Below are 57,671 nucleotides of genomic sequence, written 5' to 3'. Positions count from 1 at the left end.
AAGGGATATAGAAGAAGCATTCTACGCGCTAGAATGCTTCTATTTTTTTGAATTCTTTACCCATGGAATAAAAGGGTGCGGATTTTGAATGGCAGATAAAACTTTTTTATTTAAATCCGGAATCTCGGCACACATTTTGGCGATAAAGTTTTTGACATCTTCGCGCTTTGTAAATCCGTCTGCGGGACAGGTTGATCCAATGATTGGCAATGTTTGGCACTCTGAATCGTAGATAATATCTTTTTCATTGACAAAAATCAAAGGACGGATGAGGGTGATCTGTTTTCGGTCCAAAAAAGTGACGGGCTGACAAGTATTGATGCGGCCTTCGAAAAAAAGGCTTAGGAAAAAAGTTTCAACGGCGTCATCTGCATGATGCCCCAGCGCTAATTTATTACAGTTGAGCCTGCGGCACAGATTGTGCAATGCGCCGCGGCGCATTCTCGCGCATAAAGAGCATGGATTCGATTCATTGCGAATGTCAAAAACAACAGTTGCAATCGACGTCTTTAATATTGTATATGGGACATGAATGTCGTGGCAGTAGGTGATGAGCGGAGAAAAATCCATTCCCTCAAGACCAGCGTCAATGGTCACAGCCTCAAGATCAAATTGTACAGGTGCAAATTTTTGATATCGCGCTAGTGCTGCCAACAAAGCAATGCTGTCTTTTCCACCAGACAACCCTACCGCGATGCGGTCACCGTTTTCGATCATATGGAATTGTTGAATAGCACGGCGCATTGGTCCTAATATTTTTTTCATAGATTAACGATCCTTTAAATAGTAAACTATCAATTGTAATTTATCCTTTTTGGTGTAAAATATATGTCATAGCATTTGTCATTTTAACACGAATGAGGAAACAATACAAAAAGGAGCATTGATTTGGCACATTCAATTATACAATTTTTTTCGTTTCTTCCGAATTGGCTTGAAGTTTTTATTATTTCAATGGTTCCGATCGTTGAACTCAGAGGGGCGATTCCAGTGGGCGCATTGTTGATGCGCATGCCTTATCTGCAGACCTTTTTGCTTGCATGGGCAGGCTCGATCGTTCCAGCGCCGATTATTTTAAAATTTTTACCGGCGTTTTTAAAATGGATGAGAGGGAAAAAGGGCGCTTTGGGACGTTTCGCAGAATGGCTGCATACTCGTGGCATCAACAAATCGAAAAGCATTACCAAATATAAGTTCTGGGGGCTGATGATTTTCATTGCCATTCCTCTGCCAGGGACAGGGGTTTGGACGGGCTGTCTGGCTGCCTCGCTTATTGAAATGGATTTTAAGCAAGGTGTGTTGTCGGCCGTTTTAGGTTCTGCTATTGCTGGGATCATTGTCACATCACTTTGTGCCTTTGGCTTGATGGCAGTGGGTGCATGATGAACCCGGATATTCGCCTGCTTGCGTTGGATTTGGACAACACGCTTTTAAATTCTAAAAAGATCATTTCAGAAGAAAACAAGCGCATGCTCGTGCAGTGCGAAAGGGCAGGAATTCATGTCGTTACGGCGAGTGGACGGTTTTTTCATTCACAGATCGATTTTACCGATCAGCTGAATCCCGAAATTCAAAATAATTGGCACGTGTGCAACGGCGGTGCAGGCATCTATACAGGTCATTCGCTGCTCTGGCGTGAGAACTGCTTTGCAGCAGATGTGTTTCAAGTGTTGTTGAAACAAATACGAAGGACTTCATTATTTTATTTTGTCGACACTGTTTCAATGGTTTATTATGAAAACGCGTCGACGGAAACAGCAAGTCGCACGGCCAAACAGGTTCTAAAAAAGCCTTACGTTCAAAGGGCGGCACACATTGAAAATATTGATCACCCAGTGAGGATTATATTTTATTGCAGAAACGAAGAAGAAGTGACAGCCGCTCGTCTAATTCATACAAATGGTGCTGTTTCGTATGATGGCGGAGACAAAATTGTTGAAATTGCGCCAAAGTCGCTAAATAAAGCACAGGCATTGGCCAAGGTATGTGCGCATTATGATGTTTCGTTTAAACAGGTTGTGGCGATCGGCGATGACGAAAATGACCTGCAATTGCTCAAAACAGCAGGAATCGGCATCGCGATGCCAAACAGCAGCAATGTCTTAATAAAAAATGCCGATATCATCGGACCATGCGATTGTGATCATGATGGCGTGGCTGAAATAATTAAGCGTTATATATTACCAAGATGAGCAAAAGAGAGGCATAATGATGGTAAAGGAACTTTCACAAGAATTTTATCAGAACAAGCGGGAAGCGTTGTACGATTTACTGCCAGACCAGAGCGCTGCCATTATTGGCGCGGGCTGCGAAGTCAGCAAATCGTTGGATGAAAATTATCCATTTTACGTGAATAACAATTATTTATATTTAACAGGTTTAACCGAGCCAGAAGGCATATTGGTCTTGGCAAAGATGCACGGACAGAATTCGACAACTTTGTTTATCCGTAAGCCAGATCCCTTTAAAGAAAAGTGGTTTGGCCGTCATATTTCAATTGATGCAGCGCATCAGAAATCAGGGATCGATGATATTCGTTATCTCGATGAATTTGAATCTTTCTGTTCAGATTTAAAAGGACTCGACTATTACGAAGATGATACTGTTCCAGATCATCAGAAAAGAGAGTTTGGCCTTGAACACAAACATTCACTTTTACCACTCCTTTCAAAGATGAGATTAGTCAAATCCGAAGAAGAGCTTGCACTAATGCGCCATGCCATCCATCTGACACATCTAGGCATTAATCAGATCTTGGCAAATTTAAAACCCGGTGATTTTGAATACCAAGCTCAAGATATTTTCGAATATACGATTTTAAGCCATGGGGCAGAAGAAACAGCTTTTGACACCATTGCGGTTTCAGGTGAAGATGCGCCGATTCTTCACTACATGACGAACCGAAAGAGAATGGCTGATCATACCATGATTCTCTTTGATCTCGGTGCGCGTTATCGCGGATATTGTTCCGATATTAGCCGGACGTTTCCGGTAAACGGACACTATACAAGAGATCAACGAGCATTGTACGAAGCAGTGCTCCAGGCCCAACGCGATATCATTCCCTATTATCAAGTGGGAACGAATATGCGGGATGTTCAGGAAAAATCCAGAGAGCTGCTGAATCAATACGGCCTTGCAACGGGTCTGTTTGATCCTGAAAAAACCATCGATGATTATTATTATCATGGTATCGGTCATTCGCTGGGGTTGGATACTCACGATCTTTGCGAAGACAGAAGAGTGACGTTAAAACCGGGAATGGTCATTACCTGTGAACCGGGCCTGTATATGGCAGACCGTGGGATGGGCGTCCGTATTGAAGATGATATTTTGATTACAGAGGCCGGGCCTGTGGTTTTATCGGCAGAAATACCGAAGTCTGTAGATATCATTGAAAGCATGATGTAAATATAAAGAGGGACGAACGATGTACGATTTAATTATTATTGGATCAGGACCTGCTGGCATGACAGCAGGAATATACGCGCAGCGTGCAGGACTTGATGCGCTTGTAATAGAACGAAATTTTATGAGCGGCGGTCAAATTGTCGATACCTACGAAGTGGATAACTATCCTGGATTTCCGAGTATTAATGGATTTGACTTGGCTCAGAAAATGAGAGAGCATGCGGATCAGTTGAGCGTACAGTTTAAAATGGGTGATGTCCAAAAAGTAGAAGACCTTGGAGAAGAAAAAAAGGTCATTACTGCTGAAGAAACCTTGACAGCCAAAACCGTTTTGTTCGCGACCGGTGCGAAGCATAGTCTATTAAATATTCCGGGAGAAGCAGAATACGCGGGTAAGGGCGTTTCGTACTGCGCGACCTGTGATGGTGCATTTTATAAAGATAAAGATGTCGCAGTTGTAGGCGGCGGAAACGTCGCGGTCGAAGATGCGATCTTTTTAGCAAGAGCATGCCGAAAGGTTTATCTTGTGCATCGCAGAGATCAGCTTCGCGCGCAAAAGGCTTTACAGAATAAACTTTTTGAATCGGATCGCATTGAACTAGTTAGGAATCATCTTCCTGTCGAAATCGTCGGAGAAGACGGCATGGTGAATGGCCTTCGGACAAAAGATAAAAATACAAATGAAGAGCAACTCTTAGACGTGTCTGGCGTATTCATCGCAGTTGGGATTGTCCCAAATTCAGATGGCCTCGACCAAGTTTGTAAATGTGATGAAAAGGGCTATATTATTGCCGGAGAAGACGGCAGAACCTCTGCACCTGGTATTTTTGCAGCTGGAGATGTGAGACAGAAGGAAGTTCGTCAGGTAGCAACTGCTGTGGGTGACGGCGCCAATGCTGTCGCCTCTGTTGAAAGATATTTAAATACAAAAGAGTGGTAAAATTAAATTAGGAGGATCAATTTATGAAAACATTAGTCGCATATTTTAGCGCAACAGGTACAACTAAACGAATTGCAGAAATGGTTGCGAAGGCATCAAAATCGGAACTTTTTGAAATAAAACCAGAGACGCCGTACACGCCAGAAGATTTAAATTGGCAGGATGACAAGAGCCGTTCATCCGTAGAAATGAAGGATCAGCCAGATTTTAGACCGCCGATGGCAGAAACGACGCCAGATATCAGCGAATACGATCGAATTTATGTGGGCTTTCCAATTTGGTGGTATAAAGCACCGACGATTGTCAATACATTTTTTGAAGGTGCAGGATGGAAAGGAAAACAAGTTGCCCTTTTTGCAACGTCAGGGTCCAGTGGTATAGATGGTGCTTGGGAATCACTCAAAGCGTCAGCACCGGGAGCTGTCCTAGTTGCGGCAAAGCGGTTTTCATCGACAGCTTTCCAGGATGAAGTGGATACCTGGGTTAAAACGATGTAATTAGCTTTTTTAGCGATTTGAGCAGGCGTTAATATGAAAATTGCAGTATCTTACGATCATGGCACAGTCTTTAATCATTTTGGAAGAACGAAACAATTTAAAGTGTACGATACGGAAGGTGAATCGGTAAAAACAACGTGGGTTGTCGATGCACCAGAGCAAAATAAATTTATGCTGGTCGGATTTTTAAAGGGAATCGGCGCTGATGTGCTGATTTGCGGAAAAATAGGAAAAGAAGCCAGGCAGATGCTGAGTGACAGAAATATTCAGATTATTGCAGGCGCATCAGGGAATGCAGATACCGCGATTGATCTTTTTCTTCACGATCAGTTAAAAGATGATGCCTCAGCAGTGTGTTCAGGTGATAAAAGTAAATAATATTAATAAAAGCCGCAATTCTTTTGAATGCGGCTTTATCAATTTGAATATATTTAAGAAAAATCATGTCCGTCGCGATTGACGTATTTGTGGATTTCTTCAGATAAAACGTCCAAACCTTCACCTGTGTAGGACGATATTTCGAAAATCTTGTTGTCGGGAATACCCGCGTATTGGAGATAGTGGCGGCTTCTTTTACGATTGCCGTCTTCGCGGTCAATTTTTGTGACGACACCAATTGCAGGCAAATTGAACATGGTGATAAAATTCGGGCGAATTGAATTCTGCGTATCAATACATGAACTGACCATAATGATGAGTGAAGCGTCCAAAGATACGGAAACAGCCTGATGGGCGAAAATCGACATTTCAATGAATTCTCCGGGCGTATCAATAAAGTTGTCGGTATACGTCACTTGCTGTGTTTTCGCGTATTTCAGCTCTTTATTCTGCAAAGCTTGCATTAAAGTTGTTTTTCCGCTTCTGATTCGACCCATTAAAGCGACGCGGTTTTTATTGCTGGCCATTTTTACGAATGTGTAATATGATCTGGTGCATCAAAACCAAGCGTATTGCGCAGGAAATTGATGATTTCCCGTACTGCAGAGTTGACATCGCTGATTTTTCCTGTAATGACCAAAGAGCCGCTGAAACGGTCGAGGAAACCAATTTGAACGTCAGCAGCCTTCGTACCGACATCGGCAGAAATAATGGCTGCTTCGCTTGGTGTAATAGTCAGAATGCCGATTGCGTCGTCGCGGTCAGATTCCAATCCCAATTTGACGTAAACATCGTGCTTGGGATTTGCGATTACGTGGGCCAGAGTCACTTGTTTACCAGGGACATATTCCTGAATCGAACGGGAAATCCCTTCTCTATCTTTATCTAAACTAGGCATAATTTTCTCCTTTAAGTTTTATATATTGTTTATTTTACCACATTTTAATAAAGAAAAGGATGAAATAACGGATATTTGCCGGGAAAGGACAAAATACTGATGTTCCAAGTGACAAGTTTTTTTATTCTGGTATAATATAGCAAAGATTGAAAGGGAGTATACGCCATATGGATTGGAAAGCTATAGAAATAACTATCAAACGTGAAGCGGAAGATGCTGTGACCAATATATTATATGAAGCCGGTTTAAAAGGAACAGCGATTGAGTCTGTTGAGAATTTGATAGCCGTTCAAGATGATCCGACAATTAATTATTTTGACCAGAAAATTTTAGATTTTGATCCCAATATCTCAAAGATTACGGGATATTTGCCGGACGATGATGATTTTAATCAAAAATTGGATCAAATTGAGCATGATATTGCTCAAATTCGTCAATTTGGTCTTGATCCAGGAGATTATCAGATTAACGTATCATCAGTAAAGGAAGAAGATTGGGCAACGGCTTGGCAGGCCTTTTATAAACCGACAAAAATCGGTGATCGCGTTGTCATTGTCCCAATCTGGGAAAATTATGAGCCATCTGGCAAAGAAGTCGTTGTGAAAATGGATCCTGGAATGGCATTTGGAACAGGTACTCACGAAACCACACAACTATGTACACGTGCATTAGATAAATACGTGAAGGAATCTGATTGTGTTTATGATGTTGGATGCGGTTCTGGGATTTTGTCGATCATTGCAGCCAAATTAGGAGCGGCGAAGGTTATTGGTGTGGACGTCGATCCTGTTGCGGTTGATGCCGCTGTAGCAGATGTAAAGTTAAATGAGCTCCAAGATAAAGTAGAGATCAAAGAAGGAGACTTACTCGATGTCATTCCAAAGGATCAGCAGGCCGATCTTATCGTTTCGAATATTTTGGCGGAAGTCATTATTCGTTTGATTGACTCAATTCGAATGTACTTGAAGGAAGATGGTCTATTTATTTCTTCTGGTATTATCGAAAAATACGTAGATGATGTAAAAAATAGTCTGGTTGCACATGGTTTTGAAATACTGGAGGTCGACAATCAAGGCGAATGGTATGCTGTGATTGCGAAGAAACAGGAGGAATAATGCATCATTTTTTCGTATCATCAGATCAGATTCATCGTGACAAAATAGAAATAATGGGGGAGGATTTTCATCACATTATTGATGTCCTCCGCATTCAAAATCAGGAAAAATTCGTGATCTGTGACGGAAATGGCACAGATTATCTCTGTGAGATTTTCGAACAAACGCCTTCTGAAAAAAGATTGACTGCGCAAATTTTGGATGTTTACCCTTCAAAGGCCGAGCTGCCATATCGATTGGTTTTATATCAGGGCTTGGCAAAGGGGAAAAAAATGGATGAGATTATTCAAAAGGGTACAGAATTGGGTGTAAGTGATTTCATTCCGTTTGAATCCCAATTTTGCGTTGTTCATTTAAAAGAAGCCAAAGCGATTAAGAAAAAGGTCGCACGTTGGCAAAAAATCGCAAAATCGGCAGCACAGCAGTCAAAACGCGGTTGTATTCCCCGAGTCCATTTACCGATTTTTCTTTCAAAGCTTGACAACTTTCAAGGGAAAAGTCTCGTTGCCTATGAAAATGAGAAAAAATACTCTTTAAAAGAAGTTATTCAGCAATGGGAGCGTCCGGTTGATCAGATCAACATATTAATTGGGCCAGAAGGCGGCTTTGCTGAAGAAGAAGTCTGTGCTTTGGAAAAAGCTGGTGTTGAGAGTGTCTCTTTGGGAAAGAGAATATTAAGAACTGAAACAGCGGGAATGGCACTATGTGCCCAACTTAATTATGCACTAGAATAAAGGACAATATGGAAAATAAAGGAAGAGTTGCTTTTTATAATCTCGGGTGCAAAGTTAATGATTTTGATACGGAATCGATGGGAGTTCTTTTTCTAAAATCAGGTTATCAGATCGTTGATTTTGACAGTACGGCAGATGTTTACGTTGTGAATACCTGTACGGTAACCCATCTGGGAGATCGGAAGAGCCGGCAGATTCTTAGAAGAGCGAGACGGAAAAATCCTGATGCAGTAATTGTTGCTGCTGGCTGTTATGCTCAGGTTGCGCCAGATGAAGTGGCGGCAATTGATGAGGTGGATATTATTTTAGGCACCACGCACCGCCATAAAATAGTTGAAGAGGTCGAGAACTTTTTAAAAGATCATCAACGTGAAATTTTTGTTGAAAATGTATGGGACAGTAAAACCTTTGAGGATATGCCTATTGCAGAGCAGCGGCACCATACGCGGGCATTTATAAAAGTACAGGATGGCTGCAACCAGTTCTGCTCTTACTGTATTATCCCATATGCAAGGGGAAGGGTACGAAGTCGTTCAATAGCCTCGGTCTGCCAGGAAGTAGAAAAATTGGTGGCGGACGGCTATCAAGAATTTGTTTTTTCGGGCATTCACATCGCCTCATACGGTAAAGAGTTTGATGGCTCAGTCAATTTGCTTACGCTGCTTCAATTTGTCGCGAAAATTCCAGGTGTTAAGAGAATTCGATTAGGTTCAATTGAGCCGTTGCTGATGACAGAGGAATTTGTGCAAAAATTATCGAAAATTCCTCAAATTTGCCCGCAATTTCATTTATCGTTGCAAAGCGGATGCGATACGACGTTAAAACGTATGAATCGAAAATATACAACGGCGCAGTTTATTCAAATCGTTCAATACATTCGTCAATATTTCACACTTCCAGCGCTCACAACGGATATTATCGTCGGTTTTCCTGGAGAGACAGAAGACGAATTTGAACAAACAATCCAATTTGTACAAACGATCAATTTTTATAAGATTCACGTCTTTAAATATTCGCGTCGCAAGGGAACGCCCGCTTACGATTTTCCAGATCAGATTGATCCGTCCATTCAACACCAGAGAAGCCAAAGGCTGATAGCCTTGTCAAAAAAACAGGAAGAGGCTTTTTTGCGCGAAAACGATCAGCGGGTCCAGCCGGTATTATTTGAACAGATTCATGAAGGCGGAACAATGACAGGGCATACACCGAACTATATTCCGGTAGAAATGAAGGCCGTCCCAGATAGTTTGGGTAAAATTAAAGAAATCGTGCTACACTATAAACAAGGCAGTGCCAATATGGTAGGTACTGAAATCAATAATTAAAAAAGGGGGGACGAAAGTGGCAGAAGATTGTCTTTTTTGCAAAATTATCGATGGAGAAGTGCCATCTGATAAGGTATATGAGGACGATGATATATTAGTTTTCAAGGATATTGATCCTCAGGCACCGGTTCATCTTGTCATTATTCCGAAGCAGCATTACGATTCGATTTTGGCTGTTCCAGCCGGAGACCCGATTATGGGGAAAATCCAAACGGTAATCAGCCGCTTAGCAATCAAGATGGGCGTCGCAGAAGACGGTTTCCGTGTGGTCAACAATTGTGGTCCAGCAGGCGGACAGACGGTTCCGCATCTGCATTTCCATTTCTTGGCTGGACGAGATATGAAATGGCCTCCAGGCTGATTGGACGTTTTTTTTATTTTTTATCATAGTTTCATTAGAAAAAAAAGATTTCGATTCATCTGCGCAGCAGTGCATTTTAGCTGTTGCGCTTTTTTATTTTTTATAACAGTTTGTATACAAAGCGTAAGAGCGCGCATAAAAGTAATCTAATGGGGAAGATAGATGAATGATCGTGAATGGCTGTCAAGAATAGACACATATATTGAAACAGAAAACAAAAAATCAGGAAGGATTTTACCGGTTTATCGTATTTATTGTCAGGATCATCATAATCGTTCCGGTGGTGGACTTTACAATGAAACGGTAACAATTGATACGATTGGGCGATTTGCAAGGGCCTTGGGCGATTCCAATCCGCTTTACTCCGATCCGATTTACGCTAAAAAAACACGTTGGGGCGGAATCATTGCGCCCCCATTAATTGAGAGTTGCATTGCCTCGACTTTTGTAAAGGGAAAATTTCCATCTGTGCCGGGAATAAAAGTATATGACGCTGGAACAAAGTGGGAAAGATTGATGACAATTCGTCCCAATGATACGTTTCGAGCAGAAAACAAGTATCTTGGGGTAGAGGAACTTCCAAAAAATAAAAACGGAGATAGAATACTGCTGCGGCAACATGCGATTACGCTGATCAATGAAAGAAATGAACGAGCAGCTGTTTTAACTGCGCGAACGATCATTAAATGTCCATCTTTAGAAACTCTGAGACAATCGAAAAGCCAAACGATACAAAAACCAGCGGAATCGCGGCCTCGTTATTCAAAAGCAACATTAGAAAAGCTATACACCAATTTAGACAATCAATTTGACGGCCGATTCAGACGGGGAAATGCATCGCGTTATTGGGAAGAGGTCGAGATCGGAGATTCTCTGCCTGAGGAATGGGTGGGTCCGTACGATGAATCGGATGGCCGATCACTCATGGCAGCAATTGGTGCCGCGAACGCCTTTGCGACGAAATGGGGATCACTGAGAAAATGGCGCGCGCATGGCCTCATCGATCCCGAAACAGGCGCGTATAGAGATCCCATTGACCGCCACGCCAGCGACATCATTGCACAAAAGCAAGGTTCCAAACGCGCAATCGCGTATGGGATACACAGCCAGGTGCTGATCGCGAAAGCTGTAAGCGATTGGATGGGAGATGACGGAATCCTTAGGGTTTTAGACTGCCAATGCCGTAAAGTCTTATATTATGGGGATCTTTCGATTCAAAGTGGTGTTGTGACTAAAAAATACAAGGAAGGAAAAGAATATCTTGTAAAAATACAAATGCAGGCGGCTCGTCAGGATGGCGAGGTTCACACGAAAGCAGAGGCTGTTGTGTGCCTGCCATCCCGGAATGTAGCATGAGAGATTATTATTTTTTGCCGCTGAGTAAAAATTTAAAACCTTCTTCAAGACCTTGAAGGGTTAAGTCGTACATATCGATGATATCGGCTATTTCAAAATGCGTGTCTGTCCAGGCATCGTGAATCATCGGCATCGGTGTTGGATTCAACCAGATGGTGTGCGGAAAATGACGCTTAATCTTTTTTAGACATTCGATTCCCGGTTCTCCGCCTTTGTTGGCCACCCAGTCGTATTCACTTCCGGAAAGCTCGTAGGGATGCATTTCAGCATCCCCGACGATAATGACGCGGTATTTATCATTGCACTCTGCGATCAGTTGATCAAGGGATACGCCTTTTTTCATGGATAATGTCGGTTCTTTGTCAATTGCAGAGTAAATACAGTTGTGGAAATAAAAAGTTCTCAGTTCCTTTAAATGTCGAGATGCCGTTGCAGCCTGAAAAAGTTCAGAACAAAGCCGCGCGTAACCGCTCATCGATCCGCCACTGTCAATAAAAAGTAAAACGCGGATGTTGTTGCGGCGGGGTTTTCGGTAGACGACATGGAGCATTCCGCCCATATCGCAGGTTTTCTGAATGGTCTGGTCGATGTCAAACTCCAACTCAGAGGTGTCATTTTGATTTGATAAATTGCGCAAAAGCCGAAAAGCCATTTGAAATTGTCTGGTATCAAGGTGATTGTCTTTCCGAAAATCTCTGAATTTGCGCTTTCCACGAATGGCGGTTTTCCCGCCGCTGGATCCGGAACCCGGCATTTCCATTCCAGTTGCAGATGCGTTTTCGTCTCCACTTGTGTGTTCCGAGGCAATGGCGTCGGCGTCATGCTGTGATTCTACTTCGAGTTCTTGAATACTTTGCTGAGTGATATGTTGCAGAGGCTTAGGCAGCTCAGATTGGGGAGGCAGATCGTGAAAATATTCTTCAAAAGCAACATCGAAAAGATCGTATTCCGTTTCGTTTCGGACGACGATCGCACGGCATAAAATATAAAAGCCGTGGAGGGTATTGTGGTGCAGTCCTTTTTGCATGCCTTCCAGCAGAAGCAGCCATTCGCCGATTGAAACCTTGAGGCCGTGATCACGGAGAAAATAAAAGAAATCAACGAACATGACGGCGGATGTTGGGATGGAATTCTTTTTCGACTAAGTCGATGTCCTGATCTTTTTTCAAGATGACACCACTGTAGGGCAGATTTTTGCGAATTGTAGCTGGATCAACGCCGCCTGCAATCAGTGCGCGAAGCCAGTCGATTAATTCCGAGGTGCTTGGCCGTTTAGAGATGTTTTTTACGTCGCGAATGCGATAAAAAGTGTCCATGGCCTGCTTAACAAGCTCATCATCGATTCGGTCAAAATGTGCGTGAATGATTTTTTCCATCTGTTCAGGATCAGGAAATTCAATGTAATGAAAAATGCACCGACGCAAAAAGGCATCTGGGAGTTCTTTTTCTGCATTTGAAGTGATGATGACAATTGGACGTTGTTTTGCGCGAATGGTCTGATGTGTTTCTTTAACGTAAAATTCCATTTGATCCATTTCCCAAAGCAAATCGTTAGGAAATTCCAGATCCGCTTTGTCGATTTCGTCGATTAATAAAATAACTTGTTCATCGGCCATAAAGGCTTCACCCATTTTTCCGTAATGGATGTATTGGCTGATATCATCGACGTTTTCACCAAATTGACTGTCGTACAGGCGCTGAACCACATCGTAGGTATAGAGACCGTCCTGGGCCTTCGTTGTCGATTTAATGTTCCAGATAAAGAGTGGTTTGTTCATCGTTTCGGCAACGGCGTGGGCGAGCATCGTTTTTCCTGTACCCGGTTCTCCCTTGACGAGCAGTGGTTTTTGCAGCGTGACTGCAATATTGACAGCGTCTAGTAAATCCTGTGAGGCAATATAAGACGTGTTTTTTTCAAGATGTGTATTGTCCATAGTTCCTCCTAAATAGGTATTTGCGTATGAATGAATAAAAGCACCGAATGGTGCTTTTATATCCGAACTAAATTAATTTTTAAATGAGTGAATAGGAGCTGGAATTTTTCCACCTCTGTTGACAAAGACAGAGGCATCAGATAGATTGACCGGCATAATAGGAGCCGAACCAAATAAACCGCCGTATGTCACTTCATCGCCAACTGTTTTGCCAATGGCTGGAATTAATCTGCAAGCAGTTGTTTTATTGTTCACCATGCCAATGGCCGCTTCATCGGCAATGATAGCCGAAATGGTATCGTCAGGTGTATCACCTGGAATGGCGATCATGTCAAGCCCTACGGAGCAGACACAAGTCATCGCTTCTAGTTTTTCAATTGTAATGTGACCATTGCGCGCTGCATCGATCATGCCTTCATCTTCTGAGACAGGGATGAAAGCACCGGAAAGGCCACCGACAGAAGTAGATGCCATGATACCACCTTTTTTAACCGCATCGTTGAGCATCGCCAGAGCAGCAGTTGTTCCCGGACCGCCGCAATGTTCAATCCCCATTTCTTCAATGATTCTTGCAACAGAATCACCGATGGCCGGAGTTGGGGCGAGAGATAAGTCAAGAATGCCGAAGGGGATGCCGAGACGATCGGCGACCGTTGTGCCGACTAACTGTCCAGCACGAGTAATTTTAAATGCGGTTTTTTTAATGATTTCAGCGAGCTCGTCCATTGTAGCATTTTGATTTTTTTCAAGCGCTACTTTTACAACGCCAGGACCGCTGACACCGACATGTAATACTTTGTCAGGCTGGCCGACCCCGTGAAAAGCGCCTGCCATAAAAGGATTATCTTCCACGGCATTGCAGAAGACGACGAGCTTTGAAGCACCGATCGAGTCATTGTCTTTTGTGAGCTCAGCACATTTTTTGACAATGTGTCCCATTTGTTTGACACAGTCCATGTTGATCCCAGATTTTGTAGAACCAAGGTTAACTGACGCACAAACGTGTTCTGTCGCAGCTAAAGCTTCAGGAATAGACTGAATTAAAATTTGATCTCCAGGTGTTGCTCCCTTTGGAACTAAAGCTGAAAATCCTCCGATATAGTTGACGCCGACTTCATTTGCTGCCTGATCCATTGTTTGTGCAAAAGGGGCGTAATCGGAAGCGTCTGTTGCGCCAGCGATTAAGGCAATCGGTGTCACGGAAATACGTTTATTAACGATAGGCACGCCCGTTTCAGCTGCCATTCTATCTGCTTCTTCAACTAAGTGCTCTGCGGAATGGGTGATCTTATCATAAATTTTTGTTTGGCATTTATGCTGATCACTGTCGATGCAGTCTAATAAAGAAATCCCCATTGTGGTCGTTCGAATATCGAGATTTTCCTTTTCGATCATACGAACGGTTTCAATAATATCTTTATATAAAGCCATGAAGTCTCCTCTTTAATTAAATGGTGTGCATTGCGTTGAAAATATCTTCGTTTTGGATTCGAATGGTCATGCCGATTTCTTTACCTAAATCTTCTAATTTGTTTTTCAAATCAGTAAATTTACATGTTGATTCAGAAAGATCGACCAACATCACCATTGTAAAGACGTCTTGCAGGATTGTTTGACTGATGTCTTCAATATTGATTTTATATTTCGATAAAATTTCAGAAACTCGGTAAATGATGCCAATTTTGTCCTTACCGATTACGGTTATTACAGCTCTCATGTATAAACTCCTTCAGATTAATAATAAAGACATTATATTAAATAGCAGTGTGGAATACAAGTATAGAATAAAATGAATACAGAAAAGACAATTGGGAACAAATATGTCCCATATATATTTTGAAATTGAAACAAAATAAAATGTGAAAAAACGAAAAAGTTAAAAATAGATCAAAAATCAGCAAAAAGTTTCTTAATATATCAAAAAAATCATAGAAATAGCGAGAATCTTCTTGATTTCAGCTTGAAATTAGCTTATAATAAAACTCGCAAGGTGGGAACAGAATTAACCATCTTCAATATAAAGATGATCGACATAAAAAACACGGGAGAATAAAGATGGCCGATAATCATTTGGAAATCAGCAGAAAATTAGTTGACCTTCAGCGGCTTGTTGTTCCAGAAATCAGTGCTTTAATCGAACTAAGGTATGATATTTTATCTACCATTAAAAGCGAAGAGCCTATTGGTAGACGAAATTTAGCTTTCACGCTTGATATGAGTGAAAGACAAATTCGTAATGAAATAGAGTTTCTTCAGGATCAAAAATTGATCGATGTTGAACGACAAGGTGTAATTTTGACAGAATTGGGTGACAGTATCATTGAAGATTTAAAATCAATGCTGTATACCTACAATGGACTTGAACAGTTGGAAAATACATTACGAGACAAGCTCAATTTAAATAAAGCGATTGTTTGTCCTGGAAATGTAGATAAAAACTATCAAGTGATTAATTTTATGGGGAAATCGGCTGCTGATTTTATTATGACAGTGCTTAAGTACAAAGATGTGCTTGCGTTGACAGGAGGCGCAAGTACGGCAGCTGTCGCGGAACAAATGAAAGAAGCGTTATACCCGGACGTTTATGTCATTCCTGCGCGTGGCGGAATTGGAAAAAGCCATGCGACTCAAGCCAACAATGTCGTGGCAGAAATGGCCTTGAAGCTTCATGCTAAATATGAATTACTTCATTTGCCAGATAATATCGACATTCATCTTCTCGATGCACTTAAAGATTATCCAGAAATCAAACGGGTTTTCGATAAAATGGAACATATTGATGTTTTCGTTTTTGGTGTCGGTCGTGCCGATGTTCTTTCTCAGTGGCGTAATGTTTCCAAAGATGAAAGACAGGCTTTGACAGAAGCGGGCGCAGTTGGTGAGGCGTTCGGATATTATTTTGATTATCAAGGCCATATTTTAAAACCGTCTAGCACAATTGGGGTGGACATTGAAGATTACCGAAAGATCCCGGAAAAAATTGCAATTGCAGGGGGTGTAGACAAGGCTGATGCAATTATCGGCGTCTGCAGACTTCAGCCGGGGGTTACGTTAATTACGGATGAATCCGCAGCAAAGGAAATCGTCCGTCATTTAAATAAATGAGTATATTATTTTTAAGGAGGCAATTATGTCTGTAAAAGTTGCGATTAATGGTTTTGGTAGAATTGGACGTCTTGCTTTCAGACAGATGTTTGATGCTGAAGGCTATGAAGTTGTTGCAATCAACGACTTAACCAGCCCGAAAATGTTAGCATATCTGCTGAAATATGACACAGCACACGGCACATATAAATATGCTGACAGTGTTGAAGCAAAAGAACACTCTATCGTCGTGAACGGTACTGAAATCGAAATTTATTCTAAGCCGGATCCGTCAGAATTACCTTGGGGTGATTTAGATGTTGATGTTGTTTTGGAATGTACTGGTTTCTTCACTTCAAAAGAAAAAGCAAGTGCTCACTTAAAAGCTGGTGCTAAGAAAGTTGTTATTTCTGCTCCTGCAGGCAACGATCTGCCGACAATTGTTTACAATGTCAACCACGAAACTTTAACATCAGATGACAAGATTATTTCTGCTGCGTCCTGCACCACTAACTGCTTGGCACCGATGGCTAAAGCTCTGAATGATCTGGCTCCAATTCAGTCAGGGATCATGTGCACAATCCACGCATATACTGGCGATCAGATGACTCTGGACGGACCTCAGAAAAAAGGTAATTTAAGAAGATCGCGCGCAGCAGCTGCCAATATCGTTCCGACCTCTTCTGGTGCTGCTAAGGCAATCGGTCTGGTTATTCCGGAATTAAACGGTAAATTAATCGGCGCTGCACAGCGTGTGCCGACTCCAGACGGATCAACCACAATTTTGACTGCTGTCGTTGATGGTCAGGTTACTGTCGATCAGGTTAACGAAGCAATGAAGGCTGCTTCAACAGAATCATTTGGCTACAATACAGATGAAATTGTTTCTTCTGATATTGTTGGCATGCGCTATGGTTCATTATTCGATGCAACTCAGACAATGGTTCTGCCACTCGAAAATGGCACAACTGAAGTTCAGGTTGTTTCTTGGTATGACAACGAAAATTCATACACCAGCCAGATGGTCAGAACCATCAAATACTTCGCAGAATTAAACTAACAACTGGTATTTAGAAAATACTAAACGGTGTTAGTGGCAACGAGGGCCGTTTTTATTGCGGCCCTTATTTTTTCACAGAGGATATAAATCATGAAAAAAACGGTAGAAGATATCGATTTAAAAGGTAAAAAAGTGATCATGAGAGCGGATTTCAATGTGCCATTGAATGACGCTGGCGAAATCACAGATGATACCCGGATTGAAGCAGCATTGCCTACAATCAAATACATTCTTGGACAAAATGCAGCGCTGATTTTAATGAGCCATTTGGGTCGCCCGGCAAACGAACCGGATCCAAAATATTCTTTGGCGCCGGTTGCAAAAGCATTGTCTGAAAAGCTGGGACTTCAAGTTATTTTTAATGACGATGGTGAAGTCGTTGGTGAAGTGACCAAAAAAGCAGCTGCTGATTTGAAACCTGGACAAGTATTATTGCTTCAGAATACGAGATTCCGTCCGGAAGAAAAGAAAAACAACCCAGATTTTTCAAAAGATCTGGCAAGTTTAGCAGATATTTACGTCGATGATGCTTTTGGATCTTGCCATCGCGCACACGCTTCCACAGAAGGAATTGCAAAATATCTGCCGGCTGTTTCGGGTTTCTTGATTCAGAAGGAATTAAAATTTATCGGTGGTGCTTTAGATAATCCGCAGCATCCGTTCGTCGCAATTTTAGGTGGCGCAAAGGTTTCCGATAAAATCGGTGTAATCACCAATCTCCTTGACAAAGTTGACACCTTGATTATCGGCGGTGGTATGGCTTATACTTTTTACAAAGCGCAGGGTTATGAAATCGGCACATCTCTGCTGGAAGAAGACAAGGTTGACTTGGCGGCTGACCTGCTGAAAAAAGCCGGTGAAAAAGGCGTCAAGCTCTATCTGCCAGTTGATAACGTGGTAGCGCCTGAATTTGCAGCTGATGCGACACCAACTGTTGTCGATTCAAATGCTATGCCAAGCGATCAAATGGGGATGGACATCGGACCAAAAACACGCGAACTTTTTGCTGATGTTATTAAGAATGCAAAAACTGTTATCTGGAATGGGCCGATGGGTGTTTTTGAATTCCCGACATTTGCAGAAGGAACAAAAGCTGTCGCAAAAGCAATGGCTGAATCGGAAGCCACGACTATTATTGGCGGCGGTGATTCTGCTGCAGCTGTTAAACAATTGGGCTTTGCAGATAAAATCGATCATATTTCTACAGGCGGTGGTGCTTCCTTGGAATTCATGGAAGGCAAAGTTTTGCCAGGAATCGCTGTTTTAGAAGATAAGTAAAAAACGAGGAGGGAAAGTCATGTCAAGAAGACCTGTTATCGCAGGAAACTGGAAAATGAACAAAAATGTGGAAGAAACAGAAGATTTGATTAAATCTTTAATTCCATTAGTTGAAGGTGCAGAAGCGGAAGTCGTTTTTGCTCCGCCTTTTATCGATTTGCCGAAGGCCGTTGAATTAACTAAGGGCACTAACATTGGCATTGGCGCGCAGAATATGTTCTACGAAGAAAAAGGTGCATACACCGGAGAAGTTTCGGGTGAAATGCTGAAAAATCTTGGTGTAAAATATGTTATTATCGGCCATAGCGAAAGACGTCAATATTTTGCAGAAACAGACGAAAGTGTCAATAAAAAAGTGATTAAGGCTTTGAAATTAGGCCTGACACCAATTATGTGCTGCGGTGAAACGCTTGAAGAACGCGAAGCTGGAAATGCTCAGAGCAAGGTTGTCGGACAGATCAAAAAGGATTTGGCCGGTGTGGATGACGTGACAAAAGTAATTGTCGCTTACGAACCGATTTGGGCCATTGGTACAGGAAAGACAGCGAGCAAAGAACAGGCAGATGAAGTCTGCGGATGGATTCGCAAAACAATTGCTGACATGTTTGGCGAAGCAGCAGCTGAAGCTACACGTATTCAGTACGGTGGATCTGTTAAACCGAATAATGTTAAAGATTTGATGGGAATGGAAAACATTGACGGTGCATTGGTCGGTGGTGCAAGCTTGACACCTGACTTTGCAAAAATCGTTAAATTCTAAATTTAAGTTTATTTTCAAGGACCATGTTGAAAAACATGGTCCTTTAATATTTTGTGAATTTCTTGACTTGGCAACTAATTATCATTGTGATAAAATAATACGGATAAAAATTATTGGAGGTTATGTATTTGGATACTTTTTTGGTTGCATTAATGATTATCTCAAGTTTTGTCGTAATCATCAGTGTATTAATGTCACCAGTTAAAACCCAAGGGCTTGGGGCCATTGAAGGCGGCGCTGAAACATTGTTCGGAAAACATAAGGCACGTGGATTTGATGCGTTTCTTGAAAAAGTAACGATCGTTTCCGCAATTGTATTCATGTTATCAGCTTTTATCTACGCTGTTATTGTTGCATAATAATATTTTTAAGATTCCGGGATCTCATTCCGGATTTTTTTGTTTATATGAAAGGAGGTTTGCAATTATATCATGCAGGCAAGTATTTTCGATATGACTTACGATCGTAATACTGAGCAGAATGAGCCTTTAGCGGCTCGGATGCGTCCCAAAACGCTTGAGGAATTCTGTGGTCAAGAACAAGTGGTAGGGCAGGGAAAAATGCTTAACCGCTTAATTCGGACGGACCGCTTAACGTCTGCGATCTTTTATGGCCCGCCAGGGACAGGCAAAACGACTTTGGCGAATATCATTGCAAACCAAACAAAAGCCGATTTCAAAATATTAAATGCGGTGACTTCCGGAAAAAAAGATATCGAAGCGGCCATAAAACAGGCAAAAAATAATATTGCTTTATACAACCGCAAAACAATATTATTTATAGATGAAATCCATCGATTCAACAAGTCTCAGCAGGATGCTTTATTGCCAAGCGTTGAAAAGGGCGAAATTATATTGATCGGTGCGACAACAGAAAACCCATATTTTGAAATCAATTCAGCTCTTCTTTCAAGATCGACAGTGTTTGAGTTCTTCCCTTTAACAGAAAAAGATATCAGACAGATCATTTTGCGTGCAGTTCATGACCAAGAAAAGGGGTTAGGCGCCATGCACGTTCAAATTACAGATGAAGCGCTTGATCATCTTGCTCTAATGGCGAATGGGGATGTACGCAGAGCTTTAAATGCACTGGAATTGGCAGTTTTGAGTTCAGATAAAAACGCCGATGGGGTAATCGAAATTGATTTGGATGTGGCGCAGGAATGTATACAGAAAAAAGCACTGGACTACGATAAGACAGGGGACAATCATTACGATACAATTTCTGCTTTTATTAAGAGTATACGCGGTTCAGACCCTGACGCGGCACTGTTTTGGATGGCGAAAATGCTTAATGCCGGAGAGGATCCAAAATTCATCGCTAGACGAATGATTATTTCAGCCTCGGAAGATATTGGAAACGCAGAGCCAATGGCGTTAGTGGTCGCTGTTTCTGCTGCGCAGGCCTTAGATATGGTAGGATTGCCGGAGGCAAGAATCAATTTAAGTCAAGCTGTTACATTTTTAGCATCTGCGCCTAAGTCTAACGCTTCAAATGTCGGTATTCAACGTGCAAGCCATGCCGTTCGTTACGATTCGAACGGACAAGTGCCGGCGCACCTCAAGGATGCGCATTATCAAGGATCTGCAAAGCTGAACAGAGGTACGACATATAAATTTCCCCACGATTATCCAAATCATTATGTGTCACAGCAGTATTTGCCGACTGATTTGATAGATGCCGAATTTTATTCGCCAACTTCTATTGGATATGAAAAAAAAATAAAAGAAAGACTTCAAAGACTGAAAGAGTCTAAATAAAGGACAGGAGAAATCATGGAATATCAAATCGACCAAGTTATTCACGGTTTTAGATTACGCCATAAAGAATATTTGAAAGAAATTCAAGGAACAGCTTATTACTTTGAATATCAGAAGACGCACACGCCTTTGCTATATCTGTCCAATCAGGATAACAATAAAGTGTTTCATATCGCATTTCGCACGCCATCAAACAACAGCACAGGCGTTGCACATATCATCGAACACTCAGTTTTAGATGGCTCTCGGAAATATCCAGTCAAAGAGCCTTTTGTTGAACTCGTTAAGGGGTCTGTCAATACATTTTTAAATGCGATGACTTATCCGGATAAAACGGTATATCCCGTAGCCAGCACTAACGACAAGGATTTTATGAATTTGATTGATGTTTATCTGGATGCTGTATTTTATCCAAATATTTATCAGAATAAAAAAATATTTGAACAGGAAGGCTGGCATTATCATCTCGAAGATCCAAAAGATAAAATGACTTATAATGGCGTTGTGTACAACGAGATGAAAGGCGTCTATTCGAGCCCAGAAGAAATCTTGCAAAATGAATTGTTTAAGCAGTTGTATCCGGATTCTATCTACGGAAAAGAGTCGGGTGGTTTTCCGGATAATATTCCTGATTTGACTTACGATGAATTTTTAGATTTTCATCACAAATTTTATCATCCTTCTAATGCCTATATTTATTTTTACGGCGATGGTGATATGGAGGAACATCTAAAATATCTGGATGAAGCGTATTTATCTGATTTTGATTATCAGGAAATCGATTCTCAAATTGCACTGCAGCCACTTTTTTCAAAGCCAGCAGAATCTTCAGTGTATTATCCATTATCTGGTGCAACAGAGCTCAATAATAAAAACTATTTAACAATTGGGTGGGTGCTGAATAATCTAAAAGATGATTGGCTGGCCTTTGATATTTTGACCAATATTTTATTAGGCGAAAATTCTTATCCACTTAAGAAGGCGCTACTCGATCTCAATATTTGCGAAGACATCAGTTATTCCTACACGACCGCAATGAGACAGCCTTATTTTGCTATTACACTTAAAAATATGGTTGGCGGTACTGAAAACAAGGATCGGGTGCGATCAACAATTAAAAAGGTTTTACAAAGACTGGTTAAAGAAGGCATCGACAAAAAGATGCTTGAAGCGGGCATCAATTCAGCTGCTTTTGAAATTAAGGAAAAAGATTTCGGCTCATATCCACCGGGACTGATGTTTGGCTTAGAGCTGATGGACACTTGGCTCTACGATCAGGATCCACTGAGTCATCTCAGAATGGATGATGCCATTGCACATGTTAAGACAATGGCTGAAAATGGCGGATTCGAAAGATTGATCAATACACAGCTGATTCAAAACGAGCATCGTGCAATCGTGACATTAAAGCCAGATCCAGAATTAGCGGCAAAAAATGCAAAAGCATTGTCCGATCGGTTAACGAAGTATCAATCGTCGTTATCAGAACAAGAGATTGATGGAATCGTTAAAGAAACTAAAGATTTATTAGCTTATCAAAATCGTGAAGATGCACCGGAAGATTTGGCGACCATTCCGAAACTGGAATTATCAGATTTGAAAGCTAAGGTACAGACGCCTCAAATTGCTCGAGGTATGATGGACGATTGCTTCGTTTTATGGCATCCAGCGCCAACAGACGGGATCGTCTACCTTAAATTTTATTTTGACATCCGCACCATTGCACAGGAAGATTTAGCAGTCTTAGGCATACTCAATAAGCTGTTATTTAATGTTCGGACAGACCTGTACGGGGTTGATGAAATGGATCAAATGATCCAAATTCACACTGGCGGTATTTCAACAAATCTTGAAGTGCTAGATGATGTTCAGTGTGAAGGTCAATACCAAGCTTATTTGTCAATTGGCGGGAAAGCATTAATCGATCAAGTGGATTATTTACTTGAATTGTTGTTCCAAGGCATGACGGCTTCTCATTTTGATGAAAAAGAAATTATTGAAGCGATTTTACAGGAACATCGCACGAAATTTGAAAATAGCTTTTTGACTTCCGGAAATGTGCTGGCTTCACAGCGTCTGCAATCCTATTATTCACAATCCGCTGCGTTGTATCAGCAATTAGGCGGTATTGATTTCGGACGTAAGCTGTCCGCCATATGCCAGAGTTATGATACAAGTTTTGATGAATTATCGCAAAAGCTCTTACACGTGTATAAGCAGGTAATTAACCGCAATCATGTAAAATTGTCGATCACCTGCGAGCCGGCGCAGCAAAATAAGATTTACCACAAAGTAAAGCAACATCTGCAATCCATTGACAATAGTGAACAGCCGATTCATACCTATCAATTTGATACAAAGACAGCAAATGAAGGATTTATGACTTCATCTAAGGTTAATTATGTGACTAAAGGGTTTAATATTAAGCGTTTAGGCTATGAATACAATGGCAGTCTTTTCGTACTTAAAACCATTATGGATATGGGATATTTGTGGAATCGTGTCCGCATCAAGGGAGGCGCCTATGGGACGGGCTTTTCAATTTCAAAAGCCGGCGATCTGATATTTACTTCGTACCGAGATCCTCACGTTGCAAATACGCTTAAAGCGTACGACGAAGCAGGACAATATGTTAGTAATATGCAGATCAGCCAGCGGGAATTGGAAAAGGCCATTATCGGTTCAATTTCAGCGAAGGATCATCCGCTTTCGCTTGCCATGCAGTCTTACGTAGCAGACAGGCAGTTCTTAACAAGGCAAACGCAGGAATGGACGCAGATTGAACGCGATCAGATTCTCAGCACTACGGAAGCTGATTTGAGAAAATGCGGTAAAATTATCGATGCGGCGATGCATCAAAATACGCTCTGTGTCATTGGAAATGAAGAAAAAATTCGTGAGAATCAGGAACTCTTTAATGAACTTACATTTATTCAAAAACAATCGAAATAAATTATTAGTATCAATTTGTTGTGCGGTTTTGTCGATTCTTTTTATTGGCAATTCCGTCTTTGCGGCAATGCCCGCATTTAACAATGATGAAGCGGTGTGTGCAGTTGAAGTGAATACCGGCGATGTTATTGTCGAACAGAACGCTCATCAAAAGATGTATCCTGCAAGTACGACAAAAACCATGACAGCTCTGGTGGCCATGCACTATGTGCAGAATAAGCTCGATAAAAAAGTCACCGTTGGTAATGAAGTAAATGAAATCAGCGGAGATTCGTCTAAGGCAGATATTCGCAAAGGGGATGTATTGACCTGGCGGCAGCTGCTTTACGGGCTGCTATTGCCTTCTGGAAACGACGCGGCCATGACAATTGCGGCGAATGTGGGACGTTTGGATGCAAAAGACTCAAAATTGAGTGCTGATGCTGCAATTAAACGATTTGTCTCTTTGATGAATAAAGAAGCTAAAACGTTAAATTTAGAAGATACGCATTTTGTCAATCCACATGGCTATCATGATGATAACCATTATACGACTGCTGCCGATCTCGTTAAAATTGGTACACAGCTGATGAAATACAAGGCAATTGACAAAATTGTAATGCAGCCAGTTTACACTTGCCATCTTAAGAGCGGCGATAAAAAATGGATCAATACCAATGCCTTAATCATTAGCACGAAAGATCTACCGCTGGTTACAGGTTCATCACACGATGGGAAGAAATACAATCCATATGCAACGGGCGTGAAGACCGGCCATACAGACAAAGCGGGCCATTGTCTAGTGTTTTCTTCCAAATATAAAAATAAATCGATGGTTGCCGTCATTTTACATTCAGATAATAATATCTGGAGTCAAGCAAATGGTATCATTAATACGTTTGATATAAATTATTCAAAAGTAAACTGGACTAAAAAAGATGGGACTTATAAAACAATACGATTAAAACATGTTAGAATTGCAAATTCAAAAAAATTAACACTGACCTCTAAAAAGCAGGTCTCGTCCTATATTGACAAAAATCAGAAGGATCAATACACCACAAAACTTAAACTCAATCAATCGTTGTTTGAAAGGGATGGAGACGCTTATAAACTGCTTCAAACAGTAAAAGCTAATCAAAAAGTTGGGACTTTACTTGTTCAAAATAACAATAAAACGGTGAAGCACATTTCTTTATACACGACAAAAACCATTCACCGCCGTGGCTTCATCGATTATCTGCTGATAATTTTGATCATATTGATTGTTGCCTTTCTTATTTTTAGATATTATCAAGTTCAGCAAATCAAGAAGAGAAGAAGAGCAAGGGCAAAGGCAAAGAGAAAAAAACGACCGAGTAATTCAAATAATAGAAAAAGACAGGTTAACCGATGAAGATTAAAAGGAACCGACCAGAAGTATTAGCACCGGCAGGCAATGAAGCTGAAATTATTGCAGCCATTAATGCCGGTGCTGACGCCGTCTATTTTGGCGGCCCTTTTTTTAATGCGCGATTAAGAGCGGAAAATATAGACATTACTCATTTTAAACACATGGTGAGGCTATGTCATCAATACAGCGTGAAGGTGTATATTACGGTGAACACGCTTGTAAAAGATGAAGAATGGGCTGAACTGATCCGCTATATTGATTTTCTAAATCTCGCTAATGTAGATGGTCTGATTGTGCAGGACCCTGGTCTGATTTTTTGGATCAGAGTAAATTATCCGACGATTAAACTCCAAACCAGCACACAGGCTTCTATTGGCGGGCTAGAGGGAGTCAAGTTTTTTGAAAAGTTAGGCTTCTTCCGCACTGTGCTGCCGAGAGAGATGCCGATAAATGAGATCGAGCAGATTAGACAACAAACCGACATTGAGTTGAAAGTTTTTACTCATGGCGCTTTGTGTTATGCGCGCTCGGGGCAGTGTTTGATGAGCAGCTTGATCGGTGGGAGAAGCGGTAATCGGGGAATGTGCGCCCAGCCCTGCAGAAAAAGATATCGATTGACCGACGAGAATGGCAGGACAATCAAACAAGGTTATCTACTTTCTATGAAAGATTTAAATACCTCAAATCACGTAGCAGAGCTAGTCAATGCCGGTATTGATGCGTTTAAAATAGAAGGACGTTTAAAAAGCCCTCAATACGTTTATCAAGTCACACAACTGTACCGGCAGCTTGTGGATGGAAAAGGACAATCGACCTCATCTCAAGAATTGGATTCCGTTTTTGGCAGGGATTTTACACCGGGATGGATGTTTAGTAATAAAAATCATTTAAATACAGACGTCCAGAAAAAACGCGGAGCTTATATTGGAAAAATTGAAAATATTGAGAAAGGTGTAATGAAAATTCAGTTAGATGGTTCAATTCAGCTTAATCGAGGCGATGGACTTGCTTTTGGAAAAAATGCCCAGGTTGGTTGTAGCCTAACGTCCTTTTCTCAAAGAGAACGAACAGTTAAAATGAATCGAATACCTGGAGTGAAAAAAGGCATGCCAGTTTATCGTAATAAGAACGTTAAATTGGCTGAAAGTCTCGCAGAGAAAGCTGAACGGCCACTTTCATTTAATAAAATACCTTTAGATATTAGCTTATCATTTTCAGAAGAAGAACCGGTTTCAGTTCAAGTAAAAAACGCAAATACAGGGCAAACGCAAGCCTTTGAAATCAAGGAAATTAAACCGTCTTTAGCGAAAAAACATGCACTGACTGAAGAAATGGTTAGACAACAAATTCAGAAGTTGGGGGATACGGATTTTTATCTTTCTGAATTTTCTGTGACCCTTAACGGAAATTTGTTTTTATCCCGCTCCGATTTAAATCGTATCAGGAGGGAGATCATTGCAGCGATTGATCCTGTGGTTAACCAAACCAAAATACAGCAGAACACGCAGCAACTTCGCTACGAACTCGAAACGAAACATCGAGAAGTGAGCGTTCAGAATAATCCTCAAATCTCATTAAGATTATGGCATTACGGACAATACGCTAAGTTCTTAGATATGCAAGTGGATGAATGGGCTATTCCGCTGGAACACATCTCAGAAATACCATACATTCAAAAAATCGGTCAGGACGTTCACAATAAAGGCGAGAAATTAAGATTAATCCTACCAGAAATTATCAATACACAGAAAGGTCGTGAGTTAGAGCAGCATTTTGAGATGCTCGACAATCTAGAAATTGATGGTTATTTAGTGCGAAATTACGAGGGATTGGAGATTTGCCGCCGTCATGGGACAATGCACTCGGTTGAAGCAGATACCAATTTGCAAGTGTTTAATGCAGTTTCAACAATGGCCTTTAATTCCTGGGGATGCGATCGATGTGCAGTATCTTGTGAATTAGACGGATCATCCTTAAAAAAATTAAACGAAAAGACCGTATTGCCTTTGAGCCTTAATGTTTACGGATTTCAGGAAGTGATGGTATCGGATAATTGTGTGATCAATTGCCAAAATCATGACTGTACATCGTGTAAAAATAATGGACGCTATCATTTGATCGATGAAAAGGGTGCTTCTTTTCCGCTTGTCCTTCAAGATCAAAAAGTTCATATTTTCAATGCAGATAAATTGTGCTTAACGAGTAAAGAATTAAAAGATTTAGACTGTGTTGACGTCTATAGAATCAGCGTGTTAAATGAAGAACCGAAAGAAATTGCAGCGGCAATTGCCTTTTACCGACACCCGAGTACCGCAACTGCTCATCTGCAAAATAGTCAATACCGTTTGACAACTGGAAATTTTCACAGAGGAATACAATAGTCGATGAATGGAAAAAGTATCAATGTTTTAGAATATCCCAAAATTTTAAAGCAGCTGGCAGAGTTTTGTATCACAGAGGCGGGTAAAGAATTTGCCTCGAATTTAAAACCGATGAACCAGTTCGACGAAATTATGAAAGCACTTGACGAGACGGAAGAGGCGGTCAATATGTCGCTTCGAAATGGCAGGCCTCCGCTCGCCCGAATCCACAATATTTTACATATATTGCAATTGGCAGAAATCGGCTCTGTTTTGGATATGAGTTCATTACTCGAAGTTGCTTCAACACTTCGCCTTACCAAAGATTTAATTGATTACTACGATAAAGATATCGAGAAGAATGAGCTGCATCGGTTGGTGCCGTTGTTTGAAGCCCTTGATGATTGTTTAGATTTGGAAAGAGAAATTTCTAAGAAGATTATCGGGCCTAATGAGATGGCTGATAATGCGACGCCAAAATTAGCCAGCATCCGCCGAGAAATTATTGCGAAAAACAATCAGATATCCGATAAATTAAATCGCATTGTGACGTCGTCCAGCTATGAAAGCATCTTGCAGGATCGGCTGGTCACGGTTCGAGATAATCGTTATGTCATTCCGGTTAAGCAGGAATACCGCAATCGAATTCCGGGAATTGTTTTGGATAAATCGTCGACAGGTTCAACTGTTTTTATTGAGCCGTTGTCAGTGATTAATTTAAACAACGATCTTAAATTACTCAGGGCGGAAGAAGAAAAAGAAATCTTTACAATTCTTGAAAATTTAACGGGGAAAGTTGGTGCCTATCACGCCGTTATAGAACGCGATTTTCATATGATCTCTAGATTAGATTTTATTTTCGCAAAAGCAGGATATGCTTTATCAAACGGCAGTGTGCGCGTAAAAATTAATCCAAACGGCCCGATCTCTTTGTTAAATGCGAGACATCCACTTTTGGATCCGAAGAAAGCTGTCGCGAGCGATATTGTGTTTCGTCCGGATATTAAAGTTATCGTTATTACAGGGCCCAATACAGGCGGTAAGACGGTTACACTCAAAACGATTGGGTTATTGACGCTTATGATCCAATCTGGTTTATTTGTGCCTGTTAAGGAAGGCAGTGCGACTGGCATTTTTAAAAATGTTTTTGCCGACATTGGAGATGAGCAGAGTATTGAGCAATCTCTTTCAACTTTTTCGGCGCACATGCAAAACATTGTTTATTTTATGGCTCAAGCCCAAAAGGGCGATCTCGTTCTTTTTGACGAGCTTGGTGCCGGCACTGATCCAACTGAAGGTGCTGCCCTTGCCATTGCATTGTTAAATGAATTGTTTAGACGTGATGTTATTACTGTGGCCACGACACATTATTCTGAGTTGAAGGAATACGCTTTAACGACGCCGGGAATCACAAATGCATCGGTGGAATTCGACGTCAAAACTCTGAAACCGACATATCGATTAATTATCGGTATTCCAGGAAAATCGAACGCTTTTGAAATCGCGAGCCGTTTGGGATTGAACGACCAGATCATTTCAGAGGCCAGACAATTTATCAATTCCGGATCTGTTCGATTTGAAAAAACATTGGATTTAATTGATGAAAAGAGAAAAGAAATGGAGGCCGCGTTACAAGAAGCCGAGCTAAAAGAACGAACAGCTGAAGAAAAAATAAGAAACGCCGAAGAAAAGGCAAGTGATGTTTATCAAAAACGAGATGCTATTATTAGACAGGCGCATCAAGAAGCGGAAACAATTGTAGAAAAGACAAAAGCCCAGTCTGAATCAATTTATCAGGAAATTCGCGCGATTCAAGAAAATACGATGGCTTCGATTGACAATAAAAAGCTGGAATCATTGCGAAAGGAAATTAACCGTCAGTCACAGCTGTCGAAGAAACAAGTACAAAAGGATCAGCAGAAAAAATACAAAAAGAAAAAAGCAAATCCTAAAGTATTAAAAAAAGGCGATATCGTTTTTGTCGAAAGTTTAAATAAAGAAGGCGAAATCGTCGAGATTAAGCAAGGAGAAAACAAAGCGACGGTTCAAATTGGTCCGATGAAGCTTCAGGTCAAAACGAGCCAGCTTTCACAAATTCAACACTACGAGAAAAAAACAAAGAGAAACCCCAAAAAGATTAATGCGGCCGATCGTCACAAAATGAGCAGCAGACTTGATTTGAGAGGTATGACAGGTGACGAGGCGAGATATGCCGTTGAAAAATTCCTTTCGGATGCAGTTGTGTCGAATACCAACAATTTAACGATCATACACGGCAAGGGAACCGGGGTGTTGCAGAAAGTAGTACAAAATTATTTAAAGCATTCGTCTATTGTTAAGTCTTTTCGTTTTGGCAATCCTTCGGAAGGTGGAACTGGCGCAACTATTGTTGAACTGAAATAATAAATATTTAAGAAATCTTTATTAAAATAAATCTCATTAAAGAATAAAAGGAGTGTATATGGAAAAACGGGATTTCAATCAAGAGGATGTTGCCAGACGAATTCGCAGAGCGGGATTACGCGCGACGCTTCAACGCACGACATTGCTTAAGATCATTCTTGATTCGAACCGTCATCCCACAGCAGAAATGTTAATGAAAAAAGTTAACGAAAAAGGGCTGCATTTGTCAATGGGAACCATATACAATACGTTAGATTGTTTTGAAGAGCACGGATTAATTATGCGTGTTCATGATGAAAATGATGTGATGCGGTACGATGGCGATACGGATTTTCATATTCATTTAGTTGACCACGATCATATCGATGATTTGTTTGATTCGGAATTGGAAAATATCATTCGAAAAAAATTGTCAAATAAATTGCCAGATAATATGAAAAATGCGAAAATAGAAGTAACTCTATATAAATAATTTCAGGGAGAAAATATGAGCGAAACAATTAATATTAAAATTGAAATGGAAAACGGTGGTACGATTCGCGCTGAGTTGTATCCGGATATTGCACCGATTACAGTTGAAAATTTTGTGAAGTTGATTAAGAATCAATTTTATGATGGTTTGATCTTTCATCGCGTCATTCCTGGGTTTATGATCCAAGGCGGCGACCCGGAAGGCAACGGCATGGGCGGACCGGGATACAGCATTAAAGGCGAGTTCTTATCGAATGGATTTAAAAATGATCTGAAGCACACACGCGGCGTATTATCTATGGCAAGAGCGATGGATCCGAATTCTGCGGGTTCTCAATTTTTTATTATGGTTGCTGACGCACCACATTTGGATGGCGACTACGCTGGGTTTGGCAAAGTCACTGAAGGGATGGATGTGGTTGATCAAATTGTTTCTGCAGAAAGAGACATGTGGGACAAACCTTTAGAAGATCAAAGAATCGTAACTATTCGAATCGAAGATGCTGAGTAATTTTAGACCGAAGGATGAAAATCCTTCGGTTTTTTAGTTGAATCACCTGTGTATTTTAGATAAAATAAAAATACTCTAAAAACTATAGAATGCGAGGCAATATCATTGAATCTCTATCATAGAAATTTTTTAACTCTGCGGGATTTTACGCCGGATGAAATTACATTTTTAATTGATTACGCGGCAGCATTAAAAGAAAAAAAACAGAAGGGCATTCGAGGCCATTTATTGGAAGGCAAAAACATTGTGAGTATTTTCGAAAAGACCTCTACCCGGACGCGTTGCTCCTTTGAAGTAGGGGCGTACGACGAGGGCGCCAACGTGACTTATTTAACCAACAGCCAAATGGGAAAGAAAGAATCCATTGAAGATACGGCTAAAGTATTGGGCCGTTTTTATGACGGCATTGCTTTCAGAGGGTTCTCACAGGATACAGTCAAGGCGTTGGCTGAATTTTCTGGTGTTCCCGTTTGGAATGGACTGACAGACACCTATCATCCGACACAAATTTTAGCGGATATGCTGACGATCAGAGAAAACTTTGGCGATTTGGCGGGACGAAAACTTGTTTTTGTCGGTGATGCCCGAAATAATATGGGTAATTCGTTGATGATTGGCTGTGCAAAATTAGGTATGCACTTTGTAGCCTTAGCGCCTAAATCGCTGTTTCCAGATGAAGAATTGGTTTCGGCCATGGAAAAGGTGGCTAAAGAAACCAATGGTTCCATCACATTAACGGATGATATTGACGAAGCTGTCCAAAATGCGGATGTGATTTATACAGATGTTTGGGTTTCAATGGGTGAAGAAGCGAAAACGGCAGAACGGATTGCTTTATTAAAAGACTATCAAGTTAATGAAGAAATGATCAAGAAAACAAATAATCCGAATGTAATCTTCTTACATTGTCTGCCATCCTTCCATGATTTAAATACGAAGGTTGCTCAGGATGTTCACGAAAAGTATGGCTTGACGGAAATGGAAGTAACCGATCGGGTTTTCAGAGCGCCATACTCTAAGGTGTTCGATGAAGCAGAAAATCGTATGCACGCGATTAAAGCTGTGATGTGTGCAACATTAGCGGAAAATAAAGTGGACGATAAGGGAAAGCCCATCGTTGAATAGAGAGGAATTGAGATGATATTAAGAGGAATCGTTGAGCTTCAAAACGGAACAGATGTACGTGGTGTCGCAGCAAAGGGTGTGCCGGGAGAAGAAGTTAATTTAGACGACAATAAGACAATGAAAATTGTCTACACCTTTGCAGAACGCATTAAAAAGCAAACAGGCAAACAGCATATTAAATTAGCGATCGGGAGAGATAGCCGTGTTTCCGGTGAATTTTTAGCGCAGGCAGCATGCGTAGGTGCTGTTTGTTCTGGTGCGGTTGTGTACGATTGCGGATTGGCGACGACACCTGCAATGTTTATGACGACAGTCGATCCGTATTTAAAATGCGACGGCGCTGTGATGGTCACGGCAAGTCATTTGCCAGCAAATCGCAACGGCCTTAAATTCTTCACACGCCGCGGTGGAATCGAAAAGAATGAACTGACAAGCTTATTAAAAGAAGCGGAAGAAATTGAAACATCTTTTTATGGCGGCAAACGCATTCCGTCGGATTTTTTAAAGGCTTATGCGGCAAATATCGTCGGTATTATCCGCTCTGAAACGAAAGAAATTAAACCGCTTGACGGTCTTCACATCGTAGTGGATGCGGGCAACGGTGCCGGTGGATTTTTCGTTGACGACGTTTTAAAACCGTTAGGTGCTGAAACAAAGGGATCTCAGTTTTTAAATCCGGACGGACACTTCCCGAATCATATTCCGAATCCTGAAAATGCAGAAGCAATGGCATCCGCAGTTAAAATGGTTCAAAGAAATCATGCCGACATGGGCATTATTTTTGATACTGATGTGGATCGCAGCGCCATCATAGACGAAAAGGGAGATCCCATTAACCGCAACGCGTTTATTGCCTTTATATCGAAGATTGTTCTCGACAAATATCCCAATTCAACGATCGTGACAGACTCTGTCACTTCAACAGGTTTGACAAAATTTATTGAACATCATGGTGGACATCATCATCGTTTTAAAAGAGGATACCGTAATGTAATCAACGAAGCGATTAGATTGAATAAGTCCGGGGAACCCGCGTATCTAGCTATGGAAACGAGCGGACACGGAGCATTAAAAGACAATTATTTTTTAGATGATGGCGCTTATTTAGCGACACTGGCTTTAATTGAACTTTGCCATCTTAAAAAAGAAGGCCAAACATTATCGACTTTTGTCGAAGATTTAGAAGAACCAGCTGAATCATTAGAAGTGCGTTATCATATCAATGGTGATCACTTTAGAAAATTGGGTGAAAAAATACTGGAAGATTTCAAAACTTATGCTGAAAATCAGGAAGGGTGGTCGCTGATTCAGCCTAATTATGAAGGTGTGCGAGTCGCCTGTGATGCCGATCACGGCAACGGATGGTGCTTGATGCGCTTGAGCCTTCATGAACCCAAGATGCCGACGAATATTGAATCTGACACGCCAGGAGGATGCCAGATTATCTTAGACAAGGTCGACGCATTTTTGAAACAATACGACGAAATAGAAAAATAGTATTGGTTTAATCGAAATTAAAAACGTCAGCGGATTAAATATCTGCTGACGTTTTTTAGGATAAACTAAAAACTCAAATTATTTAAAAAGCGATGACAATGCCGCCTTGGTCAGCGTATACTGTTCCCAGCCCTCCCGATTCAAAGATTAAGATATTTTTAAAAGGAGTTTCCATTTTTTCCACGGCAGCTTTAAGTTTTAACGCCGTTTCAGGCGCGTTAACGTGTGTAATAGCCAGATTTTTTGTTTGTGGACTTTCCACTTCATCTGAAATGATCTTTGCAAGTGAAAACAATGCTTTTTTATGACCACGGCACTTTTCTTTTAACTCAATTTCACCATTAACTCCTTTCATGATAGGATTGATTTTTAATAATTTGCCGACGAGTGCGACACTATGTTTAATTCGTCCATTCTTTACTAAATTTTCAAAGGAATTTAATACGAAATATGTAGACATGTGCGTGATATAATCGCGGACGATATGAAATAAATCATTCGGTTTAAAGCCGCGTTTAAGCGTTTCGATAATGTATAGCGCGGTTAAGTCTTCGCCGCTGACGGCAGAGAGAGAGTCAAAAATATAAACGCGATCACCAAAGCCCTTTTCTTCTGCCATGGATTTTGCCAGACAAGCGGAATTATAGGAGCTGCTCAATTTACTGGAAATGGTAACAACAAAGTTCACAGCACTGGGGTCCATCACATCAAAAAAAGCTTGGGGTGAAGGGCAGGCCGTTCGAACTTTATTCTTTGACAAGTGCATGCGGTCAATTAATTCGGAGCGGTTAAGGTTCTGATCAACAAATTCATCATCGTCGATGTAAATTTTAAAAGGGACACGTGTCAGTGAGATATTGTGATGGTTAGACTGAAGGGCCACCTCAGAGCAACTGTCGATAATAATTCGTGCCGGGTAATCAGGGAATGAGTTGATGGCTGTCATAAAAAACTCCTAAAAATAATGGTGCAATTGTTAAAGCGGACAGTCTTGTTTAAGTGGCTGATGCGTGTAATGCGCTGAGCCGGTAACGTAATCAGAAACAATTTGTCCATGACCGATTAATTTATATTTATAGGTCACCAATCCTTCCAGTCCGACAGGGCCGCGGGCATGCAGTTTTCCTGTAGAAATGCCAACTTCTGCGCCAAAACCGTATCTAAATCCATCAGCAAAACGCGTCGATGCATTTTGGTAGACGCCTGCCGAGTCGACTTCCAATAAAAATTTACGGGCGGTTTTGTCATTTTCGGTAACTATTGAATCCGTATGTTTGCTGCCGTAATGATTAATATGTTGAATGGCCTCTTCAACACTATCAACCATTTTTATGGATACAATGCGGTCGAGATATTCAGTGTGCCAATCTGCTTCTGTTGCAGGTTCACAGGGAATTATGCTTTGGATCCTTTCATCTCCGCGAATTGTAATGTTTTCCTGGTCTAAAGCCTGTTTGAGAGATTGAATAAACGATTGAGGCAGATCGTGATGCAGTAAGAAGGTTTCTGCCGCATTACAGACGGATACAGATTGCGCCTTAGAGTCGACGGCGATACGAAGTGCTTTATTAAGGTCAGCGTCTTTATCGATATAGACGTGACAGATGCCTCCTGAATGGCCCATAACAGGGATAGAAGTGTGATCCATAATAAATTGAACGAAACTATTGGATCCTCGAGGTATGATCAAATCAATGGTATCTCGTTGTTTGAGCATTTCATTGACATCGTCGCGGGACTCTAAATTTTGGATCCATCCAGACGGAATACCGGCTTCTTCAGTTGCTTCACTGATCAGCTGATATAAAAATTGATTGGTTTTTAAAGCTTCATGTCCGCCTTTGAGTAAAACGGCATTGCCCGATTTTAAGCATAATGAAGAGATCTGAATAAAAGCGTCCGGGCGGGATTCAAAGATAACGCCGATTACACCAATAGGGCAGGTGACGCGGTATAAATCTAATCCTTTGTCTAATTCAGTGGCCATTTGAGTGACGCCAACTGGATCCGGCAGTGCAATTAAATCTTCAATACCATTGATTGCGTCAGCAAGCTTTTGATCGCTTAATTTGAGACGCTTGTACAACGGTGCCGCAAGGTGTTCAGATTCTGCACGGTCCAAATCCTGTTGATTGACCGCTTGAAGCTGATCAATATTATCTTTTAGATGTTTGATGATATTTTTTAATGCGCGGTTTCTCGTTTCGACGTCGACCGCAGAAAGAATAAAAGCAGCTTGATTGGCCTTTTGGCTTTTTTCTTTTATTGATGCTTCGCTCATGATAAATTCCTTTTAGTAATATTAAATGTAGCTGAATCCGTACATGACAACCATACCAACGACTAAAGCGATAATCAGAATAATTGCGCCGACGCGGTGCCAGGGCTTAATGGTTTGATGTTCGGATTGATGCATTGTAGTATTGTTTTTTTTCTTTCTCTTATTTTTTGTATGCTTTGATTTAGACATTTTAACCTCGAAGATTATTTATTTTCTTTATTGTTCTTTGCCTGCGGCTTCATGTGATCTTTTAAAATAGATTTGCCATCGTTTTTAAAATATTCTGGATGCTGTTCGCGATATTCGCGCCGCATTTCTTCAATCATTCTTTTTTCCTCTTCTGCAGCTTTCTGTTCTTCTTCAATAACTTTAGCGTTATAAGCCTTTAACAGTGGTGATCCGATAGCTTTTTCGCCAGGTTTTAGAAGTGACCCGACGTGAGAAATAAAAATCATACGGTCCTTTTTAGGTCCGCCAAAGTCTGCAGCAAAGATGCCTTGATGCAGTCCGAGAACAAGTGTCCCTTCGTGGACTGTTAGACGCATAGATTGCCCAACCATTGCAGCTTTGATGCCAGGTGTGGATGGGCCGGTATACTGCATGCCGTTAAAACGGGGAAATGCATGATCTAAAGCTTTCAGATAATCTTTGACCATATCTTTATTCTTTGGGTCGGCAAGAGTGATGCCGACGCTGCTTTCCGGTGTCTGCAATAAGATTTCACCATCGCGAATACGTTCAGATTCAACGTAATCTACGACTTGAGATGTTATATCTGCCATATCTTCAAATTGCTCTGAAGAAAATTTTATTATTTTCATAAAAAACCTCGCTAAAAGTACTTGATTTTCTTTTGCTCTTATTCTATAATAAACATCGTTGATTTGCAAATCACACATCGGGGTGTGGCTCAGCTTGGTAGAGCGCATGGTTCGGGACCATGAGGCCGGAGGTTCAAATCCTCTCACTCCGACCATTTGATTATAAGCTGCTGAGTATATTAAAGCTCAGCAGTTTTTTTAATTTTATAAAGAGCAGGAGCAAATCATGAAAAGAAAAACAATAATAGGTATTATTGTCATCTTAATTGCTGCGGGTATTGCTGGATACGGGTATTGGCGTACCCATCCATCTAGTTTTTCATTCAATTTATCTGGGTCAAAGGGAACCAATTCACCGAGTGTTAAAATACCGCGCAATAAATCCACTAAAAAAGCAACATCTACTTCTGATACTTCGTCCAGTTCTTTGAATCAAATGAAGGACGATGCAAAATCGTTTTATCAGCTTATTTATAATAAAGAGTATGATCAAGCGGAAAAATACATGACATCAGATTTTGCCGAGAGTTTAAAACAGGCAGTTGATCAAAATCAAAGCAACGATGCTTCTGTAGCGAAGGATATTTCATCCTATACAACGGTAAACACACCGGTTTCAATATCAGATCCTATTGTAATTGCGGATGACTTAGAATATCAAGTGACTTTAAAATTATCTGACGATTATGAAGCTAAGGTGGGATTTAGAAAATCAGGAAAAACGTACAAAGTTTTTTCATTTTCAGCCCAGGATCCAAATATGAACAATGGTGGGTATGCCGGCAGTTCACAAAAAGGACAATAAAGAAAAATAATTTATAGCTTGACATCTAATTTTTTATTCAGTAAAATTAATACGTAAATTAAAGCAGAGGCATTAAAGCTTCTCACCTTGTTTCGCAAAATGCGAACGGGTTATATTGCGATAAAGATGCTTTATGTGCAGGTGCTTTAGTTTGCCTGCACATTTTTTATTTTATAATATGGGGGTGTATTACAATAGCAAGAGATGTTCAACATGAAATCAATGAAATGATTCGCGATCGTGAAATCAGAGTAATCGATGCTGATGGTGAAATGATTGGAATCATGAAACCGGCTGAAGCGCGGAAACTGGCAGAAGAAGCCGGTCTTGACTTAGTTAAAGTATCTCCGCACGCTAAGCCGCCTGTTTGTAAAATTCTGGATTATGGTAAATTCCGCTATGAAGAAATCCGTAAACAGAAAGAAGCAAAGAAGAAGCAGAAATCGATGACCGTCAAGGAAATCAGAATGTCGGTCCGTGTTGAAGAACATGACATTCAGGTTAAAGCGAGAAATGCTGAAAAATTTCTTCAACAAGGTCACCGTGTTAAACTGACCATTCGATTCAGAGGAAGAGAAATGATTTACACCAATCAGGGACGACAAGTGCTCTTAGACTTTGCAAATCGTTTGAAGGACTACGGAACAGTTACAAAAAGTCCTAAATTAGAAGGTCGGAACATGTCTATCTTTTTGTCTCCAAAGGGCAGTAAAGACAACAAATAATTATATATATTAAATTTAGGAGGACAATTATGCCAAAGATGAAGTCACATCGCGGATCTGCGAAACGTTTTAAAATTAAAAAATCAGGAGTTATCAAGAGATCGAAGGCGTATAAAAGCCACATTTTAAATAAAAAATCACCTAAGCGCAAAAGAAATCTTAGAAAAGCAGGCTATTTAGTACCAAGCAATGCTAAAAACGTTAAGAAAATGCTGTTAAAGTAAGAAATTTATTTTAGATAAACAATTAGGAGGAAAAAATGGCCAGAGTAAAAAAAGGCGTTAATGCTCATAAAAAACATAAAAAGATTTTAAAACTTGCAAAGGGTTATTATGGCGCAAAAAGCAAATTGTACCGCCCTGCGAATGAAGCTGTTATGCGTGCGCTCCGTTCTGCGTACAGCGGACGTAAACAGAAGAAACGCGACTACCGCAAGTTATGGATTACAAGAATCAATGCTGCTGCTCACATGAATGGCTTAAGCTACAGCCGTATGATTCATGGCTTGAAAGTGGCTAATGTCGAAATTGACCGCAAAATTCTTGCTGATCTCGCGATGAATGACGCTGAATCATTTGCAAAATTAGCTGATTTAGCAAAAGAAAATTTATAATATAATCGTATTAATTAAATTTCCGAAGGAAAGCCAGTGGTTATTCAATCTAAACAAAACCGCAAAATTAAGCAAATTCGAAAACTCTTTTCACACAAGGGAAGAGAGTCAGAAAAATGCTTTGTTTTTGAAGGAAAAAAGCTTTTTGAAGAAGCGTTAAAAAGTGCGGTGCCACTTGTAGGCATACTAGTTGCGCGTCGATTTATGGATACAAATCGTCACCAGCTAGATGCCATTTCATCGGAAATTCCTGTGGAAGTGGTTGAAAACCACATTTATAATCAATTATCACGCCAAAAGCATCCAGAGGGAATCCTTTGCATTGCGAAATATTTTGACGCCCAAATCGATTTAAAACGATCACAACACCTTTTATTATTAGACGAATTGGCTGATCCGGGAAATTTAGGGACTATTATTCGTACTGCGGATGGTGTTGGCTTTGATGGTATCATTTGTTCGGATCAAACTGTTGATTTTTATAATGATAAAGTTATACGGGCGACAATGGGATCTTTTTTTCACATTCCCATTTATAAAACAGATCAATTTGAAGCGTTCATTCGAAAATTAAAACAAAACAATTTTTTTGTTTGTGCCACTTCATTAGATGGAAATTTATCTCAAGAATCGCCGATGCCGCATCATTCTAAAAATGCGTTAATTTTGGGCAATGAATCTCATGGCGTTCGTCCACAGATCCAAGCAATTTGTAATTTTTCATGGAAGCTGCCTATATATGGCAAGGCAGAATCCTTAAATGTTGCTGTGGCGGCAGGTATCATGATGTACTTGACGGTAATAGGTGACAAGAAGTAGAATAACAATTAATAGCGATGACAAAGCAAATAGCATGAACCACTGTTCAAGAGAGAAGCAATTCATGGCTGAAAGATTGCGGACATGTTGATGTGAAATTTCACTTTTGAGCTTTTTAGATGAAATCAGTATTCTAAAACGTTTTCTGTTGCGTTAAACAGTTGAGAGATCTTATTTATTAAGATAAAAAAGGTGGTACCGCGGAAAATTTCGTCCTTGATTTCAAGGACTTTTTTTTATGGTGAAAATTAAGGAGTAAAAAATGAATAAAGATCAGCTTGATCAAATCAAAAATGAATTTAAAGAAAAAATTAGCCATATTGAAGATATAAAGGAATTAGAAGAGCTTCGCGTTCAATTTCTAGGTAAAAAGGGAGCAATTACTCAATTTATGAAAGGAATGGGTAAGCTTTCAAAAGAAGAGCGCCCAATCGTTGGTAAAAAAGCCAATGAAGTAAGAAAAGAAATTCAAGACAACCTTGACAGCGTAAAGGGACATATCGAATCTAAAGTATTGGAAGCGCGTCTGGAACGCGAAAAAATCGATGTGACTTTACCTGGTAAGCCATGTAAATGCGGAGCACACCATCCATTAAATATTGTCACAGAAGAATTGGAAGACATCTTTTTAGGCATGGGGTTTTCGATTGTCAGTGGTCCTGAAATAGAATGGGTTAAATACAATTTTGATGATTTAAATATGCCGAAGGATCATTCTTCAAGAGACAAGCAGGAGTCCTTCTATTATCGAGATGATATGGTATTAAGAACGCAAACCTCGCCGGTTCAAGTCCGGACGATGTTATCTCAAAAACCGCCGCTTCGTATTATTTCGCCGGGCCGTGTTTACCGATCAGATGAAATTGACGCAACGCATTCACCGGTATTCCATCAAATGGAAGGCTTGGTGATCGACAAAGGTATTGCGATGTCTGATTTGAAGGGAACCATGGACCTTTTTGCTAAAAAACTTTTTGGCAACAAGACAAAAACAAAATTCAGACCGCATCAATTTTATTTTACTGAACCTAGTGCGGAAATGGATGTTACTTGCTTTAAATGCGGAGGAAAAGGATGTCCTGTCTGCGACAACTCGGGATGGGTTGAATTGCTGGGTTGCGGAATGGTTCATCCGAATGTGTTACGTGCTTGTGGGATTGATCCGGAAGAATATAGCGGTTTTGCTTTCGGGCTTGGTTTGGACCGTATCGCATTGACGAAATATGGTATTTCAGATCTTCGTCTGCTGTTTGAAAATGATACGCGTTTTCTTTCGCAGTTTAAATAAAGGAGGAAATAGATGTTAGCTTCTTTCAATTGGTTAAAAGAATTTGTGAAAATTGACCAGGATGTTAAGACATTTGGTGATACATTAACCATGGCAGGGACAAAGGTCGAAACGATCACACCCGTCAATGAAAAAGTCAGAGGAATCGTAACGGGAAAAATCACGAAAATTGAAAAACATCCCAATGCAGATCGGCTTCGCGTATGTACAGTAGAATTTGGCGAAGATAAAACACTTCCAATTATCACAAATGCCCAGAACGTGTACGAAGGGGCTGTTGTTCCCGTTGCTCTTGACGGTGCAATTATCGACACAGGAACACAGATCAATGCCTCCGAAATGAGAGGGGTTCGATCTGAAGGGATGATGTGCTCCGTTAAGGAAATGGGTTTAGACACATCCTTGTTTAATAAGGAGGCGACACAGCAAGTTTATATTTTTCCAGAAGGAACGGAAAGTGGACTTGATGTTCGAGAATTATTTTGGGTCGACGACCATATCATAGATATTGAGTTAACAGCAAACCGTGGAGATTGCCAGTCGATTTATGGTATCGCAAAGGAAGCTGCTGCTGCCTTGGATCAGCCGATCAAACCGATTGAATTATATCAATCAACAGAAAAAGATTCAGAAATAGAAAATTATCTGAAAGTGTCAGTTAAGGATTCTAATTGCAAGAGATATACAGCCAAGGTCTTTAAGGTCAACAAAATAGAACCGTCACCAATTTGGATGCAGCGGAAGTTGTTAAATTCAGGAGTTCGCCCGATCAACAATATCGTCGATGTAACAAATTACGTCATGATCGAATTGGGTCAGCCGCTTCACGCATTTGATTATGATCATATTGGTACAAAGGAAATCGTGGTGAATCGCGTCGATGATCCGACCTTCACGACCCTTGACGGAGAAGAACGAAAAATTGATAATCAGATGATGATGATTACCAATGGTGAAAAGCCCATTGCGATAGCTGGCATTATGGGTGGTTTAAATTCTGAAATTACAGATCAAACGCAGTACATGGTTTTAGAATCTGCATTTTTTGACAAAACAAGCATCCGTACGACATCGAGAAAATTGGGACTTCGTACAGAAGCGTCGGCACGTTATGAAAAGGGCTCATATGCCGAATTGTGTGAAACAGCATCACTAAGGGCAGCGTATTTGTTGGAAAAAATCGGTGCGTGCACGGCAATTTCTGGGATGATTGACGTTTATCCGAATCCTGAAGAAAATTATCAAATTAAAGTCAACTGCGATTGGATTAATCGCTATTTAGGGATTCAAATCAGCGAAGACGAAATCGTTTCGATCCTTAAACGTCTTTTCCTTAGCGTCGATGTCTTAGACGGCCAAACCCTGATGATTACTGTGCCAAATGAAAGACAGGATTTGCGAATCCGAGAAGACATTGCCGAAGAAGTCGCAAGAATTTACGGATACGATAAAATTCCGAATACATTAATGCAGGGGAGCACTTTAATTGGGCAGAAAACCGCCGCTCAAAAATATCAACAGCATGTCGAAAATTTCCTGATTGGTGCAGGCTATTATCAGACGATGACAACATCCTTCACTTCACCTAGAATGATTGAGGCAATGAGACTTGAAGGCAGTGAAAATCCAATCAAAATTGTTAATCCGCTGGGGGAAGATACGTCTATTATGCGTTTCACATTGGCCGGACAACAGCTCGAGCTGATTGCGATGAATCACAGCCGCAAAAATCCTTCAGGTCAGTTTTTTGAAATTGCAGCGACTTATCATGAAAATGAAAATAAAGAGGAACTGCCGATTCAAAGAAATCATTTAGTGCTCTCAATGTATAACGCTGGGGATTTTTATACGCTGAAGGGCGTTCTGGAAGCATTACTTAGAAATCAAGATGTGCGGTTTGAAATGGGCGGGCGCGATTTATTCCACCCAGGTCGCAAAGCGATCATCACAGTCAATGGCGAACAGATCGGCGATTTCGGAGAAATTCATCCAGTCGTTGCAAAACAGTTATCCTTACCGAAACGTGTTTATCTGGCTGAATTAGATTTTGATAAGATGACGGAATTAAACGCTGGGCACACTGTAAAATACAAAAATCTTCCTAAATATCCGGCTTCACAGCGAGATCTTGCAGTCGTCATCGATAACAATATTCCGGCGATTAAAGTAAGGGATATTATCCGTGCACATCGCGGTGGTATCATTGAAAGTATCAAACTTTTTGACGTTTATCGCGGGGAACAAATTCCGAAAAATAAAAAGAGCTTAGCTTATTCGATTACTTTCCGTCATTCGGATCGAACACTTAAAGATCAGGAAATTAATGAAGTGATGGACGCGATTGTTTCTGAACTGCAGACAAAATTAAACGCGCAGTTAAGAGATGAATAATCTTGAAATTGGATTGTTGGCCATTTCCTGTTTAAAGGGATTTGGCCAACAGCGATTAAATCGCTTGGTTAAAACAGCCAATAAGCACATTCAACAACATCAGTTTTTGAATCATGAGCTTAGTTATTTTGATTTAATTCAAATCGGGATCGAATCCAATCAGTTTACAGGAATGCTGCCGATTTCTTTTTTTATGGAAGGTTATCGGAAAGCTGAAAAAATTGTCGAACAGTGTGAGAAGGAGAATGTGTGCATTATTACACCGTTTTCGAACTTATTCCCGAGACGCCTTAAAATGAACAATTATTTTGAGAAAGATATGGGTGAATATCCAGTTATTTTATATTATCTTGGAGATTTATCCGTATTAAATCAAAAAAAATGCGCGGCTGTGATTGGAACACGCCACCCAACTAAAATAGGATACCAATCAAATATGGAGATCGCAGAAAAGATTGCTGAAAAAAATGTGACGGTTGTCAGTGGACTGGCAATTGGATGCGATCAAGCAGCTCACCTTGGATGTTTGAAAGTGGGAGGGAAGACTGCGGCCTTTTTGCCCAGTCCAGTCAATGAGGTACTTCCGATCTCTAATCGCAAACTCGCTGAAAGAATTGTGGAAGCAGGAGGATGCCTTCTTTCAGAATATCCGCCAAGTGAAAAAGATTTTCTCGTGCAGAATTACTGTTATGTTCAAAGAGATCGTCTTCAGGCGATGGCATCAGATGCTGTGATTACTTCAGAGTTTGACAGGAATAGTGGAACTGTTCATACATTGCGTTATGCACAAAAATATCACAAACCCATTTACGCATTAAAAGAAATCGCGCAATCTGAGCAATTTGCATTAGATTTTTTACATAACGAGAAAATTGACATTCAATTATTTTCTGAGCCTAAGCAGTTGGAAAATGAACTTGAAAAAATAAAATAAAGCCTTCAAATTTAATAGTCAAATTTGAAGGCTTTATTTTTAAAAATTTATGCTAATGCAGCAGTAACTAACGCCATTTTGTAAACTTCGTCTTCGGTACATCCTCTGGACAAGTCGTTAATTGGTGCGTTAAGTCCCTGCAGAACAGGACCAATGGCTTCAAATCCACCTAAACGAGAGGCAATTTTGTATCCCATATTGCCCGCTTCGATTAATGGGAAGATAAAGACATTCGCCTGACCGGCAACCTTGGAGTCTGGGCATTTTGTCTTTGCAACTTCAGGAGAGACTGCAGCATCAAATTGAAGTTCGCCATCGATCGCAATGTCTGGTGCCATTTTCTGAGCTTCAATAGTAGCATCGTGTGATAACTGAACAGTGCCACCTTTACCTGAGCCGTATGTTGAGAATGAAAGGAAAGCAACCTTAGGATCAATGCCGAAGATTTTAGCTGTTTTTGCGGATTCGACACCGACTTCAGCTAATTGCTTTGCTGCACTGAGTGTCACGTTGCCTTCTTTATCGACGCGATCTTTGTAATCGATATTGATTGCGCAGTCCGAGAAGACGAGACGTTCTTTTTCATCGTTTCTCATCAAAATAAATGAAGAGCTGACGAGGTGAGCATCTGGTTTTGTTTTAATGAGCTGTAATGCTGGACGAACGGTATCAGCTGTAGAATAGGTCGCACCGCCGAGCAGGCAATCCGCTTTTCCCATTTTTACGAGCATTGTTCCAAAATAATTGGTGTGGGTCAGCGCTTCTCTGACCTGTTCTTCAGTCATTTTACCTTTACGCAGTTCAAGCATCGCGTTGACCATTTCATCCATATCTTCTTTTGGATAAGTCGCCGGATCGATAAATTCAGCGTCATTGATGTGATCGTATTCTTCGCTGCGAGTCGCCTTGAATACGGACATGGTGTCGCCCAGTAAAATAACTTTTAATGTTTTATCTTTTAATAATTGATTGGCCGCATGAAGAATTCTTGGATCATCGCCTTCAGGAAAGACGATGGTTTTTGGATTCGCCTTAAGCTGTTCTTTAAAGCCTTCAAAAATTGATGCCATAGGTATAGAACCTCCCTTTAATTTGCAAATTTTTCTTTTTATATTATACCGCACTTTTTATGTATGAGACATCATATTCTTGTCTTTTAAGTAAAAATTTACGAATAATAGTATGTACTTATAAACATGGTGCTTAAAACCTTAGTTTTTTTTTAATTGATTTGTAATTTTGCCCATAATCCGTTAAACTTAATTAATATAGAATTTTAGAGTATAGGATAAAGGAGTGTGAAAGTTTGAAGCGTTTGATAGCGTTCATCCTGTCCGCAGCGATCATTTGTACACCAATTTCCGCCTTGGCGGCGCCGACTCAACAGGATGTCGAACAATCAAAACAGGAACTGGCTCAAACAACTCAAAAATTAAAAGACATTCAATCTCAAATCGATAAAGCGAACGAAGAATTGACCATTAACCAAGCGCTGCTGCCTCAGCGGGAAGCGGAATATAAGGCAGCAAAGAAGTTGATGGGCAAACGCGTTCGTGCGATGTATATGATGGGACAGACATCTGCGCTTGAGTATATTTTCTCGGCAAAAAGTTTTTCTCAGATGTTAAGCAATGTGGCCAGTATCCGCTATGTATACGCGAGTGATAATCAAATTGTAGAGAAAGCAGACACTGCAAAGAAGGAACTTGAAGAATCGACGAAATCGATTCAGGAAAATCAAAAAAAGCTGCAGCAGCAGAAGGAAGAAATCACAAAGCTCCAACAGACGCAGCAGGGAAAGCTCACAAAACAGTTATCAGAGCTCTCCGCTCAAGCAAGCAGTGCAGGGACGTTTTCCGTACCAGCAGATGTCAGTTCAATTGCGGCATCCAATTCCCCAAAAGTTGAAAAATTCATTCAGATTATGGTTGCTTTGTGTAATGACAACAGCCATGGTTACTCACAAGCAAACCGTTGGGGCCCAGATTTCGACTGTTCATCTTCAATTATTTATTCACTGAGAATGGCGGGCTTTTCAATTAATGCGAATTCAACGCATGATCTTGGAGCGGCTTTGCAAAGTGCGGGTTGGGTACGTGTTAGTTCACCACAACGCGGCGATATTATGCTTGATCCGTCCAGTCATGTTGAGTTATCGTTAGGAGGCGGTACATCCGCAGGATTCCATACTAACAGAGGTCATCCAGAAACTGGGGACCAGACAGGTACGGAAGCAAGTGTTGGAACAAGCTGGCGTTCGTATCCGCAATATTGGCGTTACGCAGGTCAATAAAAGTTCATTCGAATGATGGCAGTGCAGTATTCAGAGGATGTTGTTCTCTGGGTACTGCACTTTTTTGTTTGGTTGAGCGAGGCGATTTGATATAATAATCTTAAACAAATTAAGTGAGGAATATATGAAACAATACAAAGGAATCATTTTTGATATGGATGGTGTCCTGCTAGATTCGGAACGTTTGTACAAGCGTATTGAAGCTGACATGTATCATGCGGCTGGTATCCACCCAACGAAAAATGAGATCGCGAAAAGTATGGGACGTGGCTGTGAAAATTGGTGGAAATATTTGAAAGATACTTATCATTTAGATATTGACCCAGCAGCGCAGGCAGAATATGAAAGCCGACGTTATTTTGATTTGCTAGATGTGCCAGAGGAAAGGCCGGCGGTTTTTCCAGGAGTCCAAGAATGTTTTGAAGCTTGCCATAACGCAGGTATCCATTTATCGATCGCTTCGGGATCAAAACGATATCTTGTCGAAAAGGTGATTGATCTTTTAAAGATCAGAATGTATATTGATGGATTCGTTACATCAGAAGACGTAAAAGCGGGAAAACCCGATCCTGAAATTATGAAAACTGCTGCATCGATTATGGGTGTTCGCCCTGAGGATTGTCTGGTCATTGACGACGCAACTAATGGCATGGTTGCCGGAAAGAAAGCCGGCACTGATGCATGGCTATTTGCCAGCGCGGATGCTGCATTAGTTGACGCCTCTGAGGCGGATGCTGTTGTGCAATCTCATTGGGAAATAATGGAACGTCTCAACCTTTCCAAATGAAAAATCCTGAAAAAAATTATCAATATTATTATGAAAAAATAAGCGGACCTTTTCGAAAACATCCCAATTCGGTTAAGGTGCTTAAGAAGGTTAACAGAGGACTGACAATCGTTCCATTTGTGATGTATCCGCTTTTGCTTGTTTTTCTTTGGATGCAGAAGGATTCGATTTTTTGGCGAATTTTATTTTTTCCTGCTGTGAGTTTTATACTTTTAAGCTTATTTCGAAGGGGCATTAATCGTGCAAGACCCTATCAGACGTGGGAAATTGATCCATTAATTGTGAAAGAGAAAAAAGGCTGTTCGATGCCGAGTCGACATGTATTTTCTTCCGTGGTGATTGCGATGGCGTTCGTAAAGGTTTTTCCAATTTTAGGGATGCTTCTCTTGATTATCAGTTTTTTGACAGGGCTTATTCGAATTGTCGGCGGTGTACATTACCCTTCTGATGTGCTTGTCGGCGCGGCATGCGGCCTAGCAGTCGGATTATTCATATAAAAAAATAGAGAGGAAGTTTAATTATGGCAGAACAGAAATGGATAAAAATCAAGGATAAGCTGCCGGAACAGCAGCAAGTTTGTTTAGTTAGCATTATGCACCAGTCTTCGCAGAAAAATTTTACACACGTCTCCGATCGTGAAGTGGCGTTGGCTGTTTATATTCCACCTTATCAAACAAATGGTGCATTTATTTTCTTGACCCATTCCAATAGCAAAGATATGGATAATGTAATTTTTAATAATGGACAAGTCGTTGAGTCAGATGGCACCATTTCATCTCAAATTACGGCATGGATGCCTTTACCAGAACCTGATACAGACTGATGCAAGAGGAACAGGACAAACAAAATCAGAACATGATTACACTTTCTGTTCGCGACTTTGTTGAATTCGCTTATCAACACGGCAGTATCGACACGCGATTTGGAGGAGCCAGCCGCGCTCGAGAAGGTGCGGTGATTCACCGCAGGCTTCAAAAAAGCATGGGTCCTTCTTATCAGGCAGAAGTTACACTAAAATATCAAAGAATTTTTCAAAATCATATTTTTAATCTGTGGGGGCGTGCAGATGGTGTTGTTTTTCGAAATGGCATTCCTGTTTTAGTTGATGAGATCAAAACGACCACGCGCAATGTAATGATGATTTCGGAGAATGACTACCCGGAGTATTTCGCTCAAGCGAGGACCTATGCATGGATGCTGTGCAGTGAGAATCGATTGAAAGAAATCGAAGTACAGCTGACTTTTTACCAGGTTCCCAGTGGCACGATTCGTCAAATTAAAGAGAAGGATTCATTTAAAAGTTTATGTGAATATGTCGACAAGATGTTTCAAGACTGGTCGAAATGCATCAATTTGCGGGATCAATTAACGATTCAGAGGAATAACAGTATCCGAAACATGCCCTTTCCTTTTGAAGGATGGAGAAAGGGACAGCATCAAATTGCCAGCGCGGTATATCGAACAATTGAAAAAAAAGGAAAGCTCATTTGCCAGGCACCTACGGGAATCGGTAAAACAATGGGTATTTTAATTGGAACGCTGCACGCTTTGGCTCGCGGAAATGGCAATCGAATCTATTATGCAACAGCTAGAACAACCGGCGCAGAGGCAGTAGAAAAGGCGCTGACATGCTTGCAAGAAAGAAGCGGATTATCCCTTCGATATGTGACTTTTGTCGCTAAAGATAAAATTTGTTTAAAAGAAACCAGAAAGTGCAATCCTGATGATTGCCAGTATGCAGATCATTTTTACGATCGCGTTAAACCGGCAGTGTATGAATTACTGCGCGCAGAGCAGAAATTTGATAGCCAAAAACTCATTACTGCCTCAAAAAAATACTGTTTATGCCCGTTTGAACTTTCTTTGTATTTGGGGCAATGGTGTGATGTGATTATTGGAGATTATAATTACATTTACGATCCGGTCATTGCATTGCAAGATCTAAGTGAAAACGAAAATGGAGTTAAGACTATTTTGCTGGTGGATGAAGCCCATCACCTTGTGGAGAGAGTTCGGGATATGTACAGTAATCATCTAATCTGTAAAAAAAACTTTATGGAAATTAGAAAAAATACTCGGCAGATTAATGGGTTTTATAAAGCCTTGACAGCAGTAATTGACTATCTTGAGCATGCGCGTGTTGTTTTGACGGATCGTAATGAGCTGTGGCGCGTTGAGAAAAAATTTCCCCATGAGTTATTACAACATCTTAGAAAAGTGGCGCAGGCAGGGGATATGATGATTTCTCAATTGACGCAGCAGAGAAAATCAATCGATGAGAAGGTCTTGGATTTTTATTTTGAAATCCGCCGCATTTTAGTAATATGCGATAGCTATGGAGAGGAAAGTCGAACGTCTTTTGCTGTATCTGATGATCATAGCGATATTCACATTGGTATTCATTGCTTAGATCCAGCCTCGGCGATATTTGACAGCACACAGATGTGTCAATCCGTCATCTATTTTTCTGCAACTTTATCTCCATTGGTTTATTTCAAGCGTTTTTTGGGCGGAACTCAGATGTCCTTGGTTAATTTAGATTCACCTTACAACGCCGATCATTTTTTAGTTTTGACAGCGGACCAAATTTCGACACGATATAAATACCGGCAGCAGACATTTAAACAGATTTCTGAAATGCTGATTGCCTTTGTTCAAGGACATAAAGGCAATTATTTATTTTACTTTCCTTCCTACGCCTATATGAATTTGGTTTATCAAGATTTTATTGGAAAAGCCAAACGAGAACCGTTAAATATTATTCGTCAAAATCAGGAGATGTCTCCAGAAGAAAAAGAAGCCTATCTAGATCAATTCCAGCAAGAACAAAAAAAGAGTTTAGTTGGTTTTGCAATTTTGGGCAGCTCCTTTGGTGAGAGTATAGATTTAGCCGGTGAATCCTTAATCGGCGTTGCCATTATCGGGGTGGGGCTTCCGATGATTAGTCGAGAAAATGATATGCTGCGGGATTATTTTCAAAATCAAAATCATCAAGGCTACAATTACGCGTACATGTATCCAGGATTTTCTAAAGTGCTTCAGGCGATGGGACGCGTCATTCGAACAGAGGCGGATCGCGGCGTTGCGCTTCTAATTGACGATCGCTATAAAGAGAGACGATATCAAGAATTGTTTCCTAAATACATTAATACACCGGAACGCGTTTGGAATATTTCGGAGCTTCAAGAAAAGCTGGATGCATTTTGGGGAAAACATTGAATTGGATTATTGCTGGATTTTGGCGTTTTTATCTCATTTGTTTAGAATGATTAAGTATAGATCGTTTAATTGTTAAGATTAAAATGACAGAGAATTGGTTTTATGCTAAAATAGCAAGAATAGTTTGACGTTGAAAGAAGGGATATTATTGAATTTTGACGAGATTATTTCGGCAGTAAATAATTTTGTGTGGGGCCCTGTAATGCTAACTTTGTTAGTTGGAACAGGCGTGTTTTTAACCATCCGATTGAAATTTTTACCGTGGCGGAATTTGGGATATGCGATTAAGTCCGTTTTTTCGAGACCAGAGTATCTAGATGGGTCCAACGGCGACATTACACCTTTTCAATCTTTGATGACAGCGTTAGCGGCGACAATTGGGACAGGTAATATTGTTGGCGTCGCGACTGCAATGGTTTTGGGTGGCCCAGGTGCGTTAGTATGGATGTGGATTGCTGCTATTTTTGGATTATCCACCAAATACAGCGAGTCGGTTTTGGCCGTAAAATATCGAGTTAAAAAGGCCAATGGGCAAATGGCAGGCGGTCCAATGTACGCATTGGAACAGGGATTTCCACAAAAGCAGATTGGCAAGATTTTGGCTGTTTTATTTGCACTCTTTGCTTCGTTAGCGTCTTTTGGGATTGGTAATATGACACAATCCAACTCTATTTCTGACGCAATACTGAGCACGTTTAATGTCCCAAACTGGATTACCGGTTTAATTATCTTAGTACTGGTTTTTATTGTGTTAGTCGGCGGCATTCAAAGTATCGGACGCGTATGCGGAACGATCGTGCCAATTATGGGCGTTTTTTATTTTCTGGCTGGTATTGTCGTTATTATTATTAATCATGCCAATTTGCTTCCGGGAATTGAAAAAATCTTTCAAATGGCCTTTTCTACGCGGGCAGCTGCTGGCGGTGCGGGAGGCATGATTATTGCACAGGCACTTCGCTACGGTGTTGCACGAGGTGTTTTTTCTAATGAAGCCGGATTAGGTTCAGCGCCAATTGCGGCTGCTGCTGCCAAAACAGACCACCCTTCACGTCAAGGATACATCAATATGACGGGTACTTTTTTTGATACGATTATTATTTGTTCCGTTACAGGACTTGTTATCGCATCATCTGGCACACTGGGACAACTGGACGCACAGGGAAATCCAATTACGGGTGTGCGGCTGACCATTGCTGCTTTTTCCAGTGCATTAGGACACTTCGGTGCATTGATTGTTACAATTGGAATTGCATTATTTGCTTTTTCAACAATACTTGGATGGGAATATTACGGGGAAAAATCCTTTGAATATTTAATTGACCATCCTATTGCAACAAAAGTTTACCGCATTATTTATTCACTTATCACTTATGTGGGCGCAACAACAGCATTGCAGACGGTTTGGAACATTTCCGACACGATGAATGGTTTGATGGCGATCCCGAATTTGATTTGTTTACTGGTCTTATCTGGTAAAGTAGCAGAGGAATGCTTTGATTTCCAGAAAAAATATCGGTTTAAAAAATAAAGTAAAAAACTTGACGCTAAAGAATAAGTATGATATCTTAATCACGTTATGAAGCCGCTCACTTATGGTTTAAACAAACGTGTACCTATAGTGGCGAGACTGGTATGAGGAGGAATTTTCATGTACGCAATTATTAAAACAGGTGGCAAACAATATCGCGTTGCCAAAGATGATGTGATCGAAATCGAAAAGTTGAAGAACGTTTCAGTCAACGATGAAATTTCGTTCGATGATGTATTAGCCGTTGGCGAAGGTGCTGATCTTTCAATTGGAACACCGATTGTAGAAGGTGCGACTGTCAAAGGTGAAGTGCTGGAACTTTGCAAAAGCCCAAAGGTGATTGTATATAAATACAAAGCCAAAAAAGACTATCGCCGCAAACAAGGCCATCGTCAGCCTTTCATGAAAGTTAAAATCACAACGATCGAAAAATAATGATTCAAGTCCGCATCACTTATCACGATGGAGCCATTACACATATTGATGTAACAGGCCATAGTGGATATGAAGATAGTGGAAAGGATATTGTTTGTGCTGGTGTTTCTGTTCTGACGATTGCATTGATCAACGGGATGACTGAAGTTTTGCAGTACTCTGAAAATGAGATCGTAGAAAGATACGAATCAGGCGCAACAAGCATTTGTGTGCCGCAATCTATAGCTGAAAATGAGCAGGAACGGCAAAGTAATTTAAAAACATTGCTTCAGACCTATCTCATTAATATTCAGTTAATCGCAGAAACGTACAGTGATTTTGTAAATATCATCGAAGTTGATGAAACTTGTTGACTTAAAAATTGGAGGTAATGATCATGTTAAAAATGGATTTACAGCTTTTTGCTCATAAAAAAGGGGTTGGGAGTTCAAAGAACGGCCGCGATTCCGAATCTAAACGTTTAGGCGTTAAAAAAGGTGACGGCGCTCACGTTTTAGCAGGTAATATTTTGGTCCGTCAGCGTGGGACAAAAATTCATCCGGGTAAAAACGTTGGAAAAGGCGGAGACGATACGCTTTTTGCTACAATTGACGGTGTTGTCGCTTTTGAACGTTTAGGGCGTGATAAGAAACAGTGCTCTGTTTATCCGCGTAATTTAGCTGAATAATTAAGTCAAGTGAGAGCTGTCGCAGCGTCCTGCGGCAGCTTTTATTCATATTTAAAGAAATTTATTAATTCTGGGAGTATTTATGATCGATCAAGTTCAAATTTATGTAAAAGGCGGACGAGGCGGTCACGGAGGAATGACTTTTCACCGTGCAAAATATATTCCAAAGGGCGGACCCGACGGCGGAAACGGCGGAAAAGGCGGTTCTGTTATCATTCAGGCGAGTTACGGTATGCGTACGCTCGCGCCATTTAAATACAAGAAAAAATTTCAGGCGACAGATGGCGGTGACGGCGCGTCCAGCAAAAGCTCAGGAAAAAATGGCGGCGATGTGATTGTAAAAGTACCGGTTGGTACAATTGTCAAGGATCGGACTACCGGAGAAGTACTGGCTGATCTTTGCGAAGATGGCCAGACGGTTGTCGCCGCTCAAGGCGGACGAGGTGGTTTGGGTAATTATAACTTTACAACGTCGACACGCCAATCACCACGATTTGCTCAGGGTGGATCAAAGGGCGAAGAACGCACGCTGCTGCTTGAATTAAAGTTGATCGCGGATGTCGGATTGCTTGGATTTCCAAATGTCGGAAAATCGACATTTTTGTCTGTGGTGACGAAGGCTAACCCCAAAATTGGCAACTATCCGTTCACAACGATAGATCCCAATTTAGGCGTCGTGGAGTGGAAAAATTTCGATTCATTCGTCATTGCTGATGTTCCAGGTATCATTGAAGGAGCCAGTGAAGGTGTTGGATTAGGGCTTCGTTTTCTGCGCCATATTGAACGGACTAAGCTCTTTTTACATTTTTTGGATGTTTCAGAAACAGCCTTGTTAAGCGGTGAGGACCCGATCAATTGCTTTGAGAAAATTAATAATGAATTGAAGCAATATAATCCTAAAATGTTGGATAAACCGCAAATTGTCGTATTATCTAAAGCTGATATGGCAGATCAAAATGTTCTTGAAGAGGTTACACAGAAACTTAAAGAGAAAAATTATCCAGTTTTTGCTATTTCTTCGGTAACGAACAAGGGCGTTGATGAATTATTGGGATATACAATTACCAAACTCAAAGAAATCCCGGATCAAAAATCTTCGCTGTTAGATCAAGAAACCGCTTCCGAATCGTCGAATCGAGTATATTCTTTAAAGAGAAGAAAACCAGATTTTTCGATCGAAGTGCAGCACAGAGGTGATGAAAAAGTCTTTGTTGTAACAGGAGATTTCGATCAGCTGATTCACTCAGTGAATTTCGACGACCTGACGTCAACGCGTTATTTCCAAAAACGATTAAAGGATGCAGGCGTTTTTGTTGCGCTTGAAAAAGAAGGCATTCAAGAAGAAGATATCGTCTCAATTGAAGGAATAGAATTTGAATATTTCATTTAATAAAAAATTATGTTAACAAGCAAACAAAGAAATTATTTAAGAAAATTAGCCGTTTCGGAGAATCCTGTTATTTACATCGGAAAAGGTGGTATTGACAGGGAGATTACGAATCAGTCCCATAAGGCAATCGTGGCTAGAGAGTTGATTAAAGGAAAAGTTCAGCAAAATGCACCGATTGATGCGAGAACGGCAGCTGAAGAACTGGCTTCACAATTGAAAGCGGATGTTGTCACGGTGTTAGGCAATACTTTTGTCCTATTTAAGAGAAATCCTCAGCATATACGAATCGAACTGCCGACAAGGAAGAATGAATTAAAATAAAATGAGTGGAAAAATTGGGATTTTTGGAGGCAGTTTTAATCCAATTCATATTGGACACCTCCATCTGGCCGAATCTGCAAGAATTCAGTTTGGATTAGAACGGGTTATTTTCATTCCAACTGGAGCTAATCCTTTTAAATTTAAAACTGTGCCCACAAATGATACTTCAGAACGCAAAAACCGATATGAAATGGTTACTTTGGCTATCGCGTCAAATCCTTTTTTTGAAGTATCACCGATTGAAATTAATCGTACTGGAAAAACTTATACAATTGACACGATCCAAAGAATCAGGAAACAATATCCTGATTATGAACTATTCTTTATCGCGGGCGCCGATATTGTTTTCAATCTCACAAAATGGCGGAGAATTGATGAGCTGTTTAAGCAAACAGCTTTTATTGTGGCGGAACGGCCAGGTTATCCCACTTTTAAATTAAGATGGACAATATTAAGGTTAAGGAAGCATTACCAGGCGAGGATTTACCCTATGATGTTATCTGGAATGGATATTACTTCAACTGATATCAGAAAGAGAATTCGGGAGGGAAAATCCGTTCGCTATTTAATTCCAGATGATGTTAATGCCTATATTCAGTCCAAAAAATTATATCAATAAATAGGAAGTTATATTGAAAAAAGGAAAAAATCAGTTTGAGCAAATTAAGGCTGAACTAAAAAAAGTATTAAAACCGCATCGTTTCAACCATACACTCGGCGTCGTTAAATCAGCATCAAAATTGGCAAAACAAAACGCTATTGATGCCCGTCAGGCTGAGCTGGCCGCTTTGCTGCACGACTGTGCTAAGAATTTTTCTAATCAAGAAATGCTTCAAGTCGCGAAAGATGAAAAAATAGCATTAGATCCAATTATGATATTGGAACCGCAATTATTACACGGGCCAGTGGGTGCTGTAGTGGCTAAGAAAAAATATCATGTCAAAGATCCTGAAATTTTGTCAGCTGTTGCCTGTCACACGACAGGAAAAAGCGGGATGAGTACGTTAGACAAAATTATTTATTTAGCTGATTTTATTGAACCGGGAAGAGATTATCCTGGTGTAGAGCATCTGCGCAAAACGAGTTACGAAAAAGATTTGGATACGGCCTGTCGGGAAGCTTTTGATAATACCATATCATATGTCATGAGCATTGGCGGCCTGATCCATCCTAGGACGATTGAAGCGCGAAATTATATGATTATTGAAGATAAGTATCAGTTAGATCAAGAATAATAGGAATTAAAATGAGTGAAAATAAAATTTTTGAGATAGAACCGGCGGAATTTGTTGAATATGTGCAAAAATGGATTGACGACCGACTGGGGATGGACACGAAAGTGATCGATGTTCGCGGCCGATCGTCTTTAGCGGATTTTATTGTAATTACCAGTGGGAATAACGTTCGCCAGGTTAATGCCATTAGTCAAAACATTCAAGATAATGCATCTAAGATGGGGGTAGAACCTAAAAATGTCGAGGGCGAACGCGAATCGCGTTGGATTCTCCTGGATTATTACGATGTGATTATCCATGTTTTTTCTCAGGAAGAACGTGAATTTTACGATTTGGAACGTTTATGGCAGGATGATATGCGGCCGTCAAATCAGAAATAATTAGAAAGGACAGATTAATGCAGATAGGGATTATCGGTTTACCTAACGTAGGAAAAAGTACAATTTTTAACGCGATCACAAAGGCTGGAGCTGAATCGGCTAATTATCCATTTTGCACCATTGATCCAAATGTTGGGATGGTGGCAGTTCCTGACCATAGATTGGACGTATTGGGAAAAATGTATGATACGAAAAAAATTGTGCCGACTACCATTGAATTTGTGGATATTGCGGGTTTAGTTAAAGGCGCCAGCCGCGGCGAAGGCTTAGGTAATAAGTTTCTTGCGAATATTCGTGAAGTTGATGCGGTTGCTCATGTTGTCCGCTGTTTTGAAAATGAAAATATTGTACACGTTGAAGGGAAAATTGATCCAGTTGATGATGTAGAAACCATTAATCTCGAATTAATTTTTGCTGACTTGGAAATGATCGATCGCAGAATTGATAAAACGACACGAGCGGCAAAGGGATCTAAAGAAGCTAAAAGGCAACTGGAAATTCTGCAGCGTGTTAAGGCGTCGCTGGAAGCACAGAAAAAACCTGATCCGTCAGATTATTCTGAAGATGAATGGAAGTGGGTGTCTAGTCTTCAAATGATCTGCACGAAGCCAATTTTTTATATTGCCAATGTATCAGAAGATGACTTGTCCGAAGACAACGACTATGTAAAAAAGCTTCGCGACTATGTGGCACCTGCGGAAGTCGTAAAAATTTCGGCCAAGATAGAAGAAGAAATTTCTACTTTAGAAGATGATGAAAAACAAGAATTCCTCGAAGCGATGGGGATGGATTCATCAGGTTTAGACCGCGTTATTTCCGTTGCGTATCGTTTGTTAGGGCTGATATCATTTTTAACAGCTGGTCCTGATGAATGCCGAGCTTGGACTATTACAAAAGGAACAAAAGCGCCTCAGGCGGCTGGAAAAGTTCACACCGATATGGAACGAGGATTTATTAAAGCGGAAATTACGAGCTATGACGATTTAATCGAAGCGGGCAGCGAGGCAAAAGCAAGAGAATTGGGATTGACACGAACAGAAGGTAAAGATTATGTCATGAAGGATGGCGATGTGACCTTCTTTAAATTTAATGTTTAATCAATCAAAAAGGGCGTGTGAAAAAACAAAAATTTTTCACACGCCTTTATTTTTTGGGGG

The 57,671-nt window shown here is 40.6% G+C and carries 60 protein-coding genes, 1 tRNA gene and 2 other annotated features (1 of these 63 running past the window's edge); of the genes, 50 read left to right on the top strand and 11 right to left on the bottom strand.

Going from position 1 to position 57,671, the window contains the following annotated elements; translation table 11 throughout:
• Positions 1–2, top strand: partial view of a Uma2 family endonuclease gene (locus QZX60_RS01525; protein ID WP_295360612.1) — a 2-nt sliver only. It extends 547 nt beyond the left edge of the window; only 2 of the gene's 549 nt are visible here; its start codon lies off the left edge, out of view; the stop codon is cut by the window's left edge — 2 of its three bases fall inside, at positions 1–2.
• Between the two features lie 37 nt (positions 3–39).
• Here the strand turns inward: QZX60_RS01525 and QZX60_RS01520 are convergent, their stop codons facing one another.
• The gene (locus QZX60_RS01520; protein WP_295360610.1) at positions 40–765 is read right to left on the bottom strand and encodes an ATP-binding protein; all 726 of its coding nucleotides are present in this window, start codon (positions 763–765) and stop codon (positions 40–42) included.
• Positions 766–888: 123 nt separating this feature from the next.
• On the opposite strand from QZX60_RS01520, the gene QZX60_RS01515 reads away from it, so the two are divergent.
• From QZX60_RS01515 to QZX60_RS01490, 6 genes are read left to right on the top strand one after another with little or no spacing between them, the layout of a single operon-like run.
• Positions 889–1,383: a small multi-drug export protein gene (locus QZX60_RS01515; RefSeq protein WP_295360608.1), complete on the top strand. Its 495-nt coding sequence runs from the start codon at positions 889–891 to the stop codon at positions 1,381–1,383.
• Positions 1,380–2,192: an HAD family hydrolase gene (locus tag QZX60_RS01510; RefSeq protein WP_295360606.1), complete on the top strand. Its 813-nt coding sequence runs from the start codon at positions 1,380–1,382 to the stop codon at positions 2,190–2,192. The genes QZX60_RS01515 and QZX60_RS01510 overlap by 4 nt, the downstream gene beginning before the upstream one ends.
• A 16-nt stretch (positions 2,193–2,208) precedes the next feature.
• Positions 2,209–3,411, top strand: a complete 1,203-nt coding sequence (locus QZX60_RS01505; protein WP_295360604.1) for an aminopeptidase P N-terminal domain-containing protein — start codon at positions 2,209–2,211, stop codon at positions 3,409–3,411.
• A 19-nt stretch (positions 3,412–3,430) separates the two neighbouring features.
• Positions 3,431–4,351: a thioredoxin-disulfide reductase gene (trxB, locus tag QZX60_RS01500; RefSeq protein WP_295360602.1), complete on the top strand. Its 921-nt coding sequence runs from the start codon at positions 3,431–3,433 to the stop codon at positions 4,349–4,351.
• 23 nt (positions 4,352–4,374) lie between these two features.
• Positions 4,375–4,848 (top strand): flavodoxin, encoded by a 474-nt coding sequence (locus tag QZX60_RS01495; protein WP_295360601.1) that lies wholly within the window; start codon positions 4,375–4,377, stop codon positions 4,846–4,848.
• Between the two features lie 33 nt (positions 4,849–4,881).
• Entirely contained in the window at positions 4,882–5,226 is a 345-nt protein-coding gene (locus QZX60_RS01490) for a NifB/NifX family molybdenum-iron cluster-binding protein (protein ID WP_295360599.1), read from the top strand.
• Positions 5,227–5,279: 53 nt separating this feature from the next.
• Here the strand turns inward: QZX60_RS01490 and QZX60_RS01485 are convergent, their stop codons facing one another.
• Positions 5,280–5,753, bottom strand: coding sequence for a EutP/PduV family microcompartment system protein (locus tag QZX60_RS01485; protein WP_295360597.1), 474 nt, complete (start codon positions 5,751–5,753; stop codon positions 5,280–5,282).
• A 2-nt stretch (positions 5,754–5,755) separates the two neighbouring features.
• Positions 5,756–6,124 carry a BMC domain-containing protein gene (locus QZX60_RS01480; RefSeq protein ID WP_154577029.1) on the bottom strand — a complete coding sequence of 123 codons (369 nt, stop codon included), beginning with the start codon at positions 6,122–6,124 and terminating at the stop codon, positions 5,756–5,758.
• Between the two features lie 167 nt (positions 6,125–6,291).
• Here QZX60_RS01480 and prmA point away from each other — a divergent pair, with 167 nt between their 5' ends.
• From prmA to QZX60_RS01455, 5 genes are all read left to right on the top strand, one after another.
• Positions 6,292–7,239: a 50S ribosomal protein L11 methyltransferase gene (gene prmA, locus QZX60_RS01475; protein WP_295360593.1), complete on the top strand. Its 948-nt coding sequence runs from the start codon at positions 6,292–6,294 to the stop codon at positions 7,237–7,239.
• Complete coding sequence (locus QZX60_RS01470) at positions 7,239–7,973, top strand: 16S rRNA (uracil(1498)-N(3))-methyltransferase (protein WP_295360591.1); 735 nt, start codon at positions 7,239–7,241, stop codon at positions 7,971–7,973. The genes prmA and QZX60_RS01470 overlap by 1 nt, the downstream gene beginning before the upstream one ends.
• Before the next feature lie 8 nt (positions 7,974–7,981).
• On the top strand, positions 7,982–9,298 hold the full coding sequence (gene mtaB, locus QZX60_RS01465; protein ID WP_295360589.1) for a tRNA (N(6)-L-threonylcarbamoyladenosine(37)-C(2))-methylthiotransferase MtaB: 1,317 nt from the start codon (positions 7,982–7,984) through the stop codon (positions 9,296–9,298).
• 16 nt (positions 9,299–9,314) lie between these two features.
• On the top strand, positions 9,315–9,659 hold the full coding sequence (locus QZX60_RS01460; RefSeq protein WP_295360587.1) for a histidine triad nucleotide-binding protein: 345 nt from the start codon (positions 9,315–9,317) through the stop codon (positions 9,657–9,659).
• 162 nt (positions 9,660–9,821) lie between these two features.
• Positions 9,822–11,015, top strand: coding sequence for a MaoC family dehydratase N-terminal domain-containing protein (locus QZX60_RS01455; RefSeq protein ID WP_295360586.1), 1,194 nt, complete (start codon positions 9,822–9,824; stop codon positions 11,013–11,015).
• 7 nt (positions 11,016–11,022) lie between these two features.
• Here QZX60_RS01455 and QZX60_RS01450 read toward each other — a convergent pair whose 3' ends face one another.
• From QZX60_RS01450 to QZX60_RS01435, 4 genes are all read right to left on the bottom strand, one after another.
• Positions 11,023–12,123, bottom strand: a complete 1,101-nt coding sequence (locus QZX60_RS01450) for a VWA domain-containing protein (RefSeq protein ID WP_295360584.1) — start codon at positions 12,121–12,123, stop codon at positions 11,023–11,025.
• Positions 12,113–12,949 (bottom strand): MoxR family ATPase, encoded by an 837-nt coding sequence (locus QZX60_RS01445; RefSeq protein WP_295360582.1) that lies wholly within the window; start codon positions 12,947–12,949, stop codon positions 12,113–12,115. The genes QZX60_RS01450 and QZX60_RS01445 overlap by 11 nt, the downstream gene beginning before the upstream one ends.
• Positions 12,950–13,021: 72 nt before the next feature.
• Positions 13,022–14,380, bottom strand: a complete 1,359-nt coding sequence (locus tag QZX60_RS01440; protein WP_295360580.1) for a PFL family protein — start codon at positions 14,378–14,380, stop codon at positions 13,022–13,024.
• A gap of 16 nt (positions 14,381–14,396) precedes the next feature.
• Complete coding sequence (locus QZX60_RS01435) at positions 14,397–14,666, bottom strand: ACT domain-containing protein (protein ID WP_295360578.1); 270 nt, start codon at positions 14,664–14,666, stop codon at positions 14,397–14,399.
• 338 nt (positions 14,667–15,004) lie between these two features.
• Between QZX60_RS01435 and QZX60_RS01430 the strand changes: the two genes are divergently transcribed.
• The 14 genes from QZX60_RS01430 (at position 15,005) to QZX60_RS01365 (ending at position 33,582) form a co-directional block, all read left to right on the top strand.
• Positions 15,005–16,054 (top strand): sugar-binding transcriptional regulator, encoded by a 1,050-nt coding sequence (locus QZX60_RS01430; protein ID WP_295360576.1) that lies wholly within the window; start codon positions 15,005–15,007, stop codon positions 16,052–16,054.
• Between the two features lie 25 nt (positions 16,055–16,079).
• Positions 16,080–17,093 (top strand): type I glyceraldehyde-3-phosphate dehydrogenase, encoded by a 1,014-nt coding sequence (gene gap, locus QZX60_RS01425; protein WP_295360574.1) that lies wholly within the window; start codon positions 16,080–16,082, stop codon positions 17,091–17,093.
• Positions 17,094–17,183: 90 nt separating this feature from the next.
• Positions 17,184–18,371 (top strand): phosphoglycerate kinase, encoded by a 1,188-nt coding sequence (locus tag QZX60_RS01420; RefSeq protein WP_295360572.1) that lies wholly within the window; start codon positions 17,184–17,186, stop codon positions 18,369–18,371.
• A 19-nt stretch (positions 18,372–18,390) separates the two neighbouring features.
• Complete coding sequence (gene tpiA / locus QZX60_RS01415; RefSeq protein ID WP_295360570.1) at positions 18,391–19,131, top strand: triose-phosphate isomerase; 741 nt, start codon at positions 18,391–18,393, stop codon at positions 19,129–19,131.
• Positions 19,132–19,259: 128 nt separating this feature from the next.
• Entirely contained in the window at positions 19,260–19,490 is a 231-nt protein-coding gene (gene secG / locus QZX60_RS01410) for a preprotein translocase subunit SecG (RefSeq protein ID WP_154576347.1), read from the top strand.
• A 72-nt stretch (positions 19,491–19,562) separates the two neighbouring features.
• Positions 19,563–20,891, top strand: a complete 1,329-nt coding sequence (locus tag QZX60_RS01405; protein WP_295360568.1) for a replication-associated recombination protein A — start codon at positions 19,563–19,565, stop codon at positions 20,889–20,891.
• 15 nt (positions 20,892–20,906) lie between these two features.
• On the top strand, positions 20,907–23,843 hold the full coding sequence (locus QZX60_RS01400) for an insulinase family protein (RefSeq protein WP_295360567.1): 2,937 nt from the start codon (positions 20,907–20,909) through the stop codon (positions 23,841–23,843).
• Positions 23,809–25,218, top strand: coding sequence for a D-alanyl-D-alanine carboxypeptidase family protein (locus tag QZX60_RS01395; protein ID WP_295360565.1), 1,410 nt, complete (start codon positions 23,809–23,811; stop codon positions 25,216–25,218). The genes QZX60_RS01400 and QZX60_RS01395 overlap by 35 nt, the downstream gene beginning before the upstream one ends.
• Positions 25,215–27,596 (top strand): U32 family peptidase, encoded by a 2,382-nt coding sequence (locus QZX60_RS01390; RefSeq protein WP_295360563.1) that lies wholly within the window; start codon positions 25,215–25,217, stop codon positions 27,594–27,596. Before QZX60_RS01395 ends, QZX60_RS01390 begins: the two co-directional genes overlap by 4 nt.
• 3 nt (positions 27,597–27,599) lie before the next feature.
• Positions 27,600–29,978, top strand: coding sequence for an endonuclease MutS2 (locus QZX60_RS01385; protein WP_295360561.1), 2,379 nt, complete (start codon positions 27,600–27,602; stop codon positions 29,976–29,978).
• Positions 29,979–30,036: 58 nt separating this feature from the next.
• Complete coding sequence (locus QZX60_RS01380; RefSeq protein ID WP_295360560.1) at positions 30,037–30,450, top strand: Fur family transcriptional regulator; 414 nt, start codon at positions 30,037–30,039, stop codon at positions 30,448–30,450.
• A 15-nt stretch (positions 30,451–30,465) separates the two neighbouring features.
• A complete protein-coding gene (locus QZX60_RS01375; RefSeq protein ID WP_295360558.1) occupies positions 30,466–30,960 on the top strand; it encodes a peptidylprolyl isomerase in 495 nt (164 codons plus the stop codon).
• 99 nt (positions 30,961–31,059) lie between these two features.
• Positions 31,060–32,085 carry an ornithine carbamoyltransferase gene (argF, locus tag QZX60_RS01370; protein ID WP_295360941.1) on the top strand — a complete coding sequence of 342 codons (1,026 nt, stop codon included), beginning with the start codon at positions 31,060–31,062 and terminating at the stop codon, positions 32,083–32,085.
• Between the two features lie 12 nt (positions 32,086–32,097).
• On the top strand, positions 32,098–33,582 hold the full coding sequence (locus tag QZX60_RS01365) for a phosphomannomutase/phosphoglucomutase (RefSeq protein ID WP_295360556.1): 1,485 nt from the start codon (positions 32,098–32,100) through the stop codon (positions 33,580–33,582).
• An 82-nt stretch (positions 33,583–33,664) separates the two neighbouring features.
• Here the strand turns inward: QZX60_RS01365 and QZX60_RS01360 are convergent, their stop codons facing one another.
• From QZX60_RS01360 to QZX60_RS01350, 3 genes are all read right to left on the bottom strand, one after another.
• Entirely contained in the window at positions 33,665–34,528 is an 864-nt protein-coding gene (locus tag QZX60_RS01360) for a DegV family protein (RefSeq protein ID WP_295360554.1), read from the bottom strand.
• A 30-nt stretch (positions 34,529–34,558) separates the two neighbouring features.
• A complete protein-coding gene (locus QZX60_RS01355; RefSeq protein ID WP_295360552.1) occupies positions 34,559–35,863 on the bottom strand; it encodes a glutamate-5-semialdehyde dehydrogenase in 1,305 nt (434 codons plus the stop codon).
• 203 nt (positions 35,864–36,066) lie between these two features.
• Positions 36,067–36,762: a YjbQ family protein gene (locus tag QZX60_RS01350; protein ID WP_295360550.1), complete on the bottom strand. Its 696-nt coding sequence runs from the start codon at positions 36,760–36,762 to the stop codon at positions 36,067–36,069.
• On the opposite strand from QZX60_RS01350, the gene QZX60_RS01345 reads away from it, so the two are divergent.
• The 9 genes from QZX60_RS01345 (at position 36,763) to QZX60_RS01305 (ending at position 44,259) form a co-directional block, all read left to right on the top strand.
• Positions 36,763–36,839: transfer RNA gene (locus QZX60_RS01345), tRNA-Pro, on the top strand.
• 71 nt (positions 36,840–36,910) lie between these two features.
• On the top strand, positions 36,911–37,489 hold the full coding sequence (locus QZX60_RS01340) for a hypothetical protein (RefSeq protein WP_295360548.1): 579 nt from the start codon (positions 36,911–36,913) through the stop codon (positions 37,487–37,489).
• Between the two features lie 55 nt (positions 37,490–37,544).
• Positions 37,545–37,662 (top strand) — a sequence feature (ribosomal protein L20 leader region).
• Positions 37,663–38,214 carry a translation initiation factor IF-3 gene (gene infC, locus QZX60_RS01335; protein ID WP_295360938.1) on the top strand — a complete coding sequence of 184 codons (552 nt, stop codon included), beginning with the start codon at positions 37,663–37,665 and terminating at the stop codon, positions 38,212–38,214.
• Positions 38,215–38,243: 29 nt separating this feature from the next.
• Complete coding sequence (gene rpmI, locus QZX60_RS01330) at positions 38,244–38,438, top strand: 50S ribosomal protein L35 (protein ID WP_295360546.1); 195 nt, start codon at positions 38,244–38,246, stop codon at positions 38,436–38,438.
• 35 nt (positions 38,439–38,473) lie between these two features.
• Positions 38,474–38,827, top strand: coding sequence for a 50S ribosomal protein L20 (gene rplT / locus QZX60_RS01325; RefSeq protein ID WP_154576239.1), 354 nt, complete (start codon positions 38,474–38,476; stop codon positions 38,825–38,827).
• Between the two features lie 36 nt (positions 38,828–38,863).
• Positions 38,864–39,646, top strand: coding sequence for an RNA methyltransferase (locus QZX60_RS01320; RefSeq protein ID WP_295360543.1), 783 nt, complete (start codon positions 38,864–38,866; stop codon positions 39,644–39,646).
• An 8-nt stretch (positions 39,647–39,654) separates the two neighbouring features.
• Positions 39,655–39,867: a binding site (T-box leader), on the top strand.
• A 41-nt stretch (positions 39,868–39,908) separates the two neighbouring features.
• Positions 39,909–40,934, top strand: a complete 1,026-nt coding sequence (pheS, locus tag QZX60_RS01315) for a phenylalanine--tRNA ligase subunit alpha (RefSeq protein WP_295360542.1) — start codon at positions 39,909–39,911, stop codon at positions 40,932–40,934.
• A 12-nt stretch (positions 40,935–40,946) separates the two neighbouring features.
• Positions 40,947–43,325 (top strand): phenylalanine--tRNA ligase subunit beta, encoded by a 2,379-nt coding sequence (gene pheT / locus QZX60_RS01310; RefSeq protein ID WP_295360541.1) that lies wholly within the window; start codon positions 40,947–40,949, stop codon positions 43,323–43,325.
• Complete coding sequence (locus QZX60_RS01305) at positions 43,318–44,259, top strand: DNA-processing protein DprA (RefSeq protein WP_295360540.1); 942 nt, start codon at positions 43,318–43,320, stop codon at positions 44,257–44,259. The genes pheT and QZX60_RS01305 overlap by 8 nt, the downstream gene beginning before the upstream one ends.
• A 47-nt stretch (positions 44,260–44,306) precedes the next feature.
• Here the strand turns inward: QZX60_RS01305 and pta are convergent, their stop codons facing one another.
• Entirely contained in the window at positions 44,307–45,329 is a 1,023-nt protein-coding gene (gene pta / locus QZX60_RS01300) for a phosphate acetyltransferase (protein ID WP_295360536.1), read from the bottom strand.
• A 236-nt stretch (positions 45,330–45,565) separates the two neighbouring features.
• On the opposite strand from pta, the gene QZX60_RS01295 reads away from it, so the two are divergent.
• From QZX60_RS01295 to ychF, 15 genes are all read left to right on the top strand, one after another.
• On the top strand, positions 45,566–46,552 hold the full coding sequence (locus QZX60_RS01295) for a peptidoglycan amidohydrolase family protein (protein ID WP_295360535.1): 987 nt from the start codon (positions 45,566–45,568) through the stop codon (positions 46,550–46,552).
• Positions 46,553–46,676: 124 nt separating this feature from the next.
• On the top strand, positions 46,677–47,339 hold the full coding sequence (locus QZX60_RS01290) for an HAD family phosphatase (protein ID WP_295360534.1): 663 nt from the start codon (positions 46,677–46,679) through the stop codon (positions 47,337–47,339).
• Positions 47,336–47,836: a phosphatase PAP2 family protein gene (locus QZX60_RS01285; protein ID WP_295360533.1), complete on the top strand. Its 501-nt coding sequence runs from the start codon at positions 47,336–47,338 to the stop codon at positions 47,834–47,836. Before QZX60_RS01290 ends, QZX60_RS01285 begins: the two co-directional genes overlap by 4 nt.
• A gap of 23 nt (positions 47,837–47,859) precedes the next feature.
• The gene (locus tag QZX60_RS01280; protein WP_295360532.1) at positions 47,860–48,162 is read left to right on the top strand and encodes a DUF551 domain-containing protein; all 303 of its coding nucleotides are present in this window, start codon (positions 47,860–47,862) and stop codon (positions 48,160–48,162) included.
• Entirely contained in the window at positions 48,162–50,558 is a 2,397-nt protein-coding gene (locus QZX60_RS01275; RefSeq protein WP_295360530.1) for an ATP-dependent DNA helicase, read from the top strand. Before QZX60_RS01280 ends, QZX60_RS01275 begins: the two co-directional genes overlap by 1 nt.
• A 124-nt stretch (positions 50,559–50,682) precedes the next feature.
• Positions 50,683–52,086, top strand: coding sequence for a sodium:alanine symporter family protein (locus QZX60_RS01270; RefSeq protein WP_363174705.1), 1,404 nt, complete (start codon positions 50,683–50,685; stop codon positions 52,084–52,086).
• 120 nt (positions 52,087–52,206) lie between these two features.
• Positions 52,207–52,521 (top strand): 50S ribosomal protein L21, encoded by a 315-nt coding sequence (gene rplU / locus QZX60_RS01265; RefSeq protein ID WP_295360528.1) that lies wholly within the window; start codon positions 52,207–52,209, stop codon positions 52,519–52,521.
• Entirely contained in the window at positions 52,521–52,874 is a 354-nt protein-coding gene (locus QZX60_RS01260) for a ribosomal-processing cysteine protease Prp (RefSeq protein WP_295360526.1), read from the top strand. The genes rplU and QZX60_RS01260 overlap by 1 nt, the downstream gene beginning before the upstream one ends.
• 23 nt (positions 52,875–52,897) lie before the next feature.
• Positions 52,898–53,188 (top strand): 50S ribosomal protein L27, encoded by a 291-nt coding sequence (gene rpmA, locus QZX60_RS01255; protein WP_295360525.1) that lies wholly within the window; start codon positions 52,898–52,900, stop codon positions 53,186–53,188.
• An 82-nt stretch (positions 53,189–53,270) separates the two neighbouring features.
• A complete protein-coding gene (gene obgE / locus QZX60_RS01250) occupies positions 53,271–54,578 on the top strand; it encodes a GTPase ObgE (protein WP_295360523.1) in 1,308 nt (435 codons plus the stop codon).
• Between the two features lie 9 nt (positions 54,579–54,587).
• On the top strand, positions 54,588–54,899 hold the full coding sequence (locus QZX60_RS01245) for a YhbY family RNA-binding protein (protein WP_295360521.1): 312 nt from the start codon (positions 54,588–54,590) through the stop codon (positions 54,897–54,899).
• Position 54,900: 1 nt separating this feature from the next.
• Positions 54,901–55,518 carry a nicotinate-nucleotide adenylyltransferase gene (nadD, locus tag QZX60_RS01240; RefSeq protein WP_295360519.1) on the top strand — a complete coding sequence of 206 codons (618 nt, stop codon included), beginning with the start codon at positions 54,901–54,903 and terminating at the stop codon, positions 55,516–55,518.
• 13 nt (positions 55,519–55,531) lie between these two features.
• Positions 55,532–56,134, top strand: a complete 603-nt coding sequence (yqeK, locus tag QZX60_RS01235; protein WP_295360517.1) for a bis(5'-nucleosyl)-tetraphosphatase (symmetrical) YqeK — start codon at positions 55,532–55,534, stop codon at positions 56,132–56,134.
• Between the two features lie 11 nt (positions 56,135–56,145).
• A complete protein-coding gene (gene rsfS, locus QZX60_RS01230) occupies positions 56,146–56,514 on the top strand; it encodes a ribosome silencing factor (RefSeq protein ID WP_295360515.1) in 369 nt (122 codons plus the stop codon).
• 17 nt (positions 56,515–56,531) lie between these two features.
• Positions 56,532–57,611, top strand: a complete 1,080-nt coding sequence (gene ychF, locus QZX60_RS01225; protein ID WP_295360513.1) for a redox-regulated ATPase YchF — start codon at positions 56,532–56,534, stop codon at positions 57,609–57,611.
• The last annotated feature ends 60 nt before the right edge of the window (positions 57,612–57,671 follow it).

This window comes from uncultured Pseudoramibacter sp., from assembly GCF_903789625.1.
GTDB classification, from domain to species: domain Bacteria; phylum Bacillota; class Clostridia; order Eubacteriales; family Eubacteriaceae; genus Pseudoramibacter; species Pseudoramibacter fermentans.
This window is presented reverse-complemented; position numbering and strand designations above follow the sequence as displayed.

Excerpts from the sequence above, each read along its gene's own strand:
- QZX60_RS01520 (WP_295360610.1), bottom strand. The coding sequence starts at position 765 with ATGAAAAAAATATTAGGACCAATGCGCCGTGCTATTCAACAATTCCAT.
- QZX60_RS01510 (WP_295360606.1), top strand. The coding sequence starts at position 1,380 with ATGATGAACCCGGATATTCGCCTGCTTGCGTTGGATTTGGACAACACG.
- QZX60_RS01505 (WP_295360604.1), top strand. The coding sequence starts at position 2,209 with ATGATGGTAAAGGAACTTTCACAAGAATTTTATCAGAACAAGCGGGAA.
- trxB (WP_295360602.1), top strand. The coding sequence starts at position 3,431 with ATGTACGATTTAATTATTATTGGATCAGGACCTGCTGGCATGACAGCA.
- QZX60_RS01495 (WP_295360601.1), top strand. The coding sequence starts at position 4,375 with ATGAAAACATTAGTCGCATATTTTAGCGCAACAGGTACAACTAAACGA.
- QZX60_RS01490 (WP_295360599.1), top strand. The coding sequence starts at position 4,882 with ATGAAAATTGCAGTATCTTACGATCATGGCACAGTCTTTAATCATTTT.
- QZX60_RS01485 (WP_295360597.1), bottom strand. The coding sequence starts at position 5,753 with ATGGCCAGCAATAAAAACCGCGTCGCTTTAATGGGTCGAATCAGAAGC.
- QZX60_RS01480 (WP_154577029.1), bottom strand. The coding sequence starts at position 6,124 with ATGCCTAGTTTAGATAAAGATAGAGAAGGGATTTCCCGTTCGATTCAG.
- prmA (WP_295360593.1), top strand. The coding sequence starts at position 6,292 with ATGGATTGGAAAGCTATAGAAATAACTATCAAACGTGAAGCGGAAGAT.
- QZX60_RS01470 (WP_295360591.1), top strand. The coding sequence starts at position 7,239 with ATGCATCATTTTTTCGTATCATCAGATCAGATTCATCGTGACAAAATA.
- mtaB (WP_295360589.1), top strand. The coding sequence starts at position 7,982 with ATGGAAAATAAAGGAAGAGTTGCTTTTTATAATCTCGGGTGCAAAGTT.
- QZX60_RS01455 (WP_295360586.1), top strand. The coding sequence starts at position 9,822 with ATGAATGATCGTGAATGGCTGTCAAGAATAGACACATATATTGAAACA.
- QZX60_RS01450 (WP_295360584.1), bottom strand. The coding sequence starts at position 12,123 with ATGTTCGTTGATTTCTTTTATTTTCTCCGTGATCACGGCCTCAAGGTT.
- QZX60_RS01445 (WP_295360582.1), bottom strand. The coding sequence starts at position 12,949 with ATGGACAATACACATCTTGAAAAAAACACGTCTTATATTGCCTCACAG.
- QZX60_RS01440 (WP_295360580.1), bottom strand. The coding sequence starts at position 14,380 with ATGGCTTTATATAAAGATATTATTGAAACCGTTCGTATGATCGAAAAG.
- QZX60_RS01435 (WP_295360578.1), bottom strand. The coding sequence starts at position 14,666 with ATGAGAGCTGTAATAACCGTAATCGGTAAGGACAAAATTGGCATCATT.
- QZX60_RS01430 (WP_295360576.1), top strand. The coding sequence starts at position 15,005 with ATGGCCGATAATCATTTGGAAATCAGCAGAAAATTAGTTGACCTTCAG.
- gap (WP_295360574.1), top strand. The coding sequence starts at position 16,080 with ATGTCTGTAAAAGTTGCGATTAATGGTTTTGGTAGAATTGGACGTCTT.
- QZX60_RS01420 (WP_295360572.1), top strand. The coding sequence starts at position 17,184 with ATGAAAAAAACGGTAGAAGATATCGATTTAAAAGGTAAAAAAGTGATC.
- tpiA (WP_295360570.1), top strand. The coding sequence starts at position 18,391 with ATGTCAAGAAGACCTGTTATCGCAGGAAACTGGAAAATGAACAAAAAT.
- QZX60_RS01405 (WP_295360568.1), top strand. The coding sequence starts at position 19,563 with ATGCAGGCAAGTATTTTCGATATGACTTACGATCGTAATACTGAGCAG.
- QZX60_RS01400 (WP_295360567.1), top strand. The coding sequence starts at position 20,907 with ATGGAATATCAAATCGACCAAGTTATTCACGGTTTTAGATTACGCCAT.
- QZX60_RS01395 (WP_295360565.1), top strand. The coding sequence starts at position 23,809 with ATGAACTTACATTTATTCAAAAACAATCGAAATAAATTATTAGTATCA.
- QZX60_RS01390 (WP_295360563.1), top strand. The coding sequence starts at position 25,215 with ATGAAGATTAAAAGGAACCGACCAGAAGTATTAGCACCGGCAGGCAAT.
- QZX60_RS01385 (WP_295360561.1), top strand. The coding sequence starts at position 27,600 with ATGAATGGAAAAAGTATCAATGTTTTAGAATATCCCAAAATTTTAAAG.
- QZX60_RS01380 (WP_295360560.1), top strand. The coding sequence starts at position 30,037 with ATGGAAAAACGGGATTTCAATCAAGAGGATGTTGCCAGACGAATTCGC.
- QZX60_RS01375 (WP_295360558.1), top strand. The coding sequence starts at position 30,466 with ATGAGCGAAACAATTAATATTAAAATTGAAATGGAAAACGGTGGTACG.
- QZX60_RS01365 (WP_295360556.1), top strand. The coding sequence starts at position 32,098 with ATGATATTAAGAGGAATCGTTGAGCTTCAAAACGGAACAGATGTACGT.
- QZX60_RS01360 (WP_295360554.1), bottom strand. The coding sequence starts at position 34,528 with ATGACAGCCATCAACTCATTCCCTGATTACCCGGCACGAATTATTATC.
- QZX60_RS01355 (WP_295360552.1), bottom strand. The coding sequence starts at position 35,863 with ATGAGCGAAGCATCAATAAAAGAAAAAAGCCAAAAGGCCAATCAAGCT.
- QZX60_RS01350 (WP_295360550.1), bottom strand. The coding sequence starts at position 36,762 with ATGTGTGATTTGCAAATCAACGATGTTTATTATAGAATAAGAGCAAAA.
- QZX60_RS01340 (WP_295360548.1), top strand. The coding sequence starts at position 36,911 with ATGAAAAGAAAAACAATAATAGGTATTATTGTCATCTTAATTGCTGCG.
- rpmI (WP_295360546.1), top strand. The coding sequence starts at position 38,244 with ATGCCAAAGATGAAGTCACATCGCGGATCTGCGAAACGTTTTAAAATT.
- rplT (WP_154576239.1), top strand. The coding sequence starts at position 38,474 with ATGGCCAGAGTAAAAAAAGGCGTTAATGCTCATAAAAAACATAAAAAG.
- pheS (WP_295360542.1), top strand. The coding sequence starts at position 39,909 with ATGAATAAAGATCAGCTTGATCAAATCAAAAATGAATTTAAAGAAAAA.
- pheT (WP_295360541.1), top strand. The coding sequence starts at position 40,947 with ATGTTAGCTTCTTTCAATTGGTTAAAAGAATTTGTGAAAATTGACCAG.
- QZX60_RS01305 (WP_295360540.1), top strand. The coding sequence starts at position 43,318 with ATGAATAATCTTGAAATTGGATTGTTGGCCATTTCCTGTTTAAAGGGA.
- pta (WP_295360536.1), bottom strand. The coding sequence starts at position 45,329 with ATGGCATCAATTTTTGAAGGCTTTAAAGAACAGCTTAAGGCGAATCCA.
- QZX60_RS01290 (WP_295360534.1), top strand. The coding sequence starts at position 46,677 with ATGAAACAATACAAAGGAATCATTTTTGATATGGATGGTGTCCTGCTA.
- QZX60_RS01285 (WP_295360533.1), top strand. The coding sequence starts at position 47,336 with ATGAAAAATCCTGAAAAAAATTATCAATATTATTATGAAAAAATAAGC.
- QZX60_RS01280 (WP_295360532.1), top strand. The coding sequence starts at position 47,860 with ATGGCAGAACAGAAATGGATAAAAATCAAGGATAAGCTGCCGGAACAG.
- QZX60_RS01275 (WP_295360530.1), top strand. The coding sequence starts at position 48,162 with ATGCAAGAGGAACAGGACAAACAAAATCAGAACATGATTACACTTTCT.
- rplU (WP_295360528.1), top strand. The coding sequence starts at position 52,207 with ATGTACGCAATTATTAAAACAGGTGGCAAACAATATCGCGTTGCCAAA.
- QZX60_RS01260 (WP_295360526.1), top strand. The coding sequence starts at position 52,521 with ATGATTCAAGTCCGCATCACTTATCACGATGGAGCCATTACACATATT.
- rpmA (WP_295360525.1), top strand. The coding sequence starts at position 52,898 with ATGTTAAAAATGGATTTACAGCTTTTTGCTCATAAAAAAGGGGTTGGG.
- obgE (WP_295360523.1), top strand. The coding sequence starts at position 53,271 with ATGATCGATCAAGTTCAAATTTATGTAAAAGGCGGACGAGGCGGTCAC.
- QZX60_RS01245 (WP_295360521.1), top strand. The coding sequence starts at position 54,588 with ATGTTAACAAGCAAACAAAGAAATTATTTAAGAAAATTAGCCGTTTCG.
- nadD (WP_295360519.1), top strand. The coding sequence starts at position 54,901 with ATGAGTGGAAAAATTGGGATTTTTGGAGGCAGTTTTAATCCAATTCAT.
- rsfS (WP_295360515.1), top strand. The coding sequence starts at position 56,146 with ATGAGTGAAAATAAAATTTTTGAGATAGAACCGGCGGAATTTGTTGAA.
- ychF (WP_295360513.1), top strand. The coding sequence starts at position 56,532 with ATGCAGATAGGGATTATCGGTTTACCTAACGTAGGAAAAAGTACAATT.